Origin of the sequence: Nocardia callitridis (assembly GCF_039543305.1) — a bacterium.
Classification (GTDB): domain Bacteria; phylum Actinomycetota; class Actinomycetes; order Mycobacteriales; family Mycobacteriaceae; genus Nocardia; species Nocardia callitridis.
Window position 1 is genome coordinate 403,701 of sequence record NZ_BAABJM010000005.1, and the last position, 57,671, is coordinate 461,371.

Genomic DNA, 57,671 nt, shown 5'->3' on the forward strand with positions numbered 1-57,671 from the left:
CTCGGGACACCGTGCTCGACAAGCCCTCGTTTGCGCTCTCGCCGTCTGCGGTATGGCCGTAGCGGTAGCCCCTTCAGCCGCCGCCGCGCCGCCGCCGGCGCACTCGTCGAGCGAAGACCTTGCACCCTTGGTCAGGTTGGTGGCCGAACGAATCGTGCTGGCCGACAAGGTCTCCGCCGCCAAATTCGGCACCGGCACCGCGATCGAGGACCCCGCGCGCGAACAGCAGGTCCTCGACGACGCCGCGGCACGCGCCGAGGCAGCGGGCATCGACAAAGACGCGACCGTCGCGTTCTTCCGCGCCCAAATCGAGCAGAGCAAGGTCGTCCAACGTGGCCTCTACGACCGGTGGACCCGGCAGCCCGAACTCGCCCCGACCCGCCGCCCCGACCTGGCCACCGAGGTGCGCCCGGAACTGGACCGAATCTCCGCCCAATTCATCGACCAACTGGTGGCGACCAGCGACACCCGCCACCAGTCCGCGACCTGCTTTGTGGCGCTCGCGCGCGCCGAGGCGGAAACCGACCTGAGCTACGGTCTCGACTCGCTGCACGCCTGGGCGGTATTCGGTGCGACATCGACGGTGTGCGACTGAGGACGAGAGCGGTTTTCATTTGCACCGCACTCGTCCTCGGCACACAGCGCAGGTCTCCTTCGTGTCAACGCCGCCTCCTATGAATTCCGGCTTCGCTCCTTCCAACGCTGGCTCGCCGACCATCCACACCCAGCGGCAACCGAGCCGCTACTCGTTGAAGTGCGGGATCAGCCCGTCCCGCGTTCAGGCTCAGCGTCGGCAGACGGCGCGCAATACGGGGCCCGAAGATTCCTTGCCGCGTCACCCTTTCGGCACCGCGCACAGATCACCCCGCGAGAGTTTGACCTGGACGCAGTATCGGCCCACAACCTTCGGTCCGCTGCTTGCGCAGGAGCGCGGGGATGACCGTGCCCGCATAGTTGCGTAGTTGTCGCAGTTGGTGTTCGTCGCGCACGACGTCTTTGCGGACCCAGTCCTCGTCCGGCAGTGCGGGATCGGTGGATTGTTGCAACTGGTAGTAGTCACGGTTGACGCGCAGGTCGGTGGTGATGTTGTTTTCCAACCATGGGCCGTGGGTGTGGATGAACGTGGGGCGCAGTTCGTCGAAGACATAGTCGCCGAAGCTGGTGCGGCCGTCGTCGGCGATGATGTCGGCCATGCGGGTGTGGGTGAGTCCGGCCATGTCGATCAGCTGTAGTCGTGAGGTCAGGGAGCTGCCACCCATGTCAGGGGTGAGCAATGTGCCGTGCGGTAAGTCGATGATGTCGGCGTACTCGTTGAACATGCGTCCGAACCGAAAGGCGATCCAGCACACCGGCACATCCGGATCAGCGCGGTAGGACTCGGCGGATTCGGCGAACGCGGTGCCGGTCGGGATCACGGCGCCGATCAGGACGACTGCGACCAACGTTCGGCCCCTTGTTCGCAGCCTTTCCAGTAGCTGCGCGACGGACAACACCAGAACCAGCGCGCCGAGCGCCCACACCGGGGTGGCGAATCGGAACTGGCCCATCCAGTCCGGCTCCAGGACGCAGTAGGCGAGCACCGCCAACGCCAACGGCACCAGTAACGCGACGGCGCCGTCGCGCCACCCACTCGACGACCACAACGCGAGCGCGACCACGACGAGGGCCGCGGTCACCGCGAACGCGCCCACGTAATGCGCGAGGTCCAACGCCTTGCCGAGGTCGGACAAGGTCGGCGGCGCTTGATGTTTGGCGACCGCGGTATTCGGAACGAACCTGCCGAACTCGTTGATCCGCCACAGCAGGTAGGCGCCGAAAGGAACCACGAACGCGAGCCCGGAATACACCATGCACCGAACCGCGACCGCGAGTGTGTTGCGGCGCAACAGGATCATGGAAATCAGTGGGTATGCGACGAGGTAGATCATGCCGTCGGGGCGGGTCAACGCGGCAAGCGCCGCGAGCACACCGGCGATCGCCGCCACCCTCGGCGTCCACAGTCGATCGTCCAGTACCGCCAGAAACACATGGACCGCCAACACACAGGCCGTCAACGCGAACAACGCGTTCTCCAGGCCCGAAAAGCACCAGATCACGAAGGAGGGAATCGCGGCCGAGGTCGCGCCGGTCGCGAACGTCACCAGCGCGGGCCACCGCGATACCCGTTGCGCGACTGCGTAACACGCGACGAGGATCCCCGCGCAGCACAGTAGCGCGACCGCCTTCGGAAAGATGACATAGTCGGGAATGCCGAAGAGGGCGCCGTGATCGAAAAGACCGCACCACTTGCCGACCGTCAGCACGAAAAGCCACGTCGGGTTGGAGAACCCCTCCACCGGCTCCGCGCCCGGCTGCAACACGGGACCGAATCCGTCGGCGACACTACGCGCGTACGCGAAGGTGATGCCCGCGTCATCGACAATCCAATCGCCGTACTCGGCCGCCCGCCACCCCAGCAGTGCGACACCACCGAACACCGCGGCGAGCAACCCCGGCCAAGACCGACTACCGCGTTGCGGTGTCGGTTCCGAGACCTCGACCGAAGCAGGCGGTTCCGACGTCAGCACCCCATCACCCTCCACCTGATCGTGCTCGCGCGCCACTCGAACCCGACATACCGTACGACCGGCCAGCCTGCCGATTCCGCTGACAGAAAGCAAGGCGGTCGTGTCGGTGTCGGCCACAGTGCGTCTGCGACGACCGGTTCACCCGCGTGCACACGAACCGCGCACCTGCGGAAGAGAGGGCAGCCCGCGGCAACGTCTACGGGCGCGGCACGGTCGACTACGCACCCACCGTTCACCGTTGAACGGCATGAGCGCTGCCGGAGCACCCGTGCACCGACAGCCGACGCCGCAGAGCCCGACTGCCCGCGGACGAAGGGGTGACGCCGTGCTTGCCGGGAGGCGAGGCGAATGTTCGATGAGCGCGACCGGACAAGCCGAATACGGCAATCGTGTCGCCTGATCCGGTGCTCGAACTCTCCGGCGCGCAGTGCGGGTCTCGGCTGAGCAGGCTGTCTACCAAGGGAATTCATCCATTCAGCGCTCCGTCTGCCGCTACACTTCCTATCCGGGGTCGCGAACCGGAATCGAGGGGTGGGCGCATGGCGGAGGACGGTGACTGCCTCGCAGATCGCTACACGCTGCGAGGAATGTTCACCTCCGGCGGCGAAGGACAGGTCTGGCGAGCCACCGATGAGATCCTCGGTCGTGACGTGGTGCTCAAGCGCCCACGCTCCGACGACGAGGACAGCGCGCGGCGGCTACACGGTGCGGCGCGCAACGCCGCGTGCCTGCGACACCCGAATATCGTCGGCGTGCACGACATCTTCGAACACGACGGCGTTGTGTGGCTGGTCACGGAATACTTCCCCGGGCGTTCACTCGTCGAGATCGCCAGGCACGAACGGAAATTGACCGCGTCGCAGGCGGTGGCGGTCGGCGAACAGATCGCGAGCGCCCTCGCGCATTGCCACGACAACGGCATCCTGCACTGCGATGTCTCGCCGGAGAACATCCTGCTCACCCCCGAGGGCGACGCCGGGCTGACCGACTTCGGTAGTTCCCTCGACTACCTCGACGCCGGCACCGGCGAACGCCCGGAAGCCGCTGCCACACGCGGGAAATGGCGTTACCTGGCACCGGAGCTCCGCCGCGGCGGCCTCCCCGGCCCCAAGGGCGATGTGTTCGCCCTCGCCGCCGCATTGCGTGCGGTGACCCAGCGACCGCGCCGCGCCGGACACCTCGACGCGTTGTTGACCCAGCTGACGAACCCGAACCCGAACCTACGTCCGAACGCCGCCGCCGCGGCCAGGAATTTCGCCGGCCTCGAACAGGCCCCGCGCGAACTGGACCGGACCGTGCTGCGACGCGCATTACTCGGCGTGGTCCTCCTGTTCACGATCGCGCTGACGGCGGCGGCAGGCGTCGCCATGCCCGGCACCGCGCCGGTCGATCTCGTCGGCGACCCGCTCACCGCGGACCCGTGCGCGCTGCTGGCACCCGAGTCGCTCGCCGAGTTCGGGCGGATCGACGTGGTCACCGACCTCGGCAATTTCGACACCTGCGATCTGCAAGTTCGCCTGTGGGGCGCCGATTTTCACAGTGATATCGGCCGGGTCCGGTTGACCATGTCGCGCGATCTACCCGAGGAGAGCTCACAGGTGCCCTACCGGCGCGTCGGGAACATCAGGATCACAGCTCCGCCCGCGGGCGACGCCAGATGTGTACGGACGCTGCTCCTTTCCGATGACACGGCCGTCGAAATCACGGGTGAACGCGAGGCTCCGTCCGGACCCGACCCGTGTGTGCTGGCCGACGCGGCGACCACCCGCGCCCGAGAAGTGTTGGAGCACGGCCAGATTCCACGCCGACCGGCACAGTTCCCCGCCGAATCGCTCGCCTTGCGCGACGCCTGCGCCCAGTTGGATGTGTCCACTCTCGGCAGGGTGGCCGGTCTGGACGCACTGCACCCGATCGAGGGCTACGGCAGGTGGTCGTGCCGGTGGAACAGCACCATCGACAGTCATGTGACGGTGCGCTACGACCGCGACGCACTCAAGACGGCCATCGATGGGCAGCCACTCATGCTGTCCGGCCTGCCGAGCTTCCGCAGAATGGGGGTCAGCGAGAACGACGACTGCACCGTACAGATCCAATACCGCCAGTTCCGTGACGTTTCGGGGAACGAGCGGGCCGAGATCGCCGTGGTGCGGTTCGGTGGCGCCCCGACACCCGAAAAGCGCTGCGCCGTGGCGACGGAACTCGCCGGCGCCGTGGCCGCCAACCTGGCCCGATGAGTCCGGGACCGGTCCGGCATACCCCGTGCGACGCTCGGATCCAACAGAGGGAGGCCGACGTGCTGCGACGACCGGATCACCGCACACACAACCGCACCTACGCGTTGACCGCGACCGACCGGGGGCTGATCGGCGGAGTCGGCGATGCCACCGCGGGTTCGATCTCGGTGCTGTCGACCGCGGGTGGGGTCAACGGATATCCCGAAGAGGGAAACACCATCCAGTTCGGCCGCAACCTGCGGGAGGTCGATGTCGGCATCGGCCAAGACGATCTGCGGCTGAGCCGCGTGCACGGTGTATTGACCTACCGCAGGAACTGCTGGCAGCTCAGCAACACCGGCACGGTGCCGATTCGGCTTCCAGCGGACAGGCGGCTGTTCGCCGGCGAGGAACCGTTTCCTCTCCCCACCGGCTACACACCGCTGTTCATTCGCGGATCGCACCGGCGCGAACACGTGCTGGAGGTCTACGTCACCAGCGACGACGGTCGCGCGCGCACGCCACGGTATGAAGACGTCACCGACGTGCCACCGCCGTGGCCGCTGAAATCGGACGAGAAACTGGTGCTCGTCGCCCTCGGCCAGTCCTACCTCTACCATGAGCGCTGGCCACAGCCGTGGACCTGGAAGGACACGGCCACCCTACTGACGGCCTTGCAACCGGGTGCCGGTTGGAGCGAGCGGATCGTCGCGGACACGGTGGGGCGCGTGCGCTTCAGGCTGTCGGACGAGAAATACGCCAGAAGGTGCGGCCGCGCCCCTGTGCCAGGACTGACCAGGGACCAGCTCACCGAGCCCATCGGAAACATGCTGAACCACAATCTGGTTCGCGAGCTGATCGATTCGACCACGCTGGTGCCGCGCGACCTCGACTTACTGGAGGAACACTGAACCTGCGGGCACTTGGCTGCGGAACCCGGCCAAAACGCAGCGGGACAGTCGCGAAGGCATAGCACGCACGCTCCCCGTGAGTGAACCACCCACCACCGACGTCCAAGCATGCTTCGACGGCCGCTGCACACTCAGCGTCTCCGGCACCCGATCGATCCCGCTCGACACCACCCTGTTGGGCTACCCCGAAATGAGCGTCACCGTCGCCTCCCCCACCGAACTCCGCTACCGGGTGGATTACGGCGGCGGCGGTTACCTCTCCGTGACGTCGAAAGGAGACGTCCCACAGCTCGCCGATGTTCGCGATGGCTGCCGCGAGGCGCTGTGGCAGATTGCGACCGTCGATGCGTCGGCAACCAGTCCGTGTAGGTCGAGCGCAGCCGCGCATGTCCACGGAAACGGCGCGGAGCATTCGAACTTCGCTGTATTCGCTTCGACTGTGTCTCGGAGCACTAGCGTGGGAACTCCGTGCGCGACTCGATGGACACCGACCCGTGGAGCGTCCCATGTCAACTGTTGCTGAACTCATCGCCGACACCCTGATCGCCAGCGGTGTGCGCCGTGTTTACGGTCTGCCAGGCGACTCGCTCAACGGCTTCACCGACGCGTTGCGCACCCGCGAGGAACTGGCGTGGATCCACGTGCGACACGAGGAGGCCGCCGCCTTCGCCGCCAGCGCCGAGGCGGGACTGACCGGCGAGTTGGCGGTGTGTGCCGGCAGTTGCGGGCCCGGCAATCTGCATCTGATCAACGGCCTGTACGACGCGCACCGGTCGCGAGTGCCGGTACTCGTCCTCGCCGCGCAGATTCCGAGTGCGGAGATCGGGTCGAACTACTTCCAGGAAACCCGTCCCCGGGAGTTGTTCGGCGGGTGCAGTGTCTACGCCGAGGATGTCTCGCATCCCGACCAGATGCCGCGTCTTCTGCGCATCGCGATGCGCGAGGCGATCTCCAAACGCGGTGTCGCCGTGCTGGTGGTGCCCGGCGATATCGGGATGGCGAAGATCGATGCCGAGCCCGAACGCATCACCTACGCCGGCGCCGACGTGGTGCCCGTGGCCGAGGAGATCACGGCCGCGGCCAAGGCGCTGAACGCGGGATCGAAAGTCACGATCCTGGCCGGGGCCGGATGTCGGAACGCCCACGACGAGCTCATCGAACTCGCCGGTGTTCTGCAAGCGCCGGTCGTCCATACGATCCGCAGCAAGGAGTACGTCGCCTACGACAACCCCTACGACGTCGGGCTCACCGGCCTGCTCGGGTTCTCCTCCGGCTACCGCGCGATGGAGCATTGTGACACCTTGCTCATGCTCGGCACGGATTTTCCCTACCAGCAGTTCTTCCCGGAGAACGCGACCGTCGTCCAGGTCGATCTGCGCGGCTCGCAGCTCGGTCGACGCACAAAGGTGCACGTCGGATTGGTGGGCGGCGTCCGGGAAACCATCCGCGAACTGCTGCCACAGCTCAGACGCGACCGGCCGAGTAAACACCTCGACAGCATGACCAAGCACTACGCGCGGACCAGGAAAGACCTCGACGAACTGGCGAAACCGAGCCGACGAGAAAACGCCGTCCATCCGCAGTACCTCACCCGACTGCTCGACGAGGCGGCCGATGACGACGCCGTCTTCATCCCGGATGTCGGCTCTCCGGTGGTGTGGGCGGCGCGCTACCTGACGATGAACGGCCACCGCCGACTGCTCGGATCGTTCAGCCACGGCTCGATGGCGAACGCGCTGCCGCAAAGCATCGGAGTGCAGACCGCCGATCCGCGCCGACAGGTGATCGCCCTCGCGGGCGACGGTGGCCTGACGATGCTGATGGGCGAGCTGGTCACCCTGATCCAGATGCGGCTACCGGTGAAGGTGGTCGTATTCAACAACTCCTCACTGAACTTCGTCGAGCTCGAAATGAAAGCGGCGGGCATCGTCACCTTCGCCACCGACCTACACAACCCCGACTTCGCCAAAGTCGGTGACGCGCTGGGTATCAAGGGCTGGCACGTCGACCGTTCCAAGGACCTACCGAAGGCCGTGAAAGGTTTCCTCGCCCACAACGGCCCCGCCATCCTCGATGTGGTCACCGAACGCCAGGAGCTCTCGATCCCCCCTGCCGTCAGCGCCGAACAAGCCAAGGGCTTCGCCCTTTTCGCCGTCCGCACAGTGCTCTCGGGCCGAGGAACCGAACTGATCGACCTGGCCAAAACCAACATGCGCCAGATCTTCTGACCAGATCGCGCCGCCGTGACACGCGACCACAGACTTCCGCAGGTCCTGACCTCGGCGGCTCATTGTGCGGCACCGGCGAGTCCGGTGGCGCGAGATATCCTCGCCGGGCCAGTTCGCGGTCACCGCTCGGAACGGCCGATCGGGGCGGGCTCGGGAGCGGGGGCAGGTCGAGGACCGGATCCGAGCGCTCGCCGAACTCGTCGACCACCGAATCCAACAGCGCGGTCTTCCCCATGCCCCGCTCCGCGCTGATGAGCATCGCACCACCGCGCCCCACCCCGGCCGCCTCCACCAGGGCTCGAATCCGTTGCTGTTCAGGGGCTCGACCATGCAGCATACGATCAATGTAAATGCAGAGCAGCCTTTTTCGTCCCCACCACCATTCTTCGCTTTGGGTACACCCGACCCCGTGACGCCGAACGAACCGACGATCCGGATCGAGTCAGCGGGCCCGCGTCGGACAGCGATGCGAGGAGCCGACAGCGGATAAAGCACGTCCGGTCGAAAGCTCGCCGAGGGCGCCGCGGCCCTGCTCAGTAGATCGGGATTCGCGCACCCGAGAAGGCTTCGACCGAGAGCACCCGGATCAACCGAGGTCCTGCACCTGCACGTCGGGAGCATGGTGCGCCACAACCTCTTTCAGCTGGGCACGATCCAACGACCAGCCATTGATCGGGCGGCTCGCCGCCACCACTTCCTGCGGCACATGCGGGATGAGGCGCTCGTTGGCGCCGCGCATCCCCGAACCGGGCAGGCCCGGCAGGTCTGGTGCGTCTTCTCGCCTGCGCACTCCCACATAATGCAGCGAGTTTCCGTACCCCACCTTCTGCGAGAACAGGACGACCGCGGTGATATCCGACCACGGAACAACCGCGGTCGTTCGTCGATAAGCGTGTAGCGGTGAACCGCCGAGGGTGATCCCCGTGCCGTCGACACGTAAGGCGACGCGGCGCGACAGCATCTGGGCCAGGAACACCAACCCACCACCGCCGAAGAAAACGATGAGCAGAATCTGTAGGAACAGCGGCACGTCGAACACCACACCCAGCACAACGAACACCACCGAAATGACGACGACCAGAACTCCGCGCACGGTGAAACCGAACCGCGCCTCGTACACCGTCTCATCCGCCTGCTCGGCCATGCCGCGCTCCTCAACACTGTGGTAACCGGTGTACAGAGGATAGTGCGGGACCCTCCAAAGCCCTTGCCTGCCGCTCTATCAACGGCTGATCGAGATCACGCGTCGTCCAGATCGAAGCACCACGATCGGAGTTCGAGGTCACGCGACCCCGTTGTGGAAATCGAGTCTCTCCAGCAGTGGTTTCAGGATCGACAGACCGTGCGTCGCGAGCAACCCTCGGTCCGCAACTTTCCGACGCGTGTCGGTTGACTCTCACATCGTGTAAGCCCGCACACTCAGTGCCGTGACCGACCCCCCGAACCTGATGCCCATCGGCCGCTTTTCCGCATCGAGCAGGATCAGCGTGCGGATGCTGCGGCATTACGACGCGAACGGGGTGCTGATCCCCGCCGTGGTCGACGGTGCCAGCGGCTATCGCCGGTATGCACCGGATCAACTGGCCGACGCGGCTCGCATCCGGGAACTGCGTGACGTCGGGTTCGGCGTGTCCGCCATCGGAGCCTTGCTCGCCGTGTTCGGTACTCCCGCGTATGCCGAGGCGCTGCGATCGCAGCGCCGGGCACTCGTCGACGAGGCCGCCTCGGCTCGGCATCGGCTCGCCCTCCTCGAGCGCATGCTCGACCGAAACGAATGGGAGAACACCATGTCCGATATCGAAGTACAGCTGATCGAAATTCCCGCACAGACGCTGGTGACGTTGCGTGCGACGGTGCCGAACTACGCTGCCGAGGGGCAACTGTGGGAACGTTTCCTCCCCGAGCTGCGGCGCCAGCACATCGAGTCGGCCGGACCCGGCGGTTGCATCGAACACAATGAGGAATTCCGGGAATCCGACGTCGACGAATCGGTGTTCGTCCAAGCCGATCCGGGAACCGAAGCGCACACCCCGCTCCTCGCAACACATTTCCCGGCCCGCCGCGCCGTATCCGCAACCGTGACGGGCCCCTTCGCCGAGGTGATCCCACAGGCCCACGATCAAATCGCGGCTTTCATCAACGACAACAACCTACGAATCGCCCACACCGACGACGATGTCGCCACCCACCACTTCAACCTCTACCTCAACGACCCCAGCCAGGTACCCGAATCCGAGGTGAGAATTTCGGTCGTCGTCCCGGTCGAGTAACACCGGCGCGCTCCGGTTGACGTAGCCGATCGCGCGGATAGGGCGATGCGCACAACACCGCGAAGCGATCGCGGCTGTGCGGAATCCAGGTCGGCCATCGAGCGGGGTTGTGGACCGTTGCAGTCCGGAACCGTCCACAACCTCCGCACCGAGGGTCTTTTATTGTGCGAGCATTCCCGCGTCGACCAGATGCTCTGATCCGGTGATGTAGGAGGACTCGTCGGAGGCGAGGAACAGGACAAGGTTCGAGACCTCGCGCGGGTCGGCGATGCGCCCGAGCGGAATCTGGGCGAGCGCGTCACCGCCTTCCTCGTTCGTCGCCTCGACCATCATCGGCGTTTGAATGAAGCCGGGATGGACCGAGTTGACCCGAATATTCTTCGGTCCGTATTCGACCGCCGTCGCCTTGGTCATGCCACGCACGGCGAATTTGCTCGCCACATACGCCAGACTCGGGAAGCCGTAGTTCGCCGCCATTCCCGCGATCGAGGAGATATTGACGATCGAACCGATCCCGGCACGCTCCATCGAAGGCAATACCGCCTTCATGCCGAAGAACACGCCGTCCTGATTGATGGAACACACTGCGCGGTAGTCGTTCTCGGACAGCTCCTCGGTGGACGCGATCGGCCCGAGAACTCCCGCATTGTTGACGAGAACCGAGATGTCACCGAACACCTTGGTCCCTTCGGACACCGCATTCGTCCACGATTCGAGATCCGTGACATCGTGTCGGAGGAAGATCGCACGCTCCCCCAGCCTGGTAGCCAGGGTTTGCCCTGCCTGTTCGTTCAGGTCTGTCAAAATGACCTTCGCGCCCTGGGCTACGAACAGTTCGGCGTGCGAGCTCCCCATCCCTCGGGATGCGCCCGTGACGAGTGCCACCTTGCCTTCGAGCCGCGCCATGGTCACGCCTGCACACCGGTCGGGAGCGAGATCCGCGGCGCGACTTCCTTGGCGATCAGTTCCAAGGAGTTGAACCACGGTGCGGGATCGTCGTAGTAGTCGTGCGACTCCACCTGGAGCGTGCCCCAGCCTCCGGTCGCCTCGAACAGGCGGTTGATCTTCTCCACCACCGTATCCGGCGATCCGACACAGAAGACATTGTCGACGACCCACTCCAGGTCGACGTCGGCGGGGTCGGCGCCCGCGTCCTTGATGAAACCGTCCATCATGTGGAACCGCCACCAGATCGGAATGAGGTAGCGCTCGAAGCAGTAACCGATCGGGCCCTCCATCACCTGACGCTTGGCCTCCTTGTCCGTATCGGCGACGAACACCGTCTGCGAGACGTGGTAGCGCGCACGGTCGGCGACGTGACCGTTGGCTTCGGCGGCCTCGCGGTAGGTCTCCCAATGTGTCTTGAGTGCCTCCAGTCCGGAGAAGATGGACACCGGACGGAACCCGCGCTCACCGGCGAACCGCATGGACGGGGAATTCGCACTGAACCCGGTGACCGCGATCTCCGGCGCACCGCCCCACGGGCTGAAGTCCGCGAGCTTGTGCTGATCGTCGCCGTCGTCGGCGTGCAATTCTTCCGGGTATCCCGCGTTCCAGAATCGTCCCTCGTGGAAGAAGGGTTCACGCTTCCAGATCTTTTCCATGATCTCCAGCGATTCCCGAACCATCTCATTGGTGAATTTGGTGTCTTCACCGTTCTTGATCCCGTGAATATAGGACGACTGCGGGTAGGCGCCCGCACCGACGCCCAGGAAGTAACGCCCCTCGAGAATCTGCGACAGCCAGCCCACCTGGATCGCGAGCTTGGCCGGATGCTGGTGCGGCAGCAGATGAGCCATCGGCGCGAATTTGATGTTCTCGGTCTGCCGAGCAGCGGCCGCGATGATCAACTCAGGGTTGGGAATGTTTTCCCAACGCTGTGATGCGTGTTCGGACAGCATGATCGAGTCGAATCCGATCTTGTCGGCTGCCACGGCTTGCTGCACGCACCAGTCGAACGTCTGACGTGCTGTCCGCTCGGGCCGCATGTACGGATGAACGATCAGCCCGGTTTCCATTGCCATGATCGATTGCCTTTCTTCGAACGCTATTTGACATATTTAGTAGTGGCTTCGAAACCTGAAGTCAGGCATAGAAGGTGTCGTATGCGTGTTTGGTGTCCATGTACTCCTTGACCGAGAAAATCTGACCGTCCCGAATTTCGAATAAGAAGTGGTATCGATTCTGGTAAACCTTGCCGTTCTTCAGTTCGGCGTACGAGGTCGCTTCGACGGCCACCCGGTTTCCCTGCGCTATCGCGGAATTCGGGGTGATCTCGAGCGCGCCGTTCGTGTAGACGGAAGTGACCCCGCCGAGCAAGGCACGCAGTTCTTGCTTGTCATAGCTGCCTGACATGCCGTCGATGGACCCGGAAACCCAATAGGTCGCTTCCGCGTGCAGCGTGGCGAGGATCTGCTCCACATCGCCGGTGGAGAACACCTTCGCGAAATTGTTGGCAAGGTCGAGGTTCTGTTGCGGGGTAGTCATGGTCGCTCCGTCTGTACTCGTGCCATTCGCTATGACCTGGATCACTGTCCATGGCGTGCGCTTCCCGGAGAACCGTGAAAGTACGCGTCCTCGTACGCCATGCGAACACCTCGACAAACATGCAGTTGAAGTGGGTTTTATCCGGCATAACGCGGGCTCGATATCTGTCAATACGAGCGTTGTCAGATCTTGACCAGGCGGTCTGGTTCGGACAAGATGACGAGTGGCTCCCATCACAGCCGCGGAGAAGGTCGAGAGGTATCAGTGAACGCTGACGAGTGGCACGAGATCATCGAGCTACAGAGGTCGGGAGAATCGATCTCGGGGATCGCGAAGCGATTGCGGATCTCCCGCAATACCGTGCGCCGCGCGTTGACATTCGAAACGCCTCCGCGAGATCACCGGCCCCGCAGCGGTTCCTCCGCCGACGCCCTCGTCCCCGCTATCGAGGCGGCGTTGGCCGCCGACCCGGATATGTCGATCGCGCAACTCCATCGCGAGCTCGAATGGGGTGGGTCGCGCAATACCCTGGCGAGTGTGGTGCGCCGAGTCAGGGAGGCGAGCGCGGGACGTGCTCGCCGGCAAGCCTCCACCGCCGCCGATATTCCACAGTTCGCCACCACTTTCGTCGGCCGCACCGACGAACTGACCAGCATTCGAACACTGCTGGGAAAAAGCAGGCTCGTCACCATTACCGGTCCCGGTGGGATCGGTAAGACCCGCCTCGCCGCGACCGCGGCGACCGCGTATCGACGCGCCTTCAGCGACGGCGTTCGGTTCGTGGAACTGGCCGCGCTACGTAACGAATCACTGCTGCCGCAAACAATTCTGGACGCCCTCGGACTCGACGAACACAACGGTCCTTGGCACAGCGCCACTGATTCGGTGATCGAATCGGTGCGCCACAAGCAGATGCTGATCGTCCTCGACAACTGCGAACACCTGGTCAGCGCCTGCGCCGAGTTGATCTCGCTCATCCTGCGCCACACCACACACGTGAAGATCTTGGTCACCAGCCGCGAAGTGCTCTCGACGCCGGGTGAACACGTGCACGTACTGGAACCGCTGTCGACAACCGACGATCGCGACCCGGATGGCACGGGAGCGGCGATGGAACTGTTCGAGAACCGCGCGTCGGCGGCGCTGTGCGGGTTCGCGATCACCGACGCGAGTCGCGACGCGGTATTGCGGGTGTGTACCCAGCTCGACGGCATGCCATTGGCCATCGAGCTCGCCTGCGCCCGGTTGAGCGCGTTGTCGGTGGACGACCTCGCGAACCGTCTGGACGATCGGCTGGCGCTGTTGACCGTCGGCAATCGCGGCGGCCCGGACCGACACCGGAGTCTGCATGCCACCGTCGAGTGGAGCTATGAACTGTGCACACCCCAGGAGCAGGTGCTGTGGACGCGACTGTCGGTGTTCGCGGAGGGATTCGACCTACCCATGGCCGAAAATGTGTGTGCGACAGACCCTATCGATGCGACGACGGTCCTCGACGCACTCACCGGCTTGATCGGCAAGTCGGTGGTGCAACGCGGCACCGGTGGGCGGACCGTCCGCTTCCGGATGCTGGAGACGATCCGACATTTCGGCGCGAGCAAGCTCTCCGAGACCGACAGCGCACGACTGCGTGCGGCGCATCTGCGATGGAGCGCGGGATTGATTCGCTCGGCGCGCGAGTCGTGGACCGGAGACGGTCAGGCGCGCGCGAGCGACCGACTGCGCGAAAATCGCGCCAATATTCGTGCCGCACTGCACAATGCCCTCGTCGCGGGCGAACGCGAGTCCATCGCTTCGGCCTCGGACATGGTCGCCACGTGGTTCCTGTGGTCTTCGGCGATGTCGGTGCGCGAGCACCGATTGTGGATCACCGAGTTGCTGCGCCGCGACAACCTTCCCGATACGGTGCGACCTCGATTGTCCGCGACGCTCGGCCTGCTGCACACCATGCAGGGCGAACGCGGCGACGCCGACCGCATCCTCCTCGACGCGGGGCGTGCGGCGCGCGAACGCGGTGACGACGCGACACTGGCATTCGTCTTACAAACCCGGGGCCTCAACACCTACCTCGGTGGTGACTTCGACGGTGGCGAACACCTGCTCACCGCCGCGCTGCGGCTCTACGAGACGCTACCGATCATCGACCTGAAGTGGACCGCGCACATCGAGATGGGCATGCTCTTCAGTTCGAACGGGCAGATCGCCCGCGCTTCAGAACATTTCGAGTTCGTGCACACGGCGGCGTCGGCGACGGGCGAGAAATGGATGCTGTCGTACGCGGTCTACGGCCGCGGTCTCGTGGCGCTGGGCCGCGGTGACCATACCCAGGCCGCGAAGCGCGCGACGGAAAGCTTCGCACTGAAGCGAGCGTTCGACGACACGGTCGGCGCAACCCTGGTGACCGACTTGCTGGCATGGGCCGAAGCCGCGTCGGGTTCCGGCGAACGCGCCGCTGTATTGCTCGGCGCGGCCTCGTCGATGTGGGATTCGTTCGGCATGCAGTTGTACGGTTCACAACACTGGGTACAACGCCGCGCGATGTATGCCGCACGGGCCAGGAAGTCGCTCGGCGAATCGGTGTACCGCGAATCCCACCACCGTGGCGAGTCGCTGACGATGGCCCAACTCATCGCCTACGCATTGGACGAAGAAAACGACGACGGTCGTCGGTCCTCATCGCGATCGTCGGCCGATGCATTCTCGCCGCGCGAGCGAGAAATCGCGCAATGCGTCGCCGACGGATTGTCCAACAGGCAGATCGCCGAGCGGCTGATCCTGTCCGTTCGTACCGTGGAAGGCCACGTCGCCCGCTTGCTACGCAAGCTGGAAATCGAACGCCGCCAACAGATCTCGATTGCCATCACCGGTGGCCGACCCGCCTGAGACCCTTTCGATTCCCCGCGTCGACGGTCGATGACGTGATCTGCCGGAGTCCGGCGATCCCGCACGTCTTGGTCACACCGAACCGCGAGTCCACGCCGCGCGCCCGGTCTCCTTTCGCGCGCGCGGCGTCGACGGCCAACCCGTTGCCTGCCGCCGGTGCGGCTCGTCCGGTCGATGACCGCTTCCGTAGCGAGCGTCCTGCGCGCAGCTGAGCCTGCCGAGACTGCCGCGGCGGAGCGCTCGACCATGAGTCCGACGTCCCGCGCGCCCGCGCCTTCGAGAGCCCCGGTGGTCGCTGTCAATATCTACGTTGATGTTGACACAGATGCCGATGTTTGCGACGCTCGTCACAGTTCACATGTCATATCCCGCGAATCGAGGCCAGTGATGGTTTGTCCAACCACTCGGGTGCAGCGCGCACTGTCCGATCTGTGCGCGGGGCGTCCCATCGTGCTGACCGGTACGACCCCAACGCAGGACGCGCACATCGTGCTGGCCGCCGAGAAAGCGAGCATCCCGGCGGTCGCATTCCTTGTCCGATACGGCTCCGGCCTGATCTGCGCCGCGCTTCCCGGTGCCGAATGCGATCGGCTGCGACTGCCCGATATGGTGGGCGCGGACCGCGGGAACACGGGCACCGAATACACGGTCAGCGTCGACGCTGTCGGCCCCGGTACCGGAATCTCGGCGGCGGACAGAGCGCGGACGCTGCGACTGCTCGCCGACAGCACAAGCGGCCCCGATGCTTTCAGTAGGCCGGGACATGTTCAACCGGTACGCGCCGCTCGCCTCGGTGTTCTCGAACGCCGAGGCGCGGCCGAGGCCACCGTCGATCTGACCGCGATAGCCGGACTACCGCGAGCCGGTGCGTTCAGCGCGCTTGTCTCCGAGGACGATCCGACCGCGATCGCGACCTCGCGCGAAGCCGAGCGTATCGCCGCCGAGCACGGACTCTGCGTCGTTTCGGTCGAGGACATCGCCATTTACCTCCGCGCGACGCAGGGGCACCTACAGACCCGATTCACCGTCGTACGAGAGTCCGAACACGGGCAGGTGCACTGCACGGGTTATCGGAGTGCCGTTTCCGGCATCGACTACGTCGCCTACTCGCTCGATCGCCCGATCGGCCACACCACCGCCCTGGTTTGCCTGGACATCGAGGATGATCCCGCACCACACCTGTCACCGAATATCGCCGCCGCATCATTGGCCGCGGTAGCTGCCCACGGTTACGGCACGGTGATCGTCGTCCGCAACCACGACGGTGTCGCCCACCCGAGCGACGTCGACGCGGACCTGGTCGAGGTCGTTCGCGAATGTGGTTACACCGCACCCGCTTTACATAATTTCGCACCGGAGACCCGCACCATGATGTGGCACTTCGGGTTGAGCATCGGCGAACCACTCGAGGCGCCCGACAACTCGGGGACGGGTGCGGGTGCTCGACACTCGGTGCTGCCCGGCGGCCTCGAGTCCCGCCGCGTGGTCGGTCAGGTCGTGCGCGGTGACCAACGTGGCCGGGAGCTGGGATTCCGAACGGCGAATGTCGAACTCGCCGAGTCCAATTCGATCGCCGATGGAGTATGGGCCGGTCGATGCTTCCTGGTGGACGGATCCGTTGTCGCCGCGGCCATTTCGGTGGGACGACGGCCGACTTTCTACGGCCGCGGTGGCCTACGCCTGCTCGAAGCGCACCTGCTCGATTTCTCCGGCGATCTCTACGGCGCCGTTATCGAGGTGCATCTGGATCAGTGGATGCGCGGCCAGACCACATTCGCATCGAAAGAGGAGCTGATCGCAGCGCTGTCCGCGGATGTTATACGCACCCGCGCGCTGATTGCCGACCGGTGAGCGCCGCTGAGTCAACTCGACCGCGCCAACACGAAACCCCCGATAACACAGTGCAATAGGAGAGACAAATATGGAATGCGGCATTTTTCATACCCCTTACATGCGCCCAGGGCGCAAGGACAAGGAAACTTTCGAGTATTCGCTGCTGCTCGCCAAAGCCGCCGACAAGTTCGGTTACCGCGACTTCATGGTGGGTGAGCACGGTATGCAGGCGTGGGAGAATATTCCCAACCCGGAGCTGCTGATCGTCGCGGCGGCACAGGCCACCGAGCGCATGCGCTTCGCACCCATGGCGCACATTGTGCCCCTGCACAACCCGTCCACACTCGCCATTCAGATCGGCTATACCTCACAACTGCTGCAAGACAGGTACTTCCTCGGCGTGGGGGCGGGGTCGTGGGAGAACGAAGCCGTCCTTCGCGGGCAGCCGGGTGACCTGTCGGAGGCGCATCCCCGGCTCATGGAAGGGCTGGAGGTGATGGAGAAGGTATGGCGACAGGAACCGTTCGAGTTCGAAGGCAAGTACTACAGGGCCGCCCGACTCGACGGCCAGATCGACCCAGGCGGCGTCGCCTCCCATGGTGAGTTCAAGGTAAAGGAAGGGGAGGAATACCACCTCACCGCTGATCATTCCCCCCACGGCGGCGCGGACGGCCTCGAAATCGCGGTCACGGGGTTGAGCAAGAACTCCCCGTCACACCGGCTAGCGGGCGAACGCGGGTGGACTCCGATCTCCTTCTACGGTGGGTCGGCACTGCTGAAGTCGCAGTGGGACACCTATTCCGAGGCGGTCCGGTCCACTGGCGCGACACCGAACGGTGCGAATTTCAAGATCGCCCGAGATGTCTATGTCGCCAAGACCGACGAGGAAGCCAAAGAGCAGGCGAAAAACGGCGCGCTCGGGCACGCGTGGCAGAAGTATCTGATGCCCGTCTACCAGAAGTACCGGATCTTGCAGGGGTTCATCGACGACGCGGACAAGAAGGTCGACATCGATGATGTCGACCTCGATTACCTCGCCGACCATGTCTGGCTCTGTGGAAGCCCGGAAACGGTCATCGCGAAGATCGAGAAGACGTTCGAACTGGCGGGTTTCCGTTACGGCCAGTTGGCGGTGAATACCCATGACGCGCTGGACGATCCGGCCCCGTGGGTGGAGTCTCTGCGGTTGTTCGCCACCGAGGTGGTCCCGAACATTCATGTCGAGGGCACTCATGAAACGGTCGCCGTGAACTGATGTCGTGCAAGAAGTGGTGACGAGGCTCCGCACCTCGTCACCACTCCTTCATGTCCCCGCCGTGTCGGAGACAACTGTCATGCGGCGATTCGATCTACTACCGAGGGCGAACGCGTCGAGTCAGCCGACACCGTGATGTTCGGGAGCGGCTGCGGCGATATCGAGCACCTCGCGGATGCTCCGGGCACCAGCCCCCAGGTGCAGCGCGTTCTTCAAGTGCAGCAGGAAGCCAGGCTTGTATCGATGGGTGGGGGTGGAATCGGCGGCGAGAGAGAGCAACTCCTTGGTCACCACCGACAACCCTCGGCTCTTCCACGGCACCGAGCAGTAGTCGAAGAACGCCACGAAAGTTTCCGGTGACATTCTCAGCAGCGCCTCGAAGAAGCCGGGCAACTCCGCCTCCATCCGCTGCCAATACGGATCGGTGCCGACATAACGTTCCCATAATTGCCGTTGACGATCATCGAACGCTGCTGACGCACAACCACTTCGGCGGAACACCGCGTCCGACAGCCGTCGAGTGGCCTCGAACAGCGTGTGCACGCCGAGCCCGGACACCACCGTCAATGCCTCCTGAATCTGTGCCGCATCGAGGCCGAGGTCGAGCGCTTGTTCGATGTAGCTGCCGGTGCTACCGGTATCCATCGACGTGACTGCCGAACAGACCGCGATATGGGTGAGAACCCGCGTGCGGGCATCGAGGGCGGCACCCTCGTCCACGCCTGCCAAGATCTGCTCTGCCAGTGCGCGTAGATCTCCGGTTCGGAATTCGACCTTCGCGGAATTCATCCCGCCACGCTCGGCGCAATCGCGGCCAAACGTGCTGTCAGACCACGCTTGTTGATCTTCGTCGCCGACATCGGCCATTCGCCCGGCTCGACGAAGAACACCGCGCGCGGGACCTTGTACCGACCGATCTTGCCGTCGCAGAACGCGATCAGCTCCGCCTCGGTGAGCCGGTGACCTTCGCGCACCTCGACGAACGCCACGGGCACCTCATCGAGCCGGTCGTCGGGGCGGCCGATGACCGCCGCGGTCAGTACTGCGGGGTGCTCGCACAGAAACGACTCGACCTCGATGGCCGCGACGTTCTCGCCGCCCACCTTGAGCATGTCCTTGAGCCTGCCATGGAATACCAGACACCCGGATTCGTTCCGGCTGTAGAGATCTCCGGTCCGCAGCCAGCCGTCCGGATCGATCGCCTCGGCGGTCTTGGCGGGATCTTTGTAATAGCCAACCGTCACGCAATAACCTCGAATGAGGATCTCACCGGGCACTCCGACCGGCTGTTCGGCGCCGGTCTCGGGGTCGATGATCCGAATCTCGATGCCCGGCACCGCTTTTCCTTGCGCGCTACTGCGGTCCTCGAACGACTCGTCCGGGTCGCTGAGCGCGTAGATCCCCGTGGTCTCGGTCATCCCGCACGCCGCCATGAGCTCCGCATCCGGGAACAGGCTCTGCACCTGTTCGATGAGGACGCGGGGCCCGATCAGGAACAGGTAGCGAATCGAGTCCAACGCGGTGGCGTCGAAGTCGGGGTGCGCCATCATCATCTGCATCGGCGCGGGAAACCACGGCCAGACACACGTCGGCCGCTCGGCCGCGATGAGCGCGATGGCACGTCCCGGCTCGAAGAATGTGTCGGTCAGGTAGGTTCCACCCGCGCCGATCGTGCCGATCAGCGGAGCCAGCGCCGCGATATGGAACAGCGGCCCGCCCGCCCAGCTGATGTGGCGCTCCCCCGAGGACAAGCGCCGGGTGGCGCGCTCGACCGGGCCGCGGGTCATCGACTCGTGGGTGAGCAGACAGCCACGCGGGTTGGCCGTGGTTCCCGACGTGTAGAGGATCGCCGCGATGTCGCGCATGCTCACGCGCCGACGGTGTCGATGAACGACGGCGGGCTCGACACTGCGCGCCGCGTCGTCCAACTCCGCCCTGGAGGTGAACCCCGGCCTGCCCGCACCCCTGAGCAGCAGCGCACGCCGCAGTCGAGGCGCTTCGGGCACGGTCAGGTCACCATTACCGCACGTTGCCAGCGACGGCAACGCCTCGTGCAGCACCTCGGCGAAATCGACGTAGTCGTCGGGGTCCGACACGGTCAACAGGGCGGTGATGTCCGCGTTCTCGATGATGTAGCCGAGTTCTTGCGCTTTGTGCCGTGCGTTGAGTGGCACGACGACAGCGCCGATCAACGCCGTCGCGAAGAACCCTTCGACGAACTCGATGCCATTGGGCGCCAACAGCGCGACATTCTCGCCCGGTCGTACACCCAGCGCCAGCAGTCCCCTGGCGACTCCGACGGCACGCTCCAGCACCTGGGCGTAGCTGAAGCGCTGATCGGGGAACACGATCAGGTCGCGATCGGGATGCTCGTGTGCGCCCCACACCAAGAGATCACCGAGTGGGGTCACGGTGCACCAGTCGCCGATGTCAGTCATGTCGTCCTCAATCATCGATCGCCATCAGGATTGTTGTCGCTGGCGAATTGTCCGAATCACTCGTGACAGAGCTCGCGTACGCGCAGAAGTCTTGTGTGTCCTAGACGCTAAGCGAGTCCGATCACACTGTCAACGTTGAAGTTGATTTTTCCTAGCGAAGCGCGCGCAGCAGTACACACCTACGTTGACGGATAACGCACAGTATTCCCTGAAAGAGAGCAGCTCGAAGGCATTGAGAGGCAATGGTTTTCTCGCCGCGATCCGGCGGAACACCGGCGGTAGAACCGCCATCCATCGACGTTGATGTTGATCAATGACCCGGTCACGGAGGTATCATCCGACCATGCCTACTTCGACGGCGTCCAGCAGCGGCATGAGCCGACGGCGGCGCAGCGCGCAGAACGACAGCAGCCCCAATTACCAGGCGAAGCGCCAGGAACTCTTACGCACCGCTGCCGACGTCTTCCGTGAGAAAGGCTTCGAAGGGGCGACGCTCAACGACATCGCCGAGCGGTTCGGCACCGATCGCGCGTCGATCTACTATTACTTCGCAAGCAAAAAGGAGCTGTTCCAAGCCCTTTTTCACGATATTCTCGTCGACGTCCTCGACGAGAATATCGCGGTCGCCGAGCAGATCATCAGCGAGGAAACGGATGCTCCCGACAAGCTGCGGCGCCTGGTCGCACAGCAGATGAACTCCTACGAGAAGAACTATCCCTTCGTCTATCTGTACATCCAGGAAGACATGGCTCAGTTACAACTCGACGGGACACCGTGGGGCAAGACTATGGCGCGCAAGACCAAACGCTTCGAGACCATCGTCCTGGAGACGCTGCAACAAGGCGTAGACGAAGGCACCCTGCGCGGCGACGTACCGGTACAACTCATGTCGAAAGCGCTGTTCGGCATGGTCAACTGGACCCATCGCTGGCTCAAGCCGGGAATGCGCAAAGTGGACGCCAAACAAACCACGGAGGCGTTCTGCGCGTTGTTCTTCGAGGGCGCCAAGACGCAGAACTGACGGTGCGCGGGTGGTCGGGAAACAACCCTCCCGACCCAGGCGCACCCGCGCGCACGATCAGCGGCCCGTCCACCGTGCGGCACGTTTCTCGGCGAAAGCCGCGCGCCCCTCGAGTCGGTCCGCACTGTTGGCGTAGGCCTCGATCGGTTCGTACCGCGTCGCCAGCGCGACCTCCAGCGGCCACCCCGCACGCGAGAGCACCGCGTCCTTGGCAGCCTGCACCGCCAGCGGCGAAGCGGCCGTGATGCGTTCAGCCCACGACGTCGCGGTCTCGAAGAGCTCGTCGTAGGGCACAACCTCGTTGACCAGCCCGTAGCGCTGCGCCAGCTCGGCGTCGATGCGCTCGCCGGTCAGGATCAACGCCATCGCGATGTGATGCGGCAACTGCCTGATCGCGCGATGCATGATGCCCGCCTCGCCGATGATGCCGACCTTCGTTTCCGGAATGCCGAACTTGGCAGTGTCCGCGGCGACAATGATGTCGGCACACATCGCCAACTCGAACCCGCCGCCGATCGCGTAGCCCTGCACCGCGGCGATCAGCGGCTTACGAAGGGTGAGTAACGGACCACCCACGCCGGTCAGCCCGCCGCCGAGAGCCATTCTGCGGCCATCACCTTCGGCGTCCGCGCTGACATTTGCTCCGGCGCAGAACGCCTTCTCTCCCGTCGCCCCGAGCACGGCGACCCAGATATCCGGATTCGCGTTGATCTCGGTCCATGCCTCCAGCAGCGCCGCATCCATCTCGGGATCGATGGAGTTCAGCGCCTTGGGGCGATCAAGCGTCACACGCGCCACGTGGTCGTCGAGCTCGAACAAAATTCCGCTACTCACGGCAATTCCTTCCTCATTGTTGTTCTGCTACCGCAGGATCGGGCGGTGCGACGGGTTCGCGATACGCGGCGATCGCGTTTTTCAGTCCTACTTCCGCGACGAACTTGCGCACCTCGGCGACGGCGGGCGACAGGTGCAGAAGTGCGTCCATTTCCGCGCCGCCCTGGGCGGCGGTGCGCACCCCCATCGCCTCCATCGTCCGGTTGATCGACAGCTTCTTGACCCGCAGGATGTCCGAGGGGGTGCGTGCCATGCGCGCGGCGAGCGCCTCGGTCTCGGCGATCAATTCCCGTTCGGCCACGGCGTGGTTGGCCCAACCCCACTCGACCGCGGTCGCACCGTCGATCGAGTTTCCCGGCACGAATGCCAGTTCCTTGGCCCGTTTGGGACCCACCAGCGGCGCCCACAGCGGAGCGATGTATCCGCCGCCGAGTGGAATCGCCGGTTCGCCGATCTTCGCGTCGCGCGCGACGAGGGTCACGTCGGTGAACACACACATCTGGGTGGCGCCCGCCAGGCAGTATCCGTGCACGGCGGCGATCACCGGTTTCGGATGATCCCAGATCGCGAGAAATCGGTTGACGTTGCGGGCCAACCGTTCCCGGTCCGCCACCGGGTCGGGGGCGGTGACCACCGCGCCGACCTGCCCGATGTCATAGCCGGCCGAGAACCCCTTGCCCGATCCACGGATGCCGACGATCGGGCCCCCCGAGGTCGCGAGCGCGGCCAAGGCCGCCGAGAATTCGTCCAGCATTTCGTTCGACAAGGAGTTGGCTTTGTCCGGCCGATCCAGCACGATCCAGCTGATCGGGCCACGGTGCTCGATCCGCAGGTTCTTATAGCGATCGTCGGACCTGGCCCCGGCGCCAGCCGTCATGACCTGCCGATCGGAATCTGCTTCTTCACGTGGAAGTCGACAACGCCGGAAGCTCGCAATTCTCGGCGAGCGAACCGCCATCCGTGCTCGTCGTCGTAGACGAAATCGTCGTGGTACTGGCCGAAGAAGTAGCCGTCGGCCTTCCCTTCCTTCGTGTATCGGTGCCACGCGTAGAGAACCGAACGGACCTGCGCCGAGGTCACCTCGTCGGAGAAATCGACGACGATGTTCGACACATGGTGACTCGTCGCCTCGAAGAAGGTGCCGATTCCGTCCAGCGTCTCGCGATAGGCGACGCGTCCCTCGGCGCCGAAGTTCGGGCCGTAGGCGACATAGCAGTCCTCGGTGAAAAGCTCGGCGAGCTGATCGGGCAGGTTCATGTCGAGGTAGTGGGCGTAGTCGTAGAGGACCCGTTCGATCTTTGCCTTTTCGACGAGCTCGGTGAGCTCGCGACCGGACACCTCGCGGGTGGTGGTCATGAGAATCTCCTTTGTTGTGCGATTTGCGTCGACCGGAAACGGTCCGGTGACCGACTCGAATGCAGAATCAACGTCCGCGTAGATTTTGAATACATGCCTCGGCGGCAACAGGTTTCGAGAACCGACAGCCTCAGCGAACTCCGGGAGGATAGTCCGACGCCGCCGGAGCCGCACCCGGCCACCGAACGGGGAGATCCGAGGTCAACGAGGATGCGGCCGCATCCCATGGGCCGAGATGAACGGTACGCATATCACGCTTGGCGAACCGCCAGCGCCCCGCCAGCCGGACGTATTCGTCCTCGTAGCGCACCGCCCCGAAGACGGTGGTACCACCCGTCGCGATTTCCAGGTGCGCGCCGACGAGACCCGTCGCATGGTCGTCGTCGACGAAATCGAGCAATACATAGTGCGGGGTGTGGACAGTGACACCGAAGGCGGTACGCGCCTGCCGAATCATGTCGGCGATCGCCGCCGGACCGGTGGCGCCGGGAAAGCCGCCCGCGGCGAAAACGCCTTCGGGAGCAAATGCCTCGGCAATGGCGTCGAAATCGTCGAAATCGGACGCCAGGAAGTATCGAACAGCGAGGTCGTGCAACTCGGCTCGATCTTCCAGCCTGCGCACCCTGGTCTCGATGTCGGTCATGTCCACTCCTTCGGCGAGCCCATACCCGCGGCCGGTACTGTCCGCACTCCTGATCAACGTCCACGTAGACGGTGAAACTCGATCATTGTGCGCCGCGACACAGATGTCAACCGCCTCATCGACCGAGGCCGGGCGGTCGTTTCGAATCTACATCAACGTGGATTGAATCAACGAATGAGTTGACAGATCGACCCGTTGCGGGCAGGCTCTTGACGAGCGACACACGTCACAATTCGCTGTGACCTGGAAGGAAGAATCTCCATGAGCGGCACGCTGCACGGCAAGGTTGCGTTCATTACCGGAGCTGCGCGCGGACAGGGGCGCAGCCACGCACTACGGCTGGCAAAGGACGGGGCCGACATCATCGCCGCCGACATCTGTCGTCCCATCGACTCCGTGCCCTACCCCCTGGCCACCGAAGACGACCTCGCCGAGACCGTCGCACTGGTAGAACAACTCGGCCGACGCATCGTCGCAAGCGTCGCCGATGTGCGTGACAAAGCCGCACTCGCCAACGCATGCGACAGGGGCGCAACCGAACTCGGTGGAGTCGACATCGTGGTCGCCAACGCCGGAATCGCACCGCAACAGTCCCGCGAGCGCGACCGAGACGCCGTGTTCGCCGACGTGCTCGCCGTCAATCTGACCGGAGTGTTCAACACCGTCGAGGTCACCCGCGAACGCATGATCACCCAGGGACGGGGCGGATCGATTGTGCTGACGAACTCGACAGCGGGGATGAAGGCCGTCGGGGGCAGCTCCGGCGCGGGAATCGGTTACACCGCGAGCAAACACGGTCTGGTCGGATTGATGCGCCAGTACGCCGTGCTCCTGGCCGAGCACAACATCCGCGTGAACGCTGTACACCCGACCGGCGTCCGCACACCCATGGTGGTCGGAAACGCCGCGCTGGCAGAGGCGTTGGCGGACCCGAGCAATATGGGAAACTCGATCAGCAACCTGCTCCCGATAGACATGCTCGAGCCCGAGGACATCTCCAATGCGGTGGCTTGGCTGGTGTCCGACGAATCTCGATACGTCACCGGAGTCTCGCTTCCCGTCGACGCCGGATTGGCGATCAAATGAGTGCCGACCACCGCACGGATGCGGCATTGGTGGTCGATGGCGACCGTGTGATCGACCCGCGACTGTTCCGCGACATCCTCGGCCACTTCCCCACCGGGGTCGTAGCGGTGACCGCACTCGACACCGGAGCTCGACCGGTCGGCATGGCCGTCGGATCGTTCACCTCGGTCTCCCTCGACCCCCCACTGGTGGCCTTCCTCCCCGACAAGTCCTCGACTACCTTCCCTAAAATCCTTGCCGCGCAGAGGTTCTGCGCGAACGTACTCGGATCCGGCCAACGAGCGGTGTGTCGCAGTCTCGCGCGAAAAGGCGCCGACAAGTTCGCCGACGTCGATTGGACGCCCACGCCCTCCGGCATGCCGCGGATCAAGGGATCGCTCGCGTGGATCGATTGCGCGATCGACGCCGTCCACGATGCGGGCGACCACCACATCGTGATCGGGCGCGTGCACCACCTCGAACTCGACACACCGAAGTCGCCGCTCATCTTCTTCCAAGGCGGCTACGGCGGCTTCAGCGCGGACGACGCCGGCGCATGACGGGGTTGCTCGTCGCCAACCGCGGCGAGGTCGCGCTGCGAATCATGCGCACCGCCACCGCGCGCGGGTTGCCCACGGTCGCCGTGTACAGCGAAGACGACTCCGATTCCGCACACGTCGCGCTCGCGGACACCGCGGTCGCGCTACCGGGGGTCGGCCCGTCCGCGTATCTGAATGCCGAAAGAATCTGCGCGGCAGCGTTATCAGCGGGTGCGACGATCGTGCATCCCGGCTACGGCTTCCTGAGCGAAAGCGCCGAGCTGGCGCAAGCATGCGCTACCACCGGGCTCACTTTCGTCGGTCCGGACGCCGCGACGCTGCGGCTGCTCGGCGACAAATCCAGTACCCGCGAACTGGCCGAACGCTGCCACGTCCCGGTGCTGCCCGCGACCAGCGGGGCCACGACGAAAGCCACGGCGCACGAGTTCGCCCGTTCGCTCGGCGCGGGCGCGGTCATCGTCAAGGCGAGCGCGGGCGGCGGCGGTCGCGGCATGCGCATCGTCGAGGACCTCGAAGACCTCGACCGTGCTATCGACCGCTGCCGCTCGGAGGCCGAGCGCGGCTTCGGGGTGCCGGACATCTACGTCGAGGCCTATCTCCCGCGCGCGCGACACATCGAAGTTCAGGTCGCGGGCGACGGTGGCGGGTCTCCGATACATCTGTTCGACCGAGACTGCACGGCCCAGCGTCGACACCAGAAGATGGTGGAGATCGCACCGGCACGGTGGCTGCCGGAATCGACCCGAACAGCGCTGTTCGACGCCGCGCTGACACTCGCGGCCGAGGTATCGCTGCGCGGACTGGCGACCTTCGAATTCCTCGTCGACGCCGACGATCTCGATCGGTGGTACTTCATCGAAGCCAATCCACGGTTGCAGGTCGAGCACGGCATCACCGAGCAGATCACCGGCGTGGACCTCGTAGGACTCCAACTCGATCTCGCCGACCACAGGACGCTGGCACAGCTGTGCCTGTCCCCCGAAACCCTCGGCGCACCGCTCGGCATCGCCATCGAAGCAAGGATCACCGGAGTGCCGGGCGCCGAAGGGACCCGGCAACTCGCCGAAGTGCGGTTTCCGGCCGGAGAACACCTGCGAGTCGAATCGCATCTGCGGCGAGGAAGCCGCGTCGGAACCGAATACGACCCGCTGCTCGCCAAGATCATCGTGCACCACGAGAACGGTGACTTCGACGCCACGGCCGAGCAACTGTACGAAGCGCTCGCCGAGGTTCGCCTCGACCACCTCGACACCGACCTTTCGACACTGCGGTGGTTGTTGTCCAGCAACGATTTTCGCCTCGGCCGAAGCACGACACGGACCATCGACGAGTACTTGGCAGCCGCCGTACCGGCCACGATGCCGGAGTCGAGGCACCGCAGGATCGAGGTTCGCGCGCCCGCGACCGGAACTGTCGTGGCGCTGTCGGCGCGGGCGGGTTCGACCGTCGACCGTGGCGAAGTACTCGCCACGGTCGAGGCGATGAAGATGGAGACCGACCTGCGCGCGCCCGTTTCCGGCAGGGTCGTCTCCGTGGAGGTCGCGACCGGCGATTCGGTCTCGGCGCTGACCGTGCTCGCCGTACTCGAGCCGAACAGCCAGCAGCCAGAGCAGGACTCGATAGTCGAAACCGTCGACCATCCGGCGACGCGAGCCGATCTGGACGACCTCACCGCCCGACACCACCGAACGCTCGACGACGCCAGAGCCGAGGCCGTCGACCGACGCCACCGGAGCGGAAAACGCACCGCCCGGCAGAACGTGCGCGACTTGTTCGATTCCGAGGATTTCCACGAGTACGGCCCCTTGGTGATCGCCGCACAGCGGCTCAGGAAAACCGTCGAGGAGTTGGAATCCGCCACTCCCGCCGACGGTGTGGTCACGGCCTTCGGAACCGTCGGTGGCCGCAGGACCGCCGCGCTCGCCTACGACTACACGGTCCTCGCGGGGACCCAGGGTCTCCAGGGCCACAAGAAGGCCGAGCGAATGTTCGAGCTCGCGGGCCGGCGTGGTACACCGGTCGTCGTGTTCGCCGAAGGCGGCGGTGGCAGGCCGGGCGACACCGACGACATGTCCAGGGCCACGCGGATGGATCTTGGCACGTTCGTGGCCTTCGGCCGCCTCAATGGCGTGGTGCCGACGGTGGGGATCGCCTCGGGACGTTGTTTCGCGGGTAACGCGGCCCTGGTCGGGCTCTGCGATCTTGTCATCGCTACCCGAGACGCGACCGTCGGGCTCGGCGGCCCCGCGATGGTCGAAGGCGGCGGACTCGGGTCCTTCGCGCCGGAGGATATCGGTCCCGTCTCGGTGCAGGAACCCAACGGGGTCATCGACGTTCTGGTGGACGACGAAGCCGAAGCGGTGGCCATCACCCGGCGATACTTGGCCTATTTCGGTGCGCCCGCGACTACCTGGAGCACACCCGATCAACGTCCGCTGCGCCACCTCGTGCCCGAACGTCGAAACCGCCCGTTCGACATCCGCACCGTCATCGACACCCTTGCCGACGCGGGGTCGGTGTTGGAGCTGCGCCGCGCGTTCGCTCCGGGCCTCGTCACCGCGCTGGTGCGCATCGAGGGGCGAGCCACCGGCGTGATCGCCAATGACGGGCGTTGTGCCGGTGGCACTCTCGGCAGTGCGGAAGCGGACAAGATGGCTCGTTTCCTGCAGCTCTGCGAGGCACACGCACTGCCTGTCGTCTCACTCTGTGACACGGCGGGATTCCTGGTCGGCCCGGATGCCGAACAGACGGCCACGGTGCGCCACGTCGCGCGCCTGTTCGTCGTCGCACCGGCGCTCACGGTCCCGTTCTGCACGGTGATCGTGCGCAAGGCCTACGGGCTCGGCGGCCAGGCGATGGCGGGCGGTAGCTTCCGCGTACCCGATGCGATCGTGGCATGGCCGACCGGCGAGCTGGGAGCGATGGGCCCCGAAGGCGCCGTCACACTCGGTTTCCGGCGTGAACTCGCGGCGATCACCGATGCCGCCGAGCGCGAGTCGCGCTACCGCGAACACCTGGCGCAGTTCGAGCGGCACGGCAAGGCCGTCAACGCCGCATCGGTTTTCGAGATCGACGACGTGATCGACCCCGCGTCGACGAGGTCATGGATCGCCGCAGTGGTCAGCCAGCAACGACCGGACCGTTCTGCGCTGGTGCGGCGCAGAATCGACACCTGGTAGCGTCCGACCACTCTCGATACCCGAAAGAACCAAAAGCAGTGCCCCACCAAAAGCAATGCCCCGGAGCCGCGTTCGGCTCCGGGGCATTGTCGTCGCCGCGGTCACCGCGCGGTGTAGTTCTCCAGGTCGGGGCGCAGGGTCATCTGCCAGTACTCCACATTCAGGAACGGCATCACGAACACCACCCTGCCGTGTGAGTTCCGGTAATAGGTGGACATTCCCCGATGCGTCCACACCGTGCGCGCGTGGGTCGCGTCGACTAACTCGTTATAGGCACGGTTGGCCTCGGTAGTCGCGTCCAACGCCTTGATCCCGTTGCGGAACATCTCGGTCAGTAGGCCTCTGATGTACCGCATCTGGACCTCCATGAAGAACATGAAGCTGCCGCTGCCCGGAAAAGAGTTCGGGCCACCGAGCATGAAGAAGTTCGGGAATTCGGGCACCGAAACCCCCAGGTACGCCTTGGGGTCGTCGTCGTTCCACGCCTGCCTGAGCGAAAGGCCACCGATGCCGCGAACATCCATCGAGCTCACGAAGCGCGCGGCATCGAATCCGGTGGCCCACACGATCACATCGACATCGGTCCGCACGCCCTGATCATCGACCAGGCCCTCGGGTCGGACAGCAGCCACGGATCGATCGATCAGGTCCACGTTGTCCTTACGCAGGGTCGCATACCAGCCGTTGTCGAGCAGGATCCGCTTGCCGAAGGGCGGGTAGTCTGGAATGACCTTGTCCAACAGATCTTTTCGATCACCGACCTGTTCGGTGATGTACCTGGTGAAGTATTCTCGGTGCGCGTCGTTACGCGCATTCACCGACCGCTGCGGGTGATCCCATTCCGGATCGACCCGCAGGGACTCGATGACCTTGTCACCGAACTGCCAGAACAGCCGGATCCAGTACCAGCTGTGGTAAATCGGGCAGGTCTGCATCAGTCGACGCAGTTCCTCGGGGATGGGCATCCTGAACTTCTCGAAGGGAGCGACCCATTGCGGGGACCGCTGAAAGATGGTCAGATGCGCCACTCGGTCGACGATGGCGGGCGCGATCTGCATCGAGCTCGCACCGGTCCCGACGATCGCGACCCGCTTTCCGTCGAGGTCGAGGTTCTCCGGCCAATCGGCGGAATGGAAGCTCGTGCCTTCGAACCGATCCATGCCCGGAATATTCGGCGTCTTCTGGCGATTGAGCACCCCTACCGCACTGATCACGATGTCGGATCGCAGCGTGGAGGAAGAACCGTCCGCGTTGTTCACCTCGACAATCCATTGCGCTGCCGCTTCGTCATAGGCCGCCGATCGAACCTCGCTACCGTAACGAACACGCTCGTCGGCGCCGAGATCTTTCAACACCCGCGCGAAATACGCCTGCAACTCGTTACGCAATTCGAAATGCGTCGTCCAGTCGTTCTTCGCGAACGAGAACGAGTAGAGGTGGCTCGGCGTATCGACACCCGCACCCGGATAGGTGTTCTGCCACCAGTTTCCGCCCGCCTCGGGCTGCTTCTCCAAGATCACGTAGTCCACGCCCATGTCCTCGAGCTGTTGCGCGGCAGCGATGCCCGCCACTCCCGTCCCGATGACGATGACCGAAAAACCCTCGGGAGCGCCGAGTGGTTCCTGTGCGAGATGCGGCGAATCGGGCGCGGCGCGGCGCGCCAGCTCCAACGACAGCATCTGCCCGTACTCCGCGCCGACGGGTTCGCCCATGCACACCGTCATCATGCGCACGGTCAACTCCGGCGAGGGCGTCTCGATGGCCGGGCGCACGCCGTTCTGCAGGTCCAGTACCGCGGCAACCGCGGCTTCCCGGATTTCGCGCTGCACGACTTCATCCAGCCCGCCGGAGTCGTGGTCGCCGAGACCCTTACCCCTGGTCGGCAGGTACGGCGCCGCTAGCCATTTCTCGTCGCCTGTGGTTTGAAACACCACCATCAGTAGCGAGGGGATGTTGGCCCGGGCAACGGCCGTACGGACCTCGGCTTCTGTCAATCTGTCCGGACCGAAACCGACACCGTGGCCAGCGGGCACCGACTCATCGTGCTCCGTCTTCATTCGAATACCTCTCGCATCGATATGGCTGATCGGAGACCAGTGCTCCTTGCCAAGACCACCCGTATTTCAACGTTCATGTTGATTGTCTGTGTGTCCATCGTGGCAGGCGTCGCGCGCGTTTGTCAACGCAGAAGTTGACTGGTATACAGTCCACGTACGCGTTGACACCGCGCGGCAGATCAGGACACTGCCCACATCGAGGCCGCCGATGTCGCAAACCACCGCGGGCGGCCGTTCTCGATGCGCCCACTCGCGCGACCAGGCCGCGCACGTTCGAAATTCGTGCGTATTCGGCATTCGGCGAAACCACACCGAGCCCACGGCGAACCGGATCAACACGACGGAAGAGACGAAGGATGCAACTCGACGGAAAACGAATCCTCGTGACCGGCGGCGCCCAGGGAATCGGCGCCGCGATCGTCAAGGCCTACGCGGCCGAAGGCGCGAGGGTGCACTCGTTCGATCTGAACGAGGCCGACGGCGCCGCGACGGCGAAACAGGCCAACGACCGCGGCCCGGGCACGGCCACCTTCACCCGGTTGGACATCACCGACGGATCGGCGACGGAGACGCTGTTCCGGAGCGCGGCAGCGAAACTGGGTGGAATCGACGTCCTCGTCAATATCGCTGGACTACAAAAGTCCGCCATGGCCGAGGACATCACCGACGAACTCTTCCACAGCGTCTACCGCGTCAACGTGCTCGGCACAATCCACACCAACCAGTCCGCCTTCCGAATCATGAAGGAAGCGGGAACGGGAGCCATCGTCAACTTCGGTTCGATGTCCGGCTTCACCGGGGAACTCGCGAACTCGACCTACGGCTCCTCGAAAGGCGCGGTGCATACCTGGACCAGAACGGTCGCACGAGAATGGGGCCCCCACGGCATCCGCGTCAATGCCGTATTGCCCTACGTGAACACACCGATGTTCGACAAATACACCAACTCGCTGACACCGGAAGAGCTGGCGCAATACCGGGAACAACTACGCAAGGACATCCCGCTCGGCGGAACATTCGGCAACGCGGACACCGACCTGGCGCCCGTGCTGGTATTCCTCGCCAGCGACGCTTCACACTTCATCACCGGTCAACTCCTCCCGGTGGACGGCGGTTTCGCCGCCGTACGGTGATCGTCTCGCGCCGTCGACGGGTCTTCGTTCAGCGTGCGCCGATCAGCTCCAGGGTCGAGTCCAGCACGGCACGGTCCGCGGATGCTGGGACCAGGATGAACTCGTCGAGGCCTGCGGCCTCGGCGGCGTCGAGAGCGCGGTGTAGGGCGTCGGACTCGTGGGTCCCCATCGCGGCGGCTGTACCCGAGGCAGCCTCGGGGCCGAGGAAGTCCAGGTAGTCGGCGGTGAAATCGCGGAGCACGCGCTCGGGTTCCGCGATACCGAGCGCGTAGAAACAACCGCTCACCAATCGCGGGGCGGCGCGGCCCGCGTCCGTCCAGGCCTGGCGGGCCGCTTCGGCCGACCATGCGATCTCCGCGGGGGTTCCCGTGACACTGAACGACACCACGCCGTCTGCCCATTTCGCGGCGCGAGCCAACGACTTCGGGCCGAGCGCACCGGCAAGGACGGGTGGTCCGCCGGGCTGGACGCAGGGCGGGCCGACCGGATCCGTTCCCGCCGAGGGGCATTCGCCCGCCCACAACGATCGCAGTTCGGCCACGGCGTGATCGAGCCGCTCATGGCGTTTTCCGAAACCCGCTGCGAGACTGCGGTAATCATCGATCCTTCCGCCCACCCCCACACCGAGGGTGAAACGACCCTCGGACAGCACATCGATCGTCGCGGACTGCTTGGCGACCAGTTCCACCGGGTGCGCGGGCAGCACCGAAAGGTTCGCGAAGATCCGCACCCGCTCGGTCACCGCGGCCGCTGCCGCCAGCGTCGTCCACATCTCCTGGTTGTGGAAGGTCAGGCGCTCACCGCACGAAATGCTCGACACCGGCCCCTGGTCGGCGAGCCGACTCCACTCGACGGTGGCCGCCCGGTCGTAGCCACGGCACATGGTAGGCAACGCGATTCCGATATCCATCGACCCAGCATCGAGCACCGGGCGCGACATAACAAGTACGTGTTCTAGTTTCTCATGGACGGCTGCGACGTCTGAGCACCCACCGCGCGGTGTGCGCGTGTACTCGCACGCCCGCACATCACCGGGCCTACGGTGCCCGATCAGGCAAATCGGCGCCCGAGCGCGGTGAGAGCGCTTGCCACCACCGCACGATCGCTGGCGTCGGCGAGCGCGCGAGCGTGCTGTCCACCGTTGAACCCCAGGAGCAGGGGTTTCCCGAACACCGCATGGCCGTTGAGCCACACCGACCACAGTCCCGGCGAATCCGGGTCGCGCCATTCGATGAATTCGGCGGTGCTGTCCCAGAACGCCGACTCGAATTCCAACCACAACTTGTCCAACAGTCCGGCGCCGAGCGCGGCGATCGCCTCTTGCTTGCGCTCCGGCAGTGCCGGGGTGAACCTGATCGCCGAGGACTTGAGCACCCCGATCGGAACCGTGACCACCACCGCGTCGGCATCGAGGTGCGCGCCTATCGCCAAGTCGAGGCGCACGCCGGTTGCGGTGTGCGAGATCGCGGTCACCGGCGTGTTTGTGTGCACGACGCGTCGGTTCTGCAAGTGCGCGATCAAACGGTCGTACCCGTCGAGCAACAACAGATCGGCTCCGCGTCCCGTGCCGAACCACCCCTGGTCGGCGGCCACCGCGAGTTCGCTTGGCTCGCAACCGTATTCCTGTGCGTAGGCCACGCTCGTCGCGTACCGCAAGCCGGCGGGTAGCGGGTCGGGCAGCAGCGCCGAGACCGCCGTCATATCCGGGTCCTCGACATCGTCGAGTGCCTCCAGATGTTCGCCGAGCTCTGCCATCGCGGCCTCGTCTCGTCCGACGATATCGTCGTAGTCGACCTCATACCCTCGCCCACGACTGCGCCGCAATAGCGCGCCGATCGGATTACGCGCCGCGCCGTGAATCCAAGACGCACCCAATTCGACGGGCGCTCCGGCGATTCGGCGCGTCCACACCCGTCCACCGACCCGATCGCGTGCTTCGACCACCCGCACGTCGAACCCGAACCGCTCCAACGCATCCGCACACCCTAATCCGGCGAAACCGGCCCCCACCACGACGATTCGGGCGCCAGCCCGCGCGGTGCGACGAATCTCCCGCGCCGCCCGCCGTCCCGATTCCAGTGCGCCACGGGTGGTCGCCGGAGCATCCACCGACGTCGCCTCCCCGGCGAAGAACACACGGTCGGCCACCGGCTCGGCCAGCAACGTGCGCATATCCACACCCAAGCAGCTCGGCGTCTGAAAAGAGTAGGAGCACAGCGCGAACGGGTCGGTCGACCACGACGTTCGCAGAAAGGACACGGGTTCCGGCACGGCGGTCGATCGGCGTCCGGTCACGACGTCCCACCGTCCGGCCGTGGACACGTGGGCGCGGTCCCCGCAGCCGGATCGACGGTGCATCCCGACATGCGGCCTACTTCAGACCCAGGCTGTCGAGGAAGCCGAGCAGTTCGCGGTTCACCTCGGCTGGTTTCTCTTGTTGCAGCCAATGTCCCGCACCGTCGATCAGCACCTCACGGTATTCGCCGGACACCACCTGGGAAATACGGTCGTTCGAGCTGATGGCGAGCACCGGGTCGGCGCTGCCGCCGATGAACAGCGTCGGCACCGTGATGGTCGAGGCCGGAGTCTGTTCGGTCAGTTCCCAGTTCCGGTCGAAATTGCGGTACCAGTTCAGTCCCCCGGTGAAGCCCGTGCGTGTGAATTCCTCGGTGTAGTGGTCGAGTTCGGGCTGAGTGATCCAGTCCGGCAGACGGTCAGGCTCGGGCAGGCGGTCAATCAGACCGGCCGGTCCAGGAGCGAACATGCGCTGCGTCGCGAAGGTTTCGACGTTCAGGCCGCCGATCATTCGACGCAGCGTGCGCGCGGGGTCGCCGTTCAGTTCGGCGTCGGCGATGCCGGGTTCTTGGAAGTAGAGGATATAGAAGAAGTTGTCCCCGAAGGTCTTTCGCCAGATCCGGGTCGGCGGCACCGACGAACGCGGCACCGGCCGCACGCTCATCGTGACCACACCCGCTACCCGATCCGGGTGCAGCAGTGCGAAGTTCGCGACAACGGGCGAACCCCAGTCGTGTCCGACGACCACCGCGCGCTCGGCGCCGACGTCGTCGAGCAGTCCGGCCAGGTCGCCGGTCAGTTCGACGATGGAGTAGTCCTCGACGCCCTCGGGTCGCGACGAGCCGCCGTATCCGCGCTGATCCGGGGCCAGCACGCGGTATCCGGCGGCCGCGAGCGCGGGGATCTGATGACGCCACGAGTAGGCCAGTTCGGGGAAACCGTGCGCCAAGACGACCACCGGCGCATCGCGATCACCGGACTCGATGACCCGCAGGGAAATACCGTTCGTCTCGACTGTGCGTTCGATGGGTGTTGTCACACGCCCAGTCAAGCACCGGCGGCTGCCCGGAGAGAACGTTGGCGGCGAATCCGAGGTGGCTGCCCACCGGAGCCCGGTGCCATCGTCATCGGGCGTTCGGAAGATTCTCGACGACGACCGGCTCGATCCCCTCCTCTGCCGGCAGCTCGAAGCCGAAAACCTGTCCGTAGAAACTCAATTCGGAATCCAAGGCCGTGCGGATGTTCTCGGCCCGCCGAAACCCGTGCTGCTCTCCTTCGAAGAGAAGATAGGCGACCGGAATCTGGCGCTCCCGCAACGCGTCGACGATCATCTGGGACTGATTGGGCGGCACCACGGCATCCTCGCTGCCCTGCAACACGATCAGCGGACTACGGAACTGCTCGACGTGATGGATGGGCGAGCGCTCTCGATAGAGGTCCCGCTCGGCCGGATACGCGCCGATCAGACCGTCCAGGTAACGGCTTTCGAACTTGTGCGTCTCGGCGGCGAGCGCCTCGAGATCGGCGACGCCGTAATGGTCGGCGCCCGCGGCGAAGGGGGTGTCGGCGCGGGCCAGCGCGGCCAGCGTGGTGTAACCACCGGCCGAACCACCGCGGATGGCGAGCCGGTTCGCATCGACACGGCCGTTGTCCGCGAGCCACCGGGCGGCGGCGATGCAGTCGGCCACATCCACCACACCCCAAGCGTCCTGCAACAACTCGCGGTAGGCGCGGCCGTAGCCGGTGGAGCCGCCGTAATTGACGTCGACGACCGCGATTCCGCGACTGGTCCAGTACTGCGTGCTCGGGGCGAGCACGGGCACCGCATGCCCCGTGGGACCGCCGTGAATCACCACGAGCAGCGGCGGCAATTCCGCACCCGCACCGCCGTATCGGCTGCTCGCGGGTGGGTAGAACAACGCGTGTGCGGTGCGTGGCGCGCCACGGCGATCCGTCGAAGGAAACGAGATCGGCTCGGGCACCGAGACATCGGCGGACTCGAGCCCGAGATCGCGGGGAGCGCGCAGGGTTTCGACTTCGAGCGTCGGAAACACGAGACGATAGATGCCGACCTCGGCGGTGGGTGCGCCAGCCACCACGATCACCGCGTTCTCGTCGGCGCGCGCTATCGAGCCGATCGCGGAAAAGGGCAACGCCAGATCGATCACCGACCCGTCCGGGCGACGCAGCGCGAGGCCGTCGTAGCCGTCGCGCCACCGGGCGAACACAATGCCGTGCTCGCCGAGCACCACATACCGCGACGAGCCCAATTGCCAGGCGGGTTCGCCGATTTCGGCCTCCACCTCGATGACGGTCTCGACATCACCGCCCGACGTCCAGCGGTACAGGTTCCACCAGCCGTTGCGGTCGGACAGAAACAGCAGCGAACCGTCGTCCTGCCAGCGCGGCTCCTGCACCGACTCACCCGGACCACCCGCGACGACGATCTCCGTACCGGTCGCGAGATCACGCACCCGCAGCACAGTGTCGTCCCACGGCATCGACGGGTGGTCCCAGGTGACGACGGCCAGCGCGGCGCCGTCCGGGCTGATCCTCGGTGCGACAACGAAATCCGGCCCGCTGACCAGCACCTCCGGCCGGGACAGCCCATCCGCCGACAGCCGCACGATCTCGTTGCGCACATCGATCGCACCGCGCCCGTCGACCGGATGGTGCTCTCGAACCGCCACGATGGACCCGTCCGGGCCGAACGCACCGTCTCCGTAGCGATCACCGCGTGCCGAAGCGGGCTCCGGCGTCAACGCGACCGCCACCCCACCCCGCTCGATCCGATACAGCCGCTGGTCGGCCCAGTTCACGAAATAGACAACACCGGCACGCACCCACCAAGCCCCGCCACCGTATTCATGCACCGCGGTACGCGCATCCATCCCCTCCGGCAACAGATCCGTGCACGCCCCCGCAGGATCGCGACGCACAATCTGCGTCCGCCCGCCAGCATCGGGACGCCCCTCCGACCAATACACATCACCCCCGTCCACCCGCACCGCACCAAGGCGCACCGCGGCGCTGACAACACTCGCGGAGGTGATGGAAGTCGGCCAGGACCCGAAGGGCATGTCGGTGATCGTCACCTCGGCCAGGTTAGTCGCCGCGGGGCGAGCTCCTTCAGACCTCTATCGACGTCTCGAGGAGCCTGGCGAGTTCGGTCATGTCGGAAACAGTGACATCGGCCGGGTAGCGGGCGTTGCCGAACGGCCGTTGACGACGGTCGATGAATGCCGTGCGCAAACCGGCGGCCTTCGCACCGATGCAGTCGAACGCATGGTTGGCGACGAAGAGGACCTCCTGGCGACCGAGGCCGACCAGAGCGGTGGCAGTCTGGTAGGTCACTTTGGCCGGTTTGAAGGAGTCCGCCTCGGCCACCGAAATAACCCGATCCCACAGGTGCTCGGTTTTCGAGAAAGGAACCCCTTCGGCCAGCAGATCCGGATCGCCATTGGACAGGATATACAGCTCGAGACCGTGTTCCTTGATGTCGGTGAGAGCCTGAACGACGTCGGGGAAGGGGTCGAGCCGAGTGATGTTGGAGAACAGTTCACGCACCTCGTCGTCCGTGGCGTCGATACCTGCTCGTTCGAGCGTGTACTTGACGGCCTCGAAGCCGATCTGCCGGTACGGCGTGTGGTCGCGGTCGAGCAGTCCGTCGATCATCGAATTCTCGAAATGGGTTCGCCGCCACCAGGTTACGAGCCGACTCGGCGGGTTCTCCGTATAGCCCTTGGACTCGAGAAACGGCGTCATCGCACGGACCAAGCTTCCCTGCATGTCCACGACAGTGCCGTAGAAGTCGAACATGACGGCTTTGATCGGCGCGAGATCCTGAATACTCAACGGAAAATCCTTCGACGTGTCGGATACTGTGCCTTCACGCTAGGAGCCACCGCCGCGAGAAATCATTGGCCGATACGTCACGATCGGCCGATATGGATCGTACGAAACTCCATAGGAGCGCGGGAGCAAGACTGCGAGCATGACTTCATGCCCCGAGATGCCCCTGTCGATGGTCTACGTGCCGCGATTCTTACCGATATCGACCAGAGTGCGCGGACCGGCGCCCCGCCGCTCGGCCATTTGGTCGGCCTGCATCGAATCCAGGACGCCACGGACCTTTTTATATTGGCTTTCGAGCCAACACGCCCCGCGATGCTCGGCGGTCCCGGCCTGCTCGAGGTCGCCATGCTGGCCGACCTCGCCTTGGGCGGAGTACTGCGCAACGAAGTAGGCCCGAGTTTGTCGATGCCCACCATCACGATGACAATTCAGCTCGCTCCCGCGACCGCGACCGAAGTCAGGACCGCAGCCGCGGAGGTGACCGCTGTCCTGGACCGAACAGGCATGTCCCGCTGCCGTTTACTGGCCGCAGACGGCGCGATCGTCGGCGATGCCGCCGGGGTTTTCGCGCTCCCCGCACGCCCATACGACGGGCCTGGTCGACCGATGCCGTGGGACAGCCCGCCAGGCGAGGAGGCGCTCGACACCGCGGCACCGGAGTTGGGCCGATCCAACACCGACGGTTGCCTCGACTCGATCGAGGCGCACGCGCTGACCGAACCTGAACCCGAACGCGCCTGGGGCACTGCGCACATAGCACAACAGGTCGCAGCGACCGCCGACTCGATCGCCATGACGCCTACCGGAGTGCTGGGCAACCGGCTCGGCCACGTCCAAGGCGGTGCGATGGTGACCGCCGCGGTGCGGGCAATCGAGCTCAGGACCGGCTTCACCGCCGACGAACTCGCCTCGGTTACCGCGGAATTCGTGGGCGCCACCACACTGGACGGCCTCGTTGTCGCTACTGTCGACGTGCTGAAGCAAAGCCCCCGATCCTTGTTCGCCAGAGTGGCGCTCACCCAAGAAGGGCAGCTTCGTTGCCACGTTTCAGCAGTCTTCCGGAAATGACCACCGTGCGCCGTCAACACACACAGGGGCGGGTATTGACGCAGTCCGATTCCGACACCATCGGCCGGGCATTGCGTTCCGCCGGGCTCGAGGTCCGCGATGACGCGGGGACCCGAGGCATGTACGCCTCCGATGCGTCGCTCTACCGCATTCCGCCGCTGGCGGTCGTTCGTCCTCGCACCGTCGAGGAAGTCGCCACCGCGCTGGCGGTAAGCCGGGAGCATGGCGTTCCCCTCACCTCGCGTGGTGCGGGAACATCCGTGGCGGGCAACGCCGTCGGCAGAGGAATCGTGCTCGACTTTTCGCGGTACCTCGATCGCGTGCTCGCCGTCGACCCGCAGGCGCGCACGGCGATCGTCGAGCCGGGGACGGTGCACGCGACGTTGCAAAGGGCCGTTACCCCGCACGGTATTCGTTTCGGGCCCGACCCCTCCACCCATACACGCTGCACCATCGGCGGAATGATCGGAAACAACGCGTGCGGGTCCCGCTCGCTCGCCTACGGCCGTACTTCCGACAATATCGCCGGATTGGAACTGCTCACCGCCGACGGTCAGCAGCTGGTCACCGGGTATGACGAGGCCGGTGCGCCGTTCGCCCACGGTGCCGATGAGGTCATTGCCGATGTCCGCCTGGCAATGACTCGTCATTTGGCAACGGCGCGTACCGAATTCGACCGATTCGGCAGGCAGGTCTCGGGGTACGCGGCCCAGCATCTGTTGCCGGAACGTTTCGACCTCACTCGGGCGCTCGTCGGTTCCGAAGGCACACTCGCCGTGATCACCCGCGCAACCGTGAGACTGGTTGCCGATGCGTCGGTGCGGGTGGTCGTGGTCCTCGGGTTTTCCGACATCGTCGCGGCCGGTGCGGCTGCCCCGAGCGTGGTCGCCCACGGGCCGACCGCCTGCGAAGGGCTGGATTCCCGTCTCATCGACGTACTTCGAGAGCGACGTGGTCCCGATGTAGTGCCCACGTTGCCACGCGGACGGGCTTGGCTGTTCGTGGAGTTCGCGGGCGCGCACCTCGGCGAAGTCGAGGCACGGGCCGAAGCATTGGCCGCCGCCGATATTGGCGAAACATCCGCCGTCGTCACCGATCCCGTAGCTCGAGCGGGTCTGTGGCGGGTCCGTGAGGACGGCGCCGGACTCGCCGGTCGAGCACCGTCGAGTCGCCCCGCGTGGCCGGGTTGGGAGGACTCGGCAGTTCCTCCTGCCCGGCTCGGCGAGTATTTGGCGCGTTTCGACGAGCTCGTCACCGACTACGGCATGACCTCGGCGCCCTATGGTCACTTCGGCGAGGGCTGCATACACGTGCGGCTCGATTTCCCGCTCGAACGAACCGACAGCACCCGAATCATGCGCGAATTCCTCACCGAAGCAGCGCGATTGGTCGGCGGGTTCGGCGGCTCGCTCTCGGGCGAGCACGGTGACGGCCGCGCCCGTTCCGAATTGTTGCCGCAGATGTATTCCACCGACGCGATTTCGATGTTCGGCGCCATCAAGGCCGCGTTCGATCCATCGAATCTGTTGAACCCGGGGGTTCTGGTCGATCCCGATCCGATCGACGTCGACGTGCGCCCGGCAACCCACTTTCCGCACAGGGACTTGGCGATCGCCTACCCGCATGACGGCGGGAGCATGGCTCGTGCGGTGCACCGATGTACGGGGGTGGGAAAATGTCGGGCGGACAATTCGCCCTCCGGCGGGGTGATGTGCCCGTCGTACCAGGCCACAAGCGAGGAGAAGGACTCGACCCGTGGCCGTGCACGGGTGTTGCAGGAAGTGGTGCGCGGCGAGTTGGCGTGGTCGCATCCTTCGGTGCACGACGCGATGGACCTCTGCCTTTCGTGCAAGGGGTGCTCCTCCGATTGCCCCTCGGGAATCGACATGGCCACCTACAAGTCCGAGGTGCTGCACCAGACCTATCGGCGACGTTTGCGGCCCCGCTCCCATTACAGCTTGGGCAAGCTCCCGATGTGGGCGCGATGGGCAGGATGGGTGCCGCGTGCGGCGAACGCGATGCTCACTGTGCCCGGCCTCGGACGAGTACTGCTGTGGTTGGCCGGTGTCGACCGGCGCCGTAGCGTTCCACGGTTCGCGCGGCGACCGTTCCGCCGGATGTTCGAGCCGACGACCTCCGAGCGCACCCCGGTCGTCCTGTTCGCCGACTCCTTCTCCGACGCGTTCGACCCGGAAGTCGCCGAGGCGACCGTTCGCGTACTGCGGGCAGCGGGGTACGAGCCACGGCTCCCCTCGGGTTCGGTGTGCTGCGCCATCACCTGGATCACGACCGGCCAACTCGACTCGGCCAAGAAGATTCTCGCTCGTACGGTGGACGTTCTCGCCGCCGACGCGATGGCAGGGCTCCCGATCGTCGGGATAGAACCATCGTGTACCGCGGCGCTGCGTGCCGACATGCCGGATCTGCTTCCCGGAAACGACCGAGGCGCCGTGGTGTCGGCTCAGGTCATGACCCTCGCCGAATTGCTTGCCGGGACGCCGGGATGGTCACTGCCCGACCTGACCGGAACCGAAATCATCGCCCAACCGCATTGTCATCATCACGCCGTTCTGGGCTGGCACGCCGATGCGGAGCTACTGGCGGCAAGCGGCGCGACGGTAAGGACGGTGGCCGGATGCTGCGGATTGGCCGGTAACTTCGGTGTCGAACGAGGCCATTACGACGTGTCGGTGGCGGTCGCCGAGCAGAACCTGCTCCCCGCTGTCGACGCCGCGCCCGAGGCCGTCGTACTCGCCGACGGTTTCTCGTGTCGCACCCAACTTGCCGACCTTCGTCACCGGAACGCGCTGCACTTGGCGCAGCTGCTCGACGCAACCACGGACGCGACGAGTCAGTCGTGAGCGCCGCGTCCGGCAATGGTCTCTCGGGTTTGCTTGGCTTCTCGGGCTTCTCGCACCAGCAGCGCCGCGGCGAGGCGTTGATCGGCGTCATCGAGATCGAGGCCGGACACTTCGGATATGCGCTGCATCCGGTGCCGCAACGTGTTGGGGTGCAGATAGAGCTGGGCCGATGCCGCTGAGAAAGAACCGAACGCATCCAGAAACGTCGCCAGGGTGCCGATGAAGTTGGTGTCCTGTTGCGCGTCGTGCTCGGCCAGAACCTGGATAGGGCTGTAGGGAAGGACGCCGTTCTCGTCGAGGCCGCGGCGCGCAGCAACCAGAACCAACTCGGCCCAGTTCGTTTCCGGTGTCGACACGGTGCCGAGCGCACCCGAGGCGCCGGCCGCCCGCAAGAGATCTTCGACGATCTTCCGTGCGGGCGGGAGCATGTCGGGCGCCGCGGCGACCGGCGCGACAGCCGCGTTCGCGGCTGCGCCCATGCTGGACAACTGGTGCAACGCGCGCTGCGCGCTGTTGACCAAACGATCGGGCGTCGCGCTGGGCGCGGGCACCAGCGCCCAGTAGGTGTCGTCGATTCGAGCAACGAGAGATGCCTGGTCGATACCGGCGAAGTGCAGCGAGAGAAAATGCACGAATCGCTCGGTAACCAGGTGATTCGGCAGATTCGCGAGACTATCGGTATCGCCGCGTAGATCGAATCCGACGGCGAACAATCCACCGGGTGGGAGCGCTGCGTCGAGCGCGGACGTCAGCTGAACGCCATCCCACAGCAGCGACCGCATCGTCCGTTCCCTTGACAGCTGCTCCGCGTCGTGCGCGTGGCGGTGGCGGAGCATGACCGGCACCGCCAGCCGTGCCGCGCGCCGCAACGCCGCCTCGGCATGTGACGCGAAGGGCTCGGCGCCTTCGGCCACCGAGATCTCGCCGACGACGTCGTTGCCGGCGTGCACCGCGATCCGTAGCCGGGTGTGCAGGTCTGAATACTCCTCGACGCGCACGACCCGCCCCGGTTCGGAGTAGGTCTGGTACGCGGTCCGGTCGGCGGTGAAGCGTCGCACCCACTGATCCGGCGTTCGTCGGCCCAGAATCGTCTCGCGCCGAACATGATCGAGCTCGTGGCCCTGGACAGAGTAGGCGACGACACGGTGCGCGCGGTCGTAGACCACCACCGAGCCGCCCACCATGACGGCTACCGCGTCGGCAAGCCCGTGCACCGATCCTGGACCAGTGTCACTGCCGGCCTCGTCGTGCGAGGCGAGCAGCATCGTGCGGATCAGCACGAACAGCTGGGTCCACGCGACATCCGATTCGAGGACCGCGATACCAGCGGGAGCGTGCACGCCGACCGCGGGTGCCACGACGACTGCTCGGCAGCCGACGCTGGCGGCCCGCTTCATCAGGTCGGCCTCGGCGCCGGCGTTCGTCGCCAGCACGATCTGATCGGGCCCGATCGTCGTCACGCCGTCGTCAAGCAGCACTTCGGTCAGCTCAGGATCGACCTCGCGTGACCCACGCTCGCGCAGTACACCTTCGCCGACTGCGCGCACGAGGTGCGAAAGCAACATCACCTACCTCCTCGGCCGGAACGCCGACCACGGAACAAGAGCCACTGCGACAGGGATATCTTGCCCGTCCCGCACCGCGCGGCGCCGCACATCGGTTGCCCGCCGACGAACGGGTCCTACGCCGACGTAATCAGTGCTCCTCGCCGACAGCGCGGATGACCGCGGGTGTCGCCGCCGCGACATCCACTGCCGCCTGCTCCGTCGCGGCTGAATGCGGTGCGCCGCTGATGACGTCGCGGTTTTTGGTCTCGGGAAGCAGTCGGATGCACACGAGGCTGAACAGCGCGGTGACCACGAGCATGCCGCCGACGGCGATTCCGCCCCACCGCGCGTCCAGCGCCGGAGCGAGCAGCGGGACGACGCCGCCACCGATCACGCCGCCCAGGGCGAACGCCAGTCCGGCGCCGGTGTAGCGGGAACGCGTCTCGAACAGTTCCGGCAAGAACGCGCCGACAGGTGCGAAGTTGATGCCGAAGACGATGAGGACCGCTGTCAACCCGAGGAAGAATACGAAAGCGCCACCCAGGTCGAGGAATGGGAACAGTGCGAAAGCAACGACTACACCGCTCACGCAGGCAACGGTAATGGTGTTGCGCCGACCGAACCGGTCGGAGAGACGGCCTGCGACGATCACGGTGCACGCCAGGATGAGCGAGGCGATCACACCCGCGACCAGAACCGTATTCATACTCAACCCCATACCGCTCTCGCTGGTGGCGTAGCTGGTGAGGTACGCGGTGCCGATGTAGAAGAAGCTGTACTGCATCGTGATTCCGCCGGCGGCGAGCAGAACCTCGCGGGACTGGTGGCGGATCACCTGGAGAAATGGCGCCGTGCGTTTTTCGCCGTCCTCGGCCGCCACGGCTTGCGCGTGTGTGAAAGCAGGCGTTTCCGCGACGGTGAGCCGCACCCACAGGCCGAGCACGATCAACGCCAGGCTGGCGACGAACGGAATGCGCCATCCCCAATCGAGGAACGTGTCGTTACCGGCGAAGACGGTGCTCACGATCAAGAAGGCTCCGGCGGAGAACAGATATCCCAACGGCGCACCCAATTGCGGGTAAACCGCATAGCGCCCCCGTTTACCTATCGGGGAATGTTCGGCAGTGAGTAGTGTGGCGCCGGCCCATTCGCCGCCGACCGCGAATCCCTGTGCCGCACGCAGAATCACCAGGATGATCGGTGCGGCGACACCGATCGAATCCGATCCGGGCAACAGGCCGATCAGCACCGTCCCGATTCCCATGATGAGCAGCGTCATCACCAGGGAGCGTTTTCTTCCTATCCGGTCGCCGAAGTGCCCGAAGACAATCGAGCCGAGCGGTCGGGCGACGAAGGCGATCGACAGGGTGGCGAAGGACGCGACCGTTCCGCCCACCGGCCCCAACGCGGGGAAGAACACCTCGGGGAAGACCAGTGCGGCGGCCGTGGCGTAGATGAAGAAGTCGTAGTACTCGATGGTCGTGCCGAGAGAACTCGCGATCGCGACTTTGCGCATCGACATCGGCGCGGTCGGCAGGCTAGCGGTGGTGGTGTTGGCTGCGTGAATGTTCATGGATGGCTTTGTCTTTCGTGCGGCAGGTGGAATCGTGGCGCCGGTCGACCAGGCACCATGAAGAGGAAACGCTCGTCGGTGACGTGCGCGTCGCGCGGTGACGAATCAGGCGACGGTCAAGGGATGAGCACGACACGTCCCGCGACTTCACCGTCGGCGAGACGGTGGTAGACGGTTTGCACATCGGTCAGTGGGCGGTATCCGGAGATGATCGCGTCCAGATCCAACTGGCCCCGTGCGGCCATGCGGAGAACGACCGGCATGTCCGTCCGGGGTCTGCCACCGTAGGAGCCGACGATCTTGATCTGGTGGCGCAGCAGATAGCCCAGTGGGATCGAGGCGGCGGCATCGCCGATGCCGACGCCGACAAGCACGGTCACCCCACCGTCGGCGGTCATCATGAACGCCTGCTCGAACGTTCGGGGCTGCCCGAGAGCTTCGAACGCCGCGTCGACCCCTCGACCGTTCGTCAGCCGCCGCACTGTTGCGGCACAGTCGGTTTCGGTCGAGTCGACGGTGTCTGTCGCGCCGAGTCTGCGTGCCATGTCGAGTTTGTCGGCACGCACGTCCACCGCGATGATCTGGCTCGCCCCGAATGCGCGCGCCATCTGTACCAGGCTGAGACCGACTCCGCCGACGGCGACAACGGCGACGGTCTGGCCCGCGAGCAGACGCGCTCCGTACCTCGCTGCACCGTAGGCGGTCAGCACAGAGCAACCCACAATGCTCGCGGCGCGCAGATCGAGCTCGTCCGGAACCGGGAAGACCGCGTGACAGGGAACCACGGAGTATTCCGCGAGCCCCGCCGCGGAAAACATGGCGAGTTCCTGCCCGCTGTCTCGGGCGAGACGTGACGTGTCGTCGTAGAGGTGCCCCCGGCCTCGGTTCATGGCGAAGAATTTCTCGCACAGATTGTCCTCGCCGCGACCACAGGAATCGCAACGGCCACAGGGCATGACGAAACTCGCGACAACCCGTGCGCCTACCTCGGTCGTCTCGACTCCTTCGCCCAGCTCTACTACTCGACCGGCGACCTCATGGCCGAGAACGCACGGATAGGGGAACGCGTACTTCCCCTCGAGGACGTGCAGGTCGGTGTGGCACGCTCCGCAGCCCTCGACTTTCAGAAGTACCTCGCCCCTCCCCGGGCGGGGTCGTGCGATGGTCTCGATCGAGATCTTCCGGTTCGGCCCTGCCACAACGGCGGCGCGCATCGAGCTCATGAGTTCCTCTCATCCCAACTGGAACGGGTCGCGGCTGATACCGGACAGCTCGGTCCACACCGCCTTGGTCTCGGTGTAGGACGCCAACGCCTCGTGCCCGTTCTCCCGGCCGATTCCGCTGCTCTTGAACCCGCCGAGCGGTACGGCAGGTGACACGGTGCGATAGGCGTTGATCCACACGGTCCCGGCGTCGAGCGCCGCGGCGACACGGTGGGCTCGACCGCCGTCGGTTGTCCACACCGCGGCGGCCAGTCCGTAAGCGTTGTCGTTGGCCATGTCCACGACTTCGTCCTCGGTGGCGAAAGAAATGATCGAAGCGACAGGCCCGAAAATCTCTTCTTGCGCGATGCGGTGATGGTTAGCGACGTCGCCGAACACGGTCGGCTCGACGAAAAGACCGTCGAGGAGATCCGCGCGATCGGGGCGTCGCCCACCGACGAGTAGCCGCGCACCTTCCGCACGCCCGGTCTGCACATAGCCGAGGACTTTTTCGAGCTGGCCGGTGAACGCGAGGGGGCCGAGTTCGGTTTGGGCAGCCAATGGGTCGCCGATCACGAGGGAGCGTGCGCGCTCGACCAAGGCATCGGTGACGTCCCCGACCAGGTCTTGCTGAACAAACAGTCGCGAGCCCGCCATGCAGGTCTGGCCGCCTGCGGCGAAGATACCGCTGACCGCACCATTGATCGCGCCCTCGAGGTCGGCGTCGTCGAAGATGATGTTCGGCGATTTACCACCGAGCTCGAGCGTGACCCGCGCCAGCCGGTCCGCCGCGACACGCATGATCTGCTGCCCGGTGCGGGTGGAGCCCGTGAACGCGATCTTGTTCACCCCGGGGTGCGCTGTCAGCGCTCGGCCGGTGTCGGCGGCGCCGGTGATCACGTTGAGGACGCCCGGTGGCAGACCCGCCTGCTCGGCCAACCGTGCGAACAGGACCGTAGAGGCCGAGGCGTGTTCCGACGGTTTAGCGATGAATGTGCATCCCGCCGCCAATGCTGGAGCCAGCTTCCAGGTCAGTAGGAGTAGCGGGGAATTCCAGGCGGTGATGGCTGCGACCACACCAACCGGATCATTGCGGGTGTAGACGACGAAATTGGACTTCTCCGGAAGAATGGAGGACCCACGACTGGTCTCCGCCAAACCGGCGAAGTACGTGTAATAGTCGGGCAATGCCGCGACCTGACCGCGCATCTCGCGCAACAATTTTCCGTTGTCGATGCTCTCGGCCACCGCGAGTTCTTCGATGTTCTGCTCGATCAGTCGCGCCAATTCACGCATAATCACCGCGCGTTCCGCACCGGTTGTCTTGCGCCACTGTGTGAATGCGCGCCGAGCCGAGGCAACCGCACTGTCGACGTCGGACCGATCCGCGTCGGGGAAACTCACCCACGGGGTGCCGTTATACGGGTCGCTGCTGGTAAGCCGTCGCCCCGAGGCCGAATCGACCCAATGCCCGCCGATCAGCATCTGAAGTCTCATGACATCGACGTGCGAATGCGTCGCCAGTACGGGCGCGGGTTCAGACAATTCGAGCTTCCTCCTCATCGAGGCTCCCGCACGCTAGTTGCTAGCGAGGCGAACTCCCTCGTGGATATTGAATTGCGTTGGCCGACATGAATTGCGGCACCAGGAGTACTACGGAACCTATCGGGTGTGGTGTCGATCACGCTTTGGAGGAACGCACTACGTCTCGGGGTCGGGGCGGTGCGATCGCACCGCGCGACGGATCGCGTCACGAACGGTGCGGCTCCTGCCCCAGGTCGGCGCGGCGCCCGCGGCGCCGATTGGCCGAAAGTCCAATGCCGAGGGCCAGGTCTCGTACGTCTGGCCGACGCAGCGTCGCCGCCGCGCGCTCTAATCTCGGCCGAACAGGCATTCACCCTGCATGGCAAAGGAGCCCTGGATTGGTCTCGACGCAACCCACCGCACCACGTCCTCGGCCGCTGGCCGGATTCCGGGTAATCGAAGTGGGCCACGCCGTATGCGCACCGCTGTGCGCCAGACATCTCGCCGATCTGGGCGCTGATGTCATCAAGGTCGAAGCACCCGGCGGCGATCTCGCCCGAGGATACGACGAGGTCGTCGGCGGCGACTCCGCCTATTTCGCCTGGGCCAACTACGGAAAACGCAGCGTCGTGCTCGACCTTCGCTCCGAATCCGGTCGAACAGACTTCGAGAAACTTATCGGTCGCGCCGACGTCCTGATTCACAATCTCGGCCCCGGCGCGATGAAACGTCTCGGGTTCGACCACGCACGCTTGAGTCGAATCAATCCCACGCTCATCGATTGCGCCATATCCGGTTACGGCAAATCAGGTCCGATGGCTGAGCGCAAGGCCTTCGACCTACTCGTCCAAGGTGAAGCCGGTTTGATGTCGGTGACCGGCACACACGACGAACCGGCGAAGGTCGGAATCTCCATCGTCGATATGTGTACCGCCATGTACGCCTTGGCCGCCGTTCAAGCCGCACTCATCGAACGGACCACCACCGCGGCGGGTCGGCGCATCGATATAGCGATGTTCGACTGCCTCGCGGAATGGATGATGGCTCCCGCGTTCCACCAGATACACACGGGCACGCCACCACGCAGAGAGGGCGCAAGGCACAACATGATGGTGCCCTACGGCCTGTACAAGACCGGACCGTCCACTTCGGTCAACTTCGCCGTCCAGACCACCCCGCACTGGCGCGCGCTCTGCACGGATGTCCTCCGAGCGCCCCACCTCACCGACCACCCCGACTACGCGAACAACGCGGACCGCGTGCGCAATCGGACCGTCCTCGAACCGGAGATCGAGCGCCTGTTGTCGGCGATCGGGCATGAGCAATCACTCGCACGTCTACTCGCGGCGAGAATCCCGGTTGGCGAGGTCAACGACCTCGCCGGGCTCGTCGATCACGCCCAACTACGCGCCCGCGACCGGTGGATGACCATCCGCACCCACGGCGGCACCGCCCCGACGGTGCGGCCACCGTTCGATCTCACCGACCCGGACGAGTCGGATCCCCCCTCTGTGCCCGCGTTGGGTGAACACACCACAAGCGTTCTCGCCGAACTGGATTGAAGTGCCGCCACCGTCACGATCACCGCGCGCCGAAGCGGGCTCCGGCGTCGACGCGACCGCCACCCCGCTCGATCCGATACAGCCGCTCCCGCGCCGTCGAAGCTCCGATCGCTGAGACCATCACGCGCACAACATGTATCGAACACGAACGAGGGGAGGGATCGACCGTCGCCCCACGGAACTCGCGGGCGGGCACACCTACCGGCGTCGTCGAGGACGTAGCGAAATAGGCATCTTCCGGCTGATGGTCCCTGCGCGTGGGGTGATCAACGAACAGCCCTACCACCATCGACGCTGAGAGCGACTCCCGTGATGAATCCCGCCTCCGCGCTACAGAGAAACGCCGCGGCCGCCGCCTGATCCTCGACAGTGGAAATCCGATTCAGCGGATGCAACGCAAGCCGATCGGCGACGGAACTCCCCAACACCCGTTGAGCCATAGGGGTATCCACCGTCCCCGGGCACATCGAGTTGACTCGTATGCCGTCAGCCGCCAACTCGACCGCCAGTGCGCGCGACATCGCCACGATCCCACCTTTGGTCGCGGCGTACGCGGCGTGATCGAGGCTGCCGCGCAGCGCGTCGATCGAACTGAGGTTCAGAATCGCGGGTTCTGTGCCTGCCTGTAGCAACGGAAGCATCGTGCGACAGCCGAGGAAGCCGCCGGTCAGGTTGACCGCGACCATCCTGTCCCACATGTCCAGGGATGTCTGCGCCAACGGAGCCGCCTCCAGAATGCCAGCGTTGTTCACCAGCACATCCAACTTGCCTGCCCGACCCCGGATCTCCTCGGCGACAGCAACCCAATCCGCTGACGACCGAACATCCACCTTGGTCGACCAAGCTCCCTCCGGCGCAACGAGATCACAGCGAAGGACAGACCACCCATCCCGTTCGAATCGGTCGGCGATGGCTTTTCCGATACCGCTCGCGGCACCGGTGACCAACGCTGTCCTGGGCATCGAATCCGACATCTCGGTATCCCCGCTCATGCCGAGGCAGCCATCGTGAGCGCGACGTCGACGATCATGTCTTCCTGACCACCCACGAGCCCACGCTTGCCGATCTCGACGAGTAGTTGACGCATGTCGACGTCATGGTCTCTCGACGCCTGCTCCGCGTGCCGCAGGAAACTGGAATACACGCCCGCGTAGCCGATCGTCAACGTCTCGCGGTCGACCCGAATCGGCCGATCCTGGATCGGTCGGACGAGGTCGTCGGCCGCGTCCTCGAGCGCGAACAGGTCGCAGCCGTGCTCCCAACCCAACAGGTCGGCGACTGCGACGAACGCCTCCAACGGACAATTGCCCGCACCGGCACCGTGCCCGGCCAGCGAGGCGTCGACGCGATAACAGCCTTCCTCCACCGCCGTCACCGAATTGGCCACCGACAGCGAGAGATTCTCGTGCGCGTGGATACCGATCTCGGTCTCTGGCCGCAACACCCGACGGTAGGCACGCACTCGATCGCGAACACCGTCCATGGTCAGCCGCCCCGCCGAATCCGTCACGTAAACACAGTGCGCGCCAGCGCTTTCCATGATCTTCGCCGACTCGGCGAGCTCTTGCGGCGGTAGGAAGTGCGAAAGCATGAGAAACCCGGAAACGTCCATACCGAGCTCGCGAGCGCGCTCGATGTGCTGGGTTGCCACATCCGTCTCCGTGCACACGGTGGCGACCCGCACCGACCGCACGCCGAGTTCGTACGCGCGTTCCAGGTCCGCGATGGTGCCGATGCCGGGCAGCAGCAACGTCGTCAGGCGAGCGTTGTGCACGACGCCGGCGACCGCGGCGATCCACTCGTCGTCGGTGTGGCTGGCCGGGCCGTAGCTCATGGTCGACGCCGCCAGCCCGTCGCCATGGGCGATCTCGATCGCGTCGACGCCTGCCGAGTCGAGCGCGGCAGCGATCGAGACGAGAGCATCCATGCCGATGCGGTGACGAATCGCGTGCATCCCGTCGCGCAGTGTCACATCCTGGACGAATACCTTGGTGGGCATCAGGCAACCTCACTTTTCTCGGCGTCGATGGACAGCCGATTCGCGACCTCGAGGGCCGCTGACGTCATGATGTCGAGGTTTCCGGCGTAGGCCGGCAAGTAATGCGCGGCACCCTCGACCTCGAGAAAGACCGAAACCTTCCACCGCGCACGCGGCTGCGCATCGATCAGTGTCCGCAACGGCTCGGTGGGATCGATCGGCGTGAACTGGACCGCCTGCTTGAGGCGATAGCCTGGCACATACCGCGCCACATCGTCGACCATCCGATGGATCGAGGCGATGATCTCGTCTCGCTTGAATTCTTCGACAATGGCAATCACCGTGTCCCGCATCAACATCGGCGGTTCGGCGGGATTCAGAATGATGACAGCCTTGCCTCGTCGAGCGCCGCCGACCACCTCGATAGCCCTCGACGTGGTCTCGGTGAACTCATCGACGTTGGCGCGTGTCCCCGGCCCGGCCGAGCGCGAGGCGATCGACGCGACGATCTCCGCGTACGGCACCGGCGTGACCCGTGAGATGGCGTGGACGATCGGGATGGTCGCCTGCCCGCCGCAGGTCACCAAGTTGAGGTTCGTCGCGGACAGATGCTGATCGAGGTTGACCACCGGTATGACGTAGGGTCCGATCGCCGCCGGAGTCAGATCGAGCAGCCGTTTGCCGTAGGGCTCGAGCGCCGCGGCGTTGGCGAGGTGTGCCTTCGCCGACGTCGCGTCGAGGACGATCTCGATGGCGTCGAAGCCGTCCATGGCGATGAGACCCTCGACACCCTTGTCGGTCGTCGTGATACCGAGCCCGCGAGCGCGAGCCAGTCCGTCGGACTCCGGATCGATACCCACCATCACCACCGGTTCCAGACGCGGGTATCCGCGCAGACATTTGATCAGCAGGTCAGTTCCGATATTCCCCGAGCCGATGACGGCGATCTTCGTAGTTTCCATGCGCGATGCTCCTTGCCTGTCGGCAGCGTGGCTCACCCACGGCCCATAAAGGGCATGCCGGTGGCCATGATGGTGAGAAAGGGAACGCTGACCGAGGTCGGTAGCGTGACGATGTGCGCGATCGTCGAAGCCACATGCGCTACGTCGATCGTCGGTTCGGCGCGGCGGGTGCCGTCTGGCTGGAGTGCGCCGACCTCGTGCACCGCGGTCATCGACGTGGAGGCGTTGCCGACGTCGATCTGACCGACCGCGATGTCCAGGTCACGTCCGTCGAGTGCGAGCGACCGGGTCAACCCGGTTATCGCGTGCTTGCTTGCCGTATACGCGGCGGCGTGTGGTCGCGGGGTCTGTGCGGAGACCGAGCCTATATTGACGATTCGACCCCCGCGCGGGGATTGGGCGGCCATCGACCGCATGGCGGTACGCGCGCACAGGAACGTGCCCGTGACGTTGACCGTCATGGTCTGCGACCAGTCGGCCAGCGTGGTGTGCGTCACCGGCTGCTGCACCCCGAATACACCTGCGGAATTGATCAGGGTGTCGATACGCCCGAGCTGGTCGACAAGTCCGCCGAAGAACAACTCGACCGCCGCCTCGTCGGTCACGTCCAGGACAGCGATCGCACCCGAACCTGCCAACCCCACGCTTTCTTCCAGTGCGGCGCGAGTACGGCCGCAGAACACGACATGGTGTCCGATCCGGGCAAGTGCGATGCCGGTGGCCCGCCCGATACCGCTTCCCCCGCCGGTGACCACCGTGACCGGCGAGCGCGCGCCGGATGCTTCAGTGGCTGGCACGGGGCACGCCCGATCCGCGCTTGCCGCGCAGGAAATCCAGGTCGGCCCCGGTGTCGGCCTGCATGACGTGCTCGACATACAGCTGCGTGTAACCGCCACCCCCTGCCGGTTCGGCTCCGCCGCCCGGCCGAATCTCGTTGCGGCGTCGTGTCATTTCCTCCTCCTCGACCTCGAGGTGCAGCCGCCGCCGCGGTACGTCGAGCTCGATGACGTCACCGCTGCGCACAAAGGCGAGCGGTCCACCGACGGCGGACTCCGGCGCGACGTGCAGCACGACAGCACCGAAGGCCGTCCCGCTCATTCGTGCGTCGGATATGCGGACCATGTCGGTGACACCCGCTGCCAGCAACTTCGCCGGGATCGGCAGATTTCCCATCTCCGGCATACCCGGGTACCCGCACGGCCCGGCACCTTTGAGCACCAGGACCGAGTCCACGTCCACCTCGAGATCGGGGTCGTCGATACGCGCCCGCAAATCATCGATGTCCTCGAAAACCACGGCGCGGCCACGGTGTACGAGCAACTCGGGCGTGGCCGCGGACGGCTTGATGATCGCCCCGCTGGGCGCGAGGTTGCCGTGCAGCACCGCTATTCCGGCGTCCTCCTGCAAGGCGTCTCCCCGCGTACGGATCACAGGAGAACCCCAGCCGGTCAGACCGTCGACATTCTCCCCGAGGGTGCGTCCGGTGACGGTGATCGCGTCCAGGTGCAGTAGCGAGCCGAGCTCGTTGATGACGACCGGTAGACCCCCGGCATCGAAGAAGTCTTCCATCAGGTGCTTGCCCGACGGCACGAGATCCACCAGCAGGGGCACACCCGCCGCGACCGCATCGAAATCGTCCAAACACAGGTCGACCTCGGCGCGACCGGCCAGCGCGAGCAGATGAATCACCGCGTTCGTCGATCCACCGATCGCGGCATTGACCCGGATCGCGTTCTCCAGCGCCGCACGGGTGAGCACCTTCGACATCACCATGCCCTCGCGCACCAGCTCGACCGCTCGCGCGCCGGTGTCCTGCGCAATCACGCGGCGGCGAGCGTCCACCGCTGGGATGGCAGCGTTGCCGGTCAAACCGAGCCCGAGCGCCTCGACTATCGCGGCCATCGTGGAGGCGGTGCCCATCGTGTTGCAATGACCGTTGGACCGCCACATGCATGCCTCGGCCGCGACGAATTCGTCGGTGCTCATCTCCCCAGCGCGCACCTGGTCGTACATCGCGTAAGTCCCGGTGCCCGAAGGTAATTGGACGCCGTTTCGGCGGCCGGTCGAGGTCGGACCGCCGGAAAGCACGATGGTCGGCAGATCGACACTGGCCGCACCCATCAGCAGGGCGGGCGTAGTTTTGTCACAGCCGCACATCAGGACAACGCCGTCGAGCGGATTTGCCCGGACGGTCTCTTCCAGGTCCATGCTCACGAGATTGCGGTACAGCATCGTGGACGGACGCATCAGCGTCTCACCGAGAGATGTCACCGGGAACTCCAGCGGGAACCCACCCGCCTCATAGACTCCGCGCGCCACGTACTCGGCGAGATCGCGGAAATGCGCATTGCACGGCGCCAGTTGCGACCAGGTGTTGCAGATACCGATCACCGGACGGCCATCGAACATGCGGTCGGGTACACCCATCGCTTTGATACCGGAGCGGTGGAAGAAGCCGACCTTGTCTCTCCCGCCGAACCACGCCTGGGAACGGGTTGTGTGGGTGGTCTCGGCGGTGTTCTCACTCATCGTGGCGGCCCATGATCACGGCTTGGCTGACGGTGTGCGCGGCGTCGACAACGGCCTTTGTCAGTTGTTCCCGCGAGCGACTGAATCTGCTGCGGATAGTGGTGATCGAGATCGCGGCGATCGCGTGCCCGGACGCGTCGAGAATGGGCGCCGCGACGCAGCACACCTCTTCGACGAGTTCACCGTCGTCGAGCGCGTAACCGGCTTCGCGAGCGCGGCTGATCCGGTCACGAAGCTCGGCGGCGCTGGTTGCGGTGAATCGGGTGTAGGGAACAGGTCGAAACTCGCGCAGATAGCGGTCGAGCTGGTCGGCAGGAAGGAACGCGAGTACCGCTTTACCCATGGCTGTGGTGTAGGCGGGGTGTTCGGAACCCGGCACCGGTTCGATTCGGAACATCTGGCGCGAGGGGATGCTGTCGGCGTAGACGATGGCGCCCTGGTAGAGAGTGCCCAGGTTCACCGTCTCGTGGAATTGATCGGCCAACTCGAGCAGGCTGGGGCGCGCGAGGTCGATCAGGCCGGTGCGGTCCCTGATCGAGTTCGCGACGGCGACGAGCTTCATCGTCAGCCGGTATTTGCGGTTCTCTGCCACGTGCTCGACGTAACCGCCGGTCATGAGCGTGCTCACCAGCCGGTCCACGGCGGGCTTGGACAGACCGAGCTCGCGAGCCAGCTCGGAGATACCGCACGACTCGACCCGCCCCAATGCCTCGATCAGGCGCATCGCGTTGGCGACAGAGGCGACCTCGCGGTCACGGCGCGCCGCGGTGGAACCGGGCGCTGCCCCCTCGTCGGCGTCCGTCTCACCCATCATGCACACCCTTCTCGGCATTATCCATCGTGTACGTCCATTTCATCGATAAGCGAATCAATGCTTCGCAATGAGAAGATACCCACTCGCCGTGAAGTACGTCAACAGAAACTCATATACCTGAAATAAACCAGCACGTCCCTGTTGACGCTGATAGGACGATCGCCTTAACGTAATCCCACTCGGGAGCTATGATTCGAATGACGGTACATCGTGTTGCCTACCGAAGTTTGCCGACCGAGGGTAGTGATACCCAGATAGGAACCACACCAGTGAGCTATGAGATCGCCACCCTGCGCGGAGACGGCATCGGACCGGAGATCATCGACCAGTCGGTCAAGGCGCTCGACGCCGCCCTCAGGATCTTTCCGAACGTGCAGATGAACTTCACCTACCTCGACGGCGGCGCCGACTACTACGCCAGAACCGGACAGGTGGCACCCGACAACACGTGGAAGGAGATGGCAGCGGCCGACGCGATCCTGTTCGGCTCGATGGGGCACCCGGAGATCCGCATGCCCGACGGCACAGAGGTTCAGGGACACTTCATCGTCAAGGCCCGCAAGACCCTCGACCTGTACGCCGGGATCCGGCCGATCAAGTCCTATCCAGGCGCCCGAGGGGTCGATCCGAACGCCGAGGTCGATCTGGTGCTCGTGCGCGAAAGCACCGAAGGGCTGTTCGCGTCTTTCGGTGGCGGCGCGCAAATCGGCGACGACGTCTTTGCCGACATGATGATCGTGACCCGCAAGGGCACCGACCGGGTGAGCCGCTACGCGCTCGAACTCGCACGCACCCGCAGGGGCCGGCCGAGCGACGGGACCCAACTCGTCACCTGTGTCGACAAGGCAAACATCTTCCGTTCGCTCGCGTTCTTCCGGCAGGTATTCGACGAGGTCGCGACCGAATACCCCGACATTTCTACCGACCACGCGCTGGTCGACTCGTTCTCGATGCTGATGATGCAACAC

The 57,671-nt window shown here is 65.1% G+C and carries 44 protein-coding genes (1 of these 44 only partly in view); 17 read left to right on the forward strand and 27 right to left on the reverse strand.

Going from position 1 to position 57,671, the window contains the following annotated elements; genetic code table 11:
- The first annotated feature begins 52 nt into the window (after window positions 1–52).
- Window positions 53–595, forward strand: coding sequence for a gamma subclass chorismate mutase AroQ (aroQ, locus tag ABEA50_RS24185; RefSeq protein ID WP_345498135.1), 543 nt, complete (start codon window positions 53–55; stop codon window positions 593–595).
- 265 nt (window positions 596–860) lie between these two features.
- Here aroQ and ABEA50_RS24190 read toward each other — a convergent pair whose 3' ends face one another.
- Window positions 861–2,567, reverse strand: coding sequence for a hypothetical protein (locus tag ABEA50_RS24190; RefSeq protein ID WP_345498136.1), 1,707 nt, complete (start codon window positions 2,565–2,567; stop codon window positions 861–863).
- A 539-nt stretch (window positions 2,568–3,106) separates the two neighbouring features.
- On the opposite strand from ABEA50_RS24190, the gene ABEA50_RS24195 reads away from it, so the two are divergent.
- The 3 genes from ABEA50_RS24195 to poxB all read left to right on the forward strand — a co-directional run bounded on the left by ABEA50_RS24195 (window position 3,107) and on the right by poxB (window position 7,919).
- Window positions 3,107–4,801, forward strand: a complete 1,695-nt coding sequence (locus ABEA50_RS24195) for a serine/threonine-protein kinase (RefSeq protein WP_345498138.1) — start codon at window positions 3,107–3,109, stop codon at window positions 4,799–4,801.
- A 59-nt stretch (window positions 4,802–4,860) separates the two neighbouring features.
- The gene (locus ABEA50_RS24200; RefSeq protein WP_345498140.1) at window positions 4,861–5,691 is read left to right on the forward strand and encodes a hypothetical protein; all 831 of its coding nucleotides are present in this window, start codon (window positions 4,861–4,863) and stop codon (window positions 5,689–5,691) included.
- A 506-nt stretch (window positions 5,692–6,197) separates the two neighbouring features.
- The gene (gene poxB, locus ABEA50_RS24205; RefSeq protein ID WP_345498141.1) at window positions 6,198–7,919 is read left to right on the forward strand and encodes a ubiquinone-dependent pyruvate dehydrogenase; all 1,722 of its coding nucleotides are present in this window, start codon (window positions 6,198–6,200) and stop codon (window positions 7,917–7,919) included.
- A gap of 586 nt (window positions 7,920–8,505) precedes the next feature.
- Here poxB and ABEA50_RS24210 read toward each other — a convergent pair.
- Window positions 8,506–9,063, reverse strand: a complete 558-nt coding sequence (locus tag ABEA50_RS24210; protein ID WP_345498143.1) for a hypothetical protein — start codon at window positions 9,061–9,063, stop codon at window positions 8,506–8,508.
- A 283-nt stretch (window positions 9,064–9,346) separates the two neighbouring features.
- Between ABEA50_RS24210 and ABEA50_RS24215 the strand changes: the two genes are divergently transcribed.
- Window positions 9,347–10,189 carry a MerR family transcriptional regulator gene (locus tag ABEA50_RS24215; RefSeq protein ID WP_345498144.1) on the forward strand — a complete coding sequence of 281 codons (843 nt, stop codon included), beginning with the start codon at window positions 9,347–9,349 and terminating at the stop codon, window positions 10,187–10,189.
- Between the two features lie 159 nt (window positions 10,190–10,348).
- On the opposite strand, the gene ABEA50_RS24220 is transcribed toward ABEA50_RS24215, so the two are convergent.
- From ABEA50_RS24220 to ABEA50_RS24230, 3 genes are all read right to left on the reverse strand, one after another.
- A complete protein-coding gene (locus ABEA50_RS24220; protein WP_345498145.1) occupies window positions 10,349–11,095 on the reverse strand; it encodes an SDR family NAD(P)-dependent oxidoreductase in 747 nt (248 codons plus the stop codon).
- Between the two features lie 2 nt (window positions 11,096–11,097).
- Window positions 11,098–12,213, reverse strand: coding sequence for an LLM class flavin-dependent oxidoreductase (locus tag ABEA50_RS24225; RefSeq protein WP_345498146.1), 1,116 nt, complete (start codon window positions 12,211–12,213; stop codon window positions 11,098–11,100).
- A gap of 61 nt (window positions 12,214–12,274) precedes the next feature.
- Window positions 12,275–12,676, reverse strand: coding sequence for a nuclear transport factor 2 family protein (locus tag ABEA50_RS24230; protein WP_345498147.1), 402 nt, complete (start codon window positions 12,674–12,676; stop codon window positions 12,275–12,277).
- Between the two features lie 216 nt (window positions 12,677–12,892).
- Between ABEA50_RS24230 and ABEA50_RS24235 the strand changes: the two genes are divergently transcribed.
- From ABEA50_RS24235 to ABEA50_RS24245, 3 genes are all read left to right on the forward strand, one after another.
- Window positions 12,893–15,559 carry a LuxR C-terminal-related transcriptional regulator gene (locus ABEA50_RS24235; RefSeq protein ID WP_345498149.1) on the forward strand — a complete coding sequence of 889 codons (2,667 nt, stop codon included), beginning with the start codon at window positions 12,893–12,895 and terminating at the stop codon, window positions 15,557–15,559.
- 450 nt (window positions 15,560–16,009) lie between these two features.
- Window positions 16,010–17,410: a 3,4-dihydroxy-2-butanone-4-phosphate synthase gene (locus ABEA50_RS24240; RefSeq protein WP_425577701.1), complete on the forward strand. Its 1,401-nt coding sequence runs from the start codon at window positions 16,010–16,012 to the stop codon at window positions 17,408–17,410.
- Window positions 17,411–17,480: 70 nt separating this feature from the next.
- The gene (locus ABEA50_RS24245) at window positions 17,481–18,647 is read left to right on the forward strand and encodes an LLM class flavin-dependent oxidoreductase (RefSeq protein ID WP_345498151.1); all 1,167 of its coding nucleotides are present in this window, start codon (window positions 17,481–17,483) and stop codon (window positions 18,645–18,647) included.
- 120 nt (window positions 18,648–18,767) lie between these two features.
- On the opposite strand, the gene ABEA50_RS24250 is transcribed toward ABEA50_RS24245, so the two are convergent.
- Entirely contained in the window at window positions 18,768–19,436 is a 669-nt protein-coding gene (locus ABEA50_RS24250) for a carboxymuconolactone decarboxylase family protein (RefSeq protein ID WP_345498152.1), read from the reverse strand.
- Complete coding sequence (locus ABEA50_RS24255; protein ID WP_345498153.1) at window positions 19,433–21,085, reverse strand: class I adenylate-forming enzyme family protein; 1,653 nt, start codon at window positions 21,083–21,085, stop codon at window positions 19,433–19,435. The genes ABEA50_RS24250 and ABEA50_RS24255 overlap by 4 nt, the downstream gene beginning before the upstream one ends.
- A 343-nt stretch (window positions 21,086–21,428) precedes the next feature.
- Between ABEA50_RS24255 and ABEA50_RS24260 the strand changes: the two genes are divergently transcribed.
- Window positions 21,429–22,106, forward strand: coding sequence for a TetR/AcrR family transcriptional regulator (locus ABEA50_RS24260; protein WP_345498155.1), 678 nt, complete (start codon window positions 21,429–21,431; stop codon window positions 22,104–22,106).
- A gap of 57 nt (window positions 22,107–22,163) precedes the next feature.
- Here the strand turns inward: ABEA50_RS24260 and ABEA50_RS24265 are convergent, their stop codons facing one another.
- The 4 genes from ABEA50_RS24265 to ABEA50_RS24280 all read right to left on the reverse strand — a co-directional run bounded on the left by ABEA50_RS24265 (window position 22,164) and on the right by ABEA50_RS24280 (window position 24,939).
- On the reverse strand, window positions 22,164–22,940 hold the full coding sequence (locus ABEA50_RS24265) for an enoyl-CoA hydratase-related protein (protein WP_345498156.1): 777 nt from the start codon (window positions 22,938–22,940) through the stop codon (window positions 22,164–22,166).
- Between the two features lie 13 nt (window positions 22,941–22,953).
- Complete coding sequence (locus ABEA50_RS24270; protein WP_345498158.1) at window positions 22,954–23,817, reverse strand: enoyl-CoA hydratase-related protein; 864 nt, start codon at window positions 23,815–23,817, stop codon at window positions 22,954–22,956.
- Window positions 23,814–24,296: a nuclear transport factor 2 family protein gene (locus ABEA50_RS24275; RefSeq protein ID WP_345498159.1), complete on the reverse strand. Its 483-nt coding sequence runs from the start codon at window positions 24,294–24,296 to the stop codon at window positions 23,814–23,816. Before ABEA50_RS24275 ends, ABEA50_RS24270 begins: the two co-directional genes overlap by 4 nt.
- A gap of 130 nt (window positions 24,297–24,426) precedes the next feature.
- Window positions 24,427–24,939 (reverse strand): nuclear transport factor 2 family protein, encoded by a 513-nt coding sequence (locus tag ABEA50_RS24280; protein ID WP_345498160.1) that lies wholly within the window; start codon window positions 24,937–24,939, stop codon window positions 24,427–24,429.
- A gap of 261 nt (window positions 24,940–25,200) precedes the next feature.
- On the opposite strand from ABEA50_RS24280, the gene ABEA50_RS24285 reads away from it, so the two are divergent.
- From ABEA50_RS24285 to ABEA50_RS24295, 3 genes are read left to right on the forward strand one after another with little or no spacing between them, the layout of a single operon-like run.
- The gene (locus ABEA50_RS24285; RefSeq protein ID WP_345498161.1) at window positions 25,201–26,025 is read left to right on the forward strand and encodes a mycofactocin-coupled SDR family oxidoreductase; all 825 of its coding nucleotides are present in this window, start codon (window positions 25,201–25,203) and stop codon (window positions 26,023–26,025) included.
- Window positions 26,022–26,564, forward strand: a complete 543-nt coding sequence (locus tag ABEA50_RS24290) for a flavin reductase family protein (RefSeq protein ID WP_345498162.1) — start codon at window positions 26,022–26,024, stop codon at window positions 26,562–26,564. The genes ABEA50_RS24285 and ABEA50_RS24290 overlap by 4 nt, the downstream gene beginning before the upstream one ends.
- Window positions 26,561–29,743: a carboxyl transferase domain-containing protein gene (locus tag ABEA50_RS24295; protein ID WP_345498163.1), complete on the forward strand. Its 3,183-nt coding sequence runs from the start codon at window positions 26,561–26,563 to the stop codon at window positions 29,741–29,743. Before ABEA50_RS24290 ends, ABEA50_RS24295 begins: the two co-directional genes overlap by 4 nt.
- Window positions 29,744–29,844: 101 nt before the next feature.
- Here ABEA50_RS24295 and ABEA50_RS24300 read toward each other — a convergent pair whose 3' ends face one another.
- Window positions 29,845–31,800, reverse strand: a complete 1,956-nt coding sequence (locus ABEA50_RS24300) for a flavin-containing monooxygenase (RefSeq protein ID WP_345498164.1) — start codon at window positions 31,798–31,800, stop codon at window positions 29,845–29,847.
- 356 nt (window positions 31,801–32,156) lie between these two features.
- Between ABEA50_RS24300 and ABEA50_RS24305 the strand changes: the two genes are divergently transcribed.
- Window positions 32,157–32,933 (forward strand): SDR family NAD(P)-dependent oxidoreductase, encoded by a 777-nt coding sequence (locus ABEA50_RS24305; RefSeq protein ID WP_345498165.1) that lies wholly within the window; start codon window positions 32,157–32,159, stop codon window positions 32,931–32,933.
- A gap of 28 nt (window positions 32,934–32,961) precedes the next feature.
- Here the strand turns inward: ABEA50_RS24305 and ABEA50_RS24310 are convergent, their stop codons facing one another.
- The 5 genes from ABEA50_RS24310 to ABEA50_RS24330 form a co-directional block, all read right to left on the reverse strand.
- The gene (locus ABEA50_RS24310; RefSeq protein WP_345498167.1) at window positions 32,962–33,843 is read right to left on the reverse strand and encodes an LLM class flavin-dependent oxidoreductase; all 882 of its coding nucleotides are present in this window, start codon (window positions 33,841–33,843) and stop codon (window positions 32,962–32,964) included.
- A gap of 140 nt (window positions 33,844–33,983) precedes the next feature.
- Complete coding sequence (locus ABEA50_RS24315; RefSeq protein WP_345498169.1) at window positions 33,984–35,291, reverse strand: flavin monoamine oxidase family protein; 1,308 nt, start codon at window positions 35,289–35,291, stop codon at window positions 33,984–33,986.
- A gap of 13 nt (window positions 35,292–35,304) precedes the next feature.
- Entirely contained in the window at window positions 35,305–36,267 is a 963-nt protein-coding gene (locus ABEA50_RS24320) for an alpha/beta fold hydrolase (RefSeq protein ID WP_345498171.1), read from the reverse strand.
- An 85-nt stretch (window positions 36,268–36,352) separates the two neighbouring features.
- Window positions 36,353–38,323, reverse strand: a complete 1,971-nt coding sequence (locus ABEA50_RS24325) for a S9 family peptidase (protein ID WP_345498173.1) — start codon at window positions 38,321–38,323, stop codon at window positions 36,353–36,355.
- A gap of 34 nt (window positions 38,324–38,357) precedes the next feature.
- Complete coding sequence (locus ABEA50_RS24330) at window positions 38,358–39,083, reverse strand: haloacid dehalogenase type II (protein WP_345498174.1); 726 nt, start codon at window positions 39,081–39,083, stop codon at window positions 38,358–38,360.
- A 147-nt stretch (window positions 39,084–39,230) separates the two neighbouring features.
- On the opposite strand from ABEA50_RS24330, the gene ABEA50_RS24335 reads away from it, so the two are divergent.
- Window positions 39,231–40,151, forward strand: a complete 921-nt coding sequence (locus ABEA50_RS24335) for an acyl-CoA thioesterase domain-containing protein (protein ID WP_345498175.1) — start codon at window positions 39,231–39,233, stop codon at window positions 40,149–40,151.
- On the forward strand, window positions 40,148–43,012 hold the full coding sequence (locus ABEA50_RS24340; RefSeq protein ID WP_345498177.1) for an FAD-binding and (Fe-S)-binding domain-containing protein: 2,865 nt from the start codon (window positions 40,148–40,150) through the stop codon (window positions 43,010–43,012). Before ABEA50_RS24335 ends, ABEA50_RS24340 begins: the two co-directional genes overlap by 4 nt.
- On the opposite strand, the gene ABEA50_RS24345 is transcribed toward ABEA50_RS24340, so the two are convergent.
- From ABEA50_RS24345 to ABEA50_RS24360, 4 genes are all read right to left on the reverse strand, one after another.
- A complete protein-coding gene (locus ABEA50_RS24345; protein WP_345498178.1) occupies window positions 43,003–44,577 on the reverse strand; it encodes a PucR family transcriptional regulator in 1,575 nt (524 codons plus the stop codon). The two genes, ABEA50_RS24340 and ABEA50_RS24345, sit on opposite strands and share 10 nt — an antisense overlap.
- 130 nt (window positions 44,578–44,707) lie before the next feature.
- Window positions 44,708–46,132, reverse strand: a complete 1,425-nt coding sequence (locus ABEA50_RS24350; protein ID WP_345498180.1) for an MFS transporter — start codon at window positions 46,130–46,132, stop codon at window positions 44,708–44,710.
- Window positions 46,133–46,248: 116 nt separating this feature from the next.
- Window positions 46,249–47,355, reverse strand: coding sequence for a zinc-binding dehydrogenase (locus ABEA50_RS24355; RefSeq protein ID WP_345498182.1), 1,107 nt, complete (start codon window positions 47,353–47,355; stop codon window positions 46,249–46,251).
- Window positions 47,356–47,364: 9 nt separating this feature from the next.
- Window positions 47,365–48,831, reverse strand: a complete 1,467-nt coding sequence (locus tag ABEA50_RS24360) for an aldehyde dehydrogenase (protein WP_345498184.1) — start codon at window positions 48,829–48,831, stop codon at window positions 47,365–47,367.
- A gap of 425 nt (window positions 48,832–49,256) precedes the next feature.
- Between ABEA50_RS24360 and ABEA50_RS24365 the strand changes: the two genes are divergently transcribed.
- Entirely contained in the window at window positions 49,257–50,420 is a 1,164-nt protein-coding gene (locus ABEA50_RS24365; protein WP_345498185.1) for a CaiB/BaiF CoA transferase family protein, read from the forward strand.
- A gap of 266 nt (window positions 50,421–50,686) precedes the next feature.
- On the opposite strand, the gene ABEA50_RS24370 is transcribed toward ABEA50_RS24365, so the two are convergent.
- Genes ABEA50_RS24370 through ABEA50_RS24395 form a run of 6 tightly spaced genes read right to left on the reverse strand, consistent with a single transcriptional unit; the run spans window position 50,687 to window position 56,700 of the window.
- On the reverse strand, window positions 50,687–51,412 hold the full coding sequence (locus tag ABEA50_RS24370; RefSeq protein WP_345498186.1) for an SDR family NAD(P)-dependent oxidoreductase: 726 nt from the start codon (window positions 51,410–51,412) through the stop codon (window positions 50,687–50,689).
- On the reverse strand, window positions 51,409–52,419 hold the full coding sequence (gene dmpG / locus ABEA50_RS24375; RefSeq protein WP_345498187.1) for a 4-hydroxy-2-oxovalerate aldolase: 1,011 nt from the start codon (window positions 52,417–52,419) through the stop codon (window positions 51,409–51,411). The genes ABEA50_RS24370 and dmpG overlap by 4 nt, the downstream gene beginning before the upstream one ends.
- Window positions 52,419–53,360: an acetaldehyde dehydrogenase (acetylating) gene (locus ABEA50_RS24380; protein ID WP_345498189.1), complete on the reverse strand. Its 942-nt coding sequence runs from the start codon at window positions 53,358–53,360 to the stop codon at window positions 52,419–52,421. The genes dmpG and ABEA50_RS24380 overlap by 1 nt, the downstream gene beginning before the upstream one ends.
- A gap of 32 nt (window positions 53,361–53,392) precedes the next feature.
- Window positions 53,393–54,157, reverse strand: a complete 765-nt coding sequence (locus tag ABEA50_RS24385; RefSeq protein WP_345498191.1) for an SDR family oxidoreductase — start codon at window positions 54,155–54,157, stop codon at window positions 53,393–53,395.
- Window positions 54,144–55,889, reverse strand: coding sequence for an IlvD/Edd family dehydratase (locus ABEA50_RS24390; protein WP_345498193.1), 1,746 nt, complete (start codon window positions 55,887–55,889; stop codon window positions 54,144–54,146). The genes ABEA50_RS24385 and ABEA50_RS24390 overlap by 14 nt, the downstream gene beginning before the upstream one ends.
- The gene (locus ABEA50_RS24395; RefSeq protein ID WP_345498195.1) at window positions 55,882–56,700 is read right to left on the reverse strand and encodes an IclR family transcriptional regulator; all 819 of its coding nucleotides are present in this window, start codon (window positions 56,698–56,700) and stop codon (window positions 55,882–55,884) included. Before ABEA50_RS24395 ends, ABEA50_RS24390 begins: the two co-directional genes overlap by 8 nt.
- Before the next feature lie 272 nt (window positions 56,701–56,972).
- On the opposite strand from ABEA50_RS24395, the gene ABEA50_RS24400 reads away from it, so the two are divergent.
- On the forward strand, window positions 56,973–57,671 hold the 5' portion of the coding sequence (locus ABEA50_RS24400) for an isocitrate/isopropylmalate dehydrogenase family protein (RefSeq protein WP_345498196.1). It continues 399 nt past the right edge of the window; 699 of the gene's 1,098 nt are visible here — the first part of the coding sequence; the start codon lies at window positions 56,973–56,975; its stop codon lies off the right edge, out of view.

What these genes read in the sequence shown, in the direction of transcription:
- ABEA50_RS24195 (WP_345498138.1), top strand. Translation starts at nt 3,107, where the DNA reads ATGGCGGAGGACGGTGACTGCCTCGCAGATCGCTACACGCTGCGAGGA.
- ABEA50_RS24390 (WP_345498193.1), bottom strand. Translation starts at nt 55,889, where the DNA reads ATGAGTGAGAACACCGCCGAGACCACCCACACAACCCGTTCCCAGGCG.
- ABEA50_RS24235 (WP_345498149.1), top strand. Translation starts at nt 12,893, where the DNA reads ATGACGAGTGGCTCCCATCACAGCCGCGGAGAAGGTCGAGAGGTATCA.
- ABEA50_RS24345 (WP_345498178.1), bottom strand. Translation starts at nt 44,577, where the DNA reads ATGTTGCTTTCGCACCTCGTGCGCGCAGTCGGCGAAGGTGTACTGCGC.
- ABEA50_RS24250 (WP_345498152.1), bottom strand. Translation starts at nt 19,436, where the DNA reads ATGAATTCCGCGAAGGTCGAATTCCGAACCGGAGATCTACGCGCACTG.
- ABEA50_RS24395 (WP_345498195.1), bottom strand. Translation starts at nt 56,700, where the DNA reads ATGGGTGAGACGGACGCCGACGAGGGGGCAGCGCCCGGTTCCACCGCG.
- ABEA50_RS24355 (WP_345498182.1), bottom strand. Translation starts at nt 47,355, where the DNA reads ATGAGCTCGATGCGCGCCGCCGTTGTGGCAGGGCCGAACCGGAAGATC.
- ABEA50_RS24225 (WP_345498146.1), bottom strand. Translation starts at nt 12,213, where the DNA reads ATGGCAATGGAAACCGGGCTGATCGTTCATCCGTACATGCGGCCCGAG.
- ABEA50_RS24290 (WP_345498162.1), top strand. Translation starts at nt 26,022, where the DNA reads ATGAGTGCCGACCACCGCACGGATGCGGCATTGGTGGTCGATGGCGAC.
- ABEA50_RS24245 (WP_345498151.1), top strand. Translation starts at nt 17,481, where the DNA reads ATGGAATGCGGCATTTTTCATACCCCTTACATGCGCCCAGGGCGCAAG.
- ABEA50_RS24280 (WP_345498160.1), bottom strand. Translation starts at nt 24,939, where the DNA reads ATGACCGACATCGAGACCAGGGTGCGCAGGCTGGAAGATCGAGCCGAG.
- ABEA50_RS24335 (WP_345498175.1), top strand. Translation starts at nt 39,231, where the DNA reads ATGCCCCGAGATGCCCCTGTCGATGGTCTACGTGCCGCGATTCTTACC.
- ABEA50_RS24285 (WP_345498161.1), top strand. Translation starts at nt 25,201, where the DNA reads ATGAGCGGCACGCTGCACGGCAAGGTTGCGTTCATTACCGGAGCTGCG.
- ABEA50_RS24255 (WP_345498153.1), bottom strand. Translation starts at nt 21,085, where the DNA reads ATGACTGACATCGGCGACTGGTGCACCGTGACCCCACTCGGTGATCTC.
- ABEA50_RS24260 (WP_345498155.1), top strand. Translation starts at nt 21,429, where the DNA reads ATGCCTACTTCGACGGCGTCCAGCAGCGGCATGAGCCGACGGCGGCGC.
- ABEA50_RS24275 (WP_345498159.1), bottom strand. Translation starts at nt 24,296, where the DNA reads ATGACCACCACCCGCGAGGTGTCCGGTCGCGAGCTCACCGAGCTCGTC.
- ABEA50_RS24305 (WP_345498165.1), top strand. Translation starts at nt 32,157, where the DNA reads ATGCAACTCGACGGAAAACGAATCCTCGTGACCGGCGGCGCCCAGGGA.
- ABEA50_RS24270 (WP_345498158.1), bottom strand. Translation starts at nt 23,817, where the DNA reads ATGACGGCTGGCGCCGGGGCCAGGTCCGACGATCGCTATAAGAACCTG.
- aroQ (WP_345498135.1), top strand. Translation starts at nt 53, where the DNA reads ATGGCCGTAGCGGTAGCCCCTTCAGCCGCCGCCGCGCCGCCGCCGGCG.
- ABEA50_RS24220 (WP_345498145.1), bottom strand. Translation starts at nt 11,095, where the DNA reads ATGGCGCGGCTCGAAGGCAAGGTGGCACTCGTCACGGGCGCATCCCGA.
- ABEA50_RS24210 (WP_345498143.1), bottom strand. Translation starts at nt 9,063, where the DNA reads ATGGCCGAGCAGGCGGATGAGACGGTGTACGAGGCGCGGTTCGGTTTC.
- poxB (WP_345498141.1), top strand. Translation starts at nt 6,198, where the DNA reads ATGTCAACTGTTGCTGAACTCATCGCCGACACCCTGATCGCCAGCGGT.
- ABEA50_RS24230 (WP_345498147.1), bottom strand. Translation starts at nt 12,676, where the DNA reads ATGACTACCCCGCAACAGAACCTCGACCTTGCCAACAATTTCGCGAAG.
- ABEA50_RS24315 (WP_345498169.1), bottom strand. Translation starts at nt 35,291, where the DNA reads ATGCACCGTCGATCCGGCTGCGGGGACCGCGCCCACGTGTCCACGGCC.
- ABEA50_RS24300 (WP_345498164.1), bottom strand. Translation starts at nt 31,800, where the DNA reads ATGAAGACGGAGCACGATGAGTCGGTGCCCGCTGGCCACGGTGTCGGT.
- ABEA50_RS24310 (WP_345498167.1), bottom strand. Translation starts at nt 33,843, where the DNA reads ATGGATATCGGAATCGCGTTGCCTACCATGTGCCGTGGCTACGACCGG.
- ABEA50_RS24350 (WP_345498180.1), bottom strand. Translation starts at nt 46,132, where the DNA reads ATGAACATTCACGCAGCCAACACCACCACCGCTAGCCTGCCGACCGCG.
- ABEA50_RS24360 (WP_345498184.1), bottom strand. Translation starts at nt 48,831, where the DNA reads ATGAGACTTCAGATGCTGATCGGCGGGCATTGGGTCGATTCGGCCTCG.
- dmpG (WP_345498187.1), bottom strand. Translation starts at nt 52,419, where the DNA reads ATGCCCACCAAGGTATTCGTCCAGGATGTGACACTGCGCGACGGGATG.
- ABEA50_RS24340 (WP_345498177.1), top strand. Translation starts at nt 40,148, where the DNA reads ATGACCACCGTGCGCCGTCAACACACACAGGGGCGGGTATTGACGCAG.
- ABEA50_RS24380 (WP_345498189.1), bottom strand. Translation starts at nt 53,360, where the DNA reads ATGGAAACTACGAAGATCGCCGTCATCGGCTCGGGGAATATCGGAACT.
- ABEA50_RS24295 (WP_345498163.1), top strand. Translation starts at nt 26,561, where the DNA reads ATGACGGGGTTGCTCGTCGCCAACCGCGGCGAGGTCGCGCTGCGAATC.
- ABEA50_RS24370 (WP_345498186.1), bottom strand. Translation starts at nt 51,412, where the DNA reads ATGAGCGGGGATACCGAGATGTCGGATTCGATGCCCAGGACAGCGTTG.